The following is a 56,914-nucleotide window of genomic DNA, read 5'->3' as shown; positions in this document are numbered from 1 at the left end:
TGCCGCCGACCTTCGTGGACCACGTGGTGCTCGATACCGGGCGCTTCACCTCGGAGTTCGGACAGGTCCCCATGACCCCGCTCGAAGTGGGAGTGCAGGCTGTCCTCGACGAGGCGTTCGCCGCCTCCCGGACCCTACTGGACCCGACTGCTCGTGCGCTCTGACCAGCCTGCCGAGTTGAGCCCGGCGTCTGCTATCGGCCGAATCCCCTCCCTGGACGGCTTGCGCGGAACGGCGGCCGTCGTCGTCCTCCTGCATCACGCCGCTCTGGCTGTTCCGGGCTTGGCCGCGACGTACTATCCCGGCAGGCCGCCGAGCGTCGCGGCGTCCTGGCTCGCGTACTCTCCTCTGCACCTGGCGTGGGCGGGAACCGAGGCGGTCTACCTGTTCTTCGTGCTGTCCGGGTTCGTACTCACCCGGTTGGTCTCGTCCCGCGGCTTCTCCTGGGAGGCCTATTACCCGAGCCGAATGGTGAGGTTGTACCTGCCGGTGATCGGGGCGGTCGTCTTCGCCGCGGTGACGTTTCTGCTGGTGCACAGGACCGGCGATGCAGCCAGTCCGTGGGTGGCGGCACGGGCCGTGAACTACTCGGTGGGGCGGGCTCTCACCGACATGGCGCTCGTGGGCGGGACATCCGGGGCGATCACTCCGTTGTGGTCCTTGACGTGGGAGGTGATCTTCAGTCTCCTCCTGCCGGTCTACGTCTTCGTCGCTCGGGCGGTGCCGGCGTGGGTGCAACTGGTCGTCGCCTTCGCGTGCATCGAGATCGGGGCCGTCCTCGCCATAGCACCGCTCACCTTCCTCCCGATCTTCGCGGTCGGGGTTCTCCTGGCCTCGCGGTGGGACTCCGTGCGGGCGATCGGGGAGTCGGTCGAACGTCTTCGCTGGTCGTGGCTCGTGTGGCTGATCACGTTCCTGGTGAGCGCCGGGCTGGCGCTCTCGTATTGGTGGACGGCTCCGTTCTCCACCGCCTATTACACCTGGCTGCGTGGCCCGATCGTGCTCGGCGCGGCCGGCCTTCTGGTTCTGTCGCTGCTCTCTCCGTGGGCCCGCAGGGTGCTGTCCTCGAAGCCCTTCCGGTGGCTCGGCAGCATTTCGTTCAGTCTCTACCTGACGCACGAGCCCATCGTCATCGCGTTCGCGTATCTGTTCCCCGGCCGCGAGGTGCTGGGCAGCCTGATCGCGATCGTCGTCAGCATCCTCGTGGGCTGGCTGTTCTTCCTCGTCGTCGAGCGTCCCAGCCATCGGTTCTCGCGCTGGGTCGGCAAGCGCGCTCGGCTGCTCCTGTCGCCGTCAGCCGAGGTGGCGCGGGAACCGAGCCCGTAGCCTGTCAGGCATCACCGCGTGCGATCAGCTCGAGATCGTGGTGCACCATGCGTTCGACCATCTGCTCGAACGTGACCGTCGGCGACCATCCGAGGACGCGTCGAGCGTGGCCGGCATCGCCGCGCAGGACAGGAGCATCGACGGGCCTCAGCTGGCTGGGATCCGTCGTGACATGGCGTTCCCAATCGGCGATGCCGACGGTCGCGAACGCGGTGCGTACGAAGTCGCGGACGCTCCTCGACACCCCGGTCGCGATGACGTAGTCGTCAGGGCGGTCCGCCTCCGCCATACGCAGAAGAGCGTCGACATAGTCCGGTGCCCATCCCCAGTCGCGCTCGGCCTCGAGGTTGCCGAGGGAAAGCGTGAAGTCTTCTCCCGAGGCGATACGAGCCACACCGTTCGTGATCTTCCGGGTGACGAACTTGAGCGGGCGGCGGGGTGACTCGTGGTTGAAGAGGATGGCAGAGCTCGCGTGGAGACCGCGCGAGCGGGACACTCCGACGGACGAGTGCGCGAACGCCTTCGACGCCCCGTAAGGCGAGGTGGGGCGGATGGCGGTCGTCTCAGCCTGCGGGACACGTTCGGCCGCGCCGAAGATCTCGGCACTCGACGCCTGTACGAAACGGACGCGCCGTGCCGTGCTCTCCTGCTGACGCAGCGCCGCGTGCAAGAGCGCGACGACAGCGACGCCGTTGATGCGGGCCGCCGCGACGGGGTCGGCCCACGAGTCCGCCACCGAGCTCATCCCCGCCAGGTTGAAGATGCAGTCGGGGTCCGCCGCGGCAACGACTCGGTCGACGGTCTCGACATCGTCCACGGACCCGACATGATGGCGCGCAATGGTCGCGACGTCGGAGCCCGCGGTCCGGTCCAGAGCGTGGACCTCCCACCCGCGGGAATGCAGCAGCTCGGCCAGGTAGGACCCGTCCTGTCCGTTCGACCCGGTGATCAGCGCGCGCATGGCGTGATCAGCGGACGAGAGCCGACTGCTCGGCCAGATCGTTCTCCACCATCATGCCCACAAGGCTCTCGAAATCGACCCGCGGCTTCCAGCCAAGGCGTTCGCGCGCCTTGGAGGCGTCTCCGACCAGCAGGTCCACCTCGGCCGGCCGCATGAACCGCTCGTCCTGGCGCACGTAGCGCTCCCAGTCGTCGATCTCCGCAGCGGCGAACGCAGCAGCGAGGAGGTCGCGGATGGAGTGGGTCTTGCCGGTCGCGATCACATAGTCGTCCGCTTCCGGCTGCTGGAGCATGAGCCACATCGCCTCGACGTAGTCGCCGGCGAACCCCCAGTCTCGCTTGGCGTCGAGGTTGCCGAGGACGATCTCATCCTTCAGCCCCAGCTTGATCCGGGCTACCGCCTGCGAGACCTTGCGCGTCACGAACTCCGGCCCGCGTCGAGGGGACTCGTGATTGAAGAGGATCCCGCTGGAGGCGTGCATTCCGTAAGACTCGCGGTAGTTGATGGTCATGTAGTGACCGAAGACCTTGGCGACGCCGTATGGCGAGCGGGGCCAGAGCAGAGTCGCTTCCGTCTGCGGCACCTGCTGCACCTTGCCGAACATCTCGGAGGAGGAGGCCTGATAGAACCGGACCTCCGAGGTCGTCGTGGCCGCGTAGAGGCGCGTCGCCTCCAGCACGTTGAGGACGCCCTTGCCCGTGACGTCGGAGGTGAGGGACGCGTTCTCCCACGAGTACGCGACGAAGGAGATCGCCCCGAGGTTGTAGACCTCATCCGGCTGGGCCGCAGCCAGCACCCGCACCAGGCTGGAGACATCGGTCAGATCGCCGGTCAGCAGGGTCACTCCGGGGACGGTCTGGCGGACCAGATCGTACTTCGGGTTGTTCTGGCCTCGGATCAAGCCGAAGACCTCGTAGCCCTTGCTGACCAGGAGCTCGGCGAGATAGAGGCCGTCCTGACCGGTGATGCCGGTGATGAGTGCGCGTGTCATGTGTACCTAACGGTGGATGTCTGAGTGGTTTTCGCTTCAGGAAGCGGAGGATTTCGCCATGGAGCTCTTCGTGCCGGACACCGAACGGTCCAGCCAGTCCCGGAACTCCGTGTCGAATCGCTCGCGCGAGAACTTCATGCTGGCCGCGATGCTCGAGGCGCTGCTGACCTTACGGGCAAGAGCGATGGCCTGGGCGACACTGCGGGCCGTCGGCTCGGTGAAGTGCGCACCGGAGACTCCTTCGGTGATCGTCTCCGCGGATCCTCCGATCGCGGAGCCGACCGCCGGCGTGCCGAGCGCCATCGCTTCGATGGGCATGATTCCGAAGTCCTCCACCGGCGGGAAGACGAAGACCGATGCGCGCTGGTAGAGAGCGTGAAGGAGTGCGCTCGAGGGCTCGTCGATCATGCGGACAGGGACGCGAGCGTCGGCCGCCAGGGCCGAAAGCCTCGCGCGCTCCGGACCACCTCCAGCGATCACGGCAGGGAGCCAGGCCTCCTCGGCGGCCGCGATGACCAGGTCCAGCCGCTTGTACGGGATGAACCGCGAGGCGCCGAGGACGAATTCCTCCGGCAGGGACTCCAACAGCTCGCGTTCTCTCGGATCGAGGGCGGTGCTCCAGTCGGCGACCGCTCTGAGCCGGGTGACCTCCACAGGCGGGTAGATCACGGTCGAATCGACCTGCCACGCGCGACGGACACGCTGGCGGACGAACTCGCTGATGCTGGCGACGGCATGCGCTTCTTTCGCCCGATGGCGGTCGATCGGACGCAGCACGGCGGAGGCGATGCGGGCGACGATGTGCGAACCGCGCTGGTCCATGTCCGGAGTCCAGATGTAGCGCGCGGGCGTGTAGACGTAGACGAGCTTGGGAACGTGCTTGTTGACCCCATGCGGCTTGATGTGGTGTGCGAAGAGGTGCGAACTCGCCAGCACCCAGTCGAGTGGCCGCTCGCGCGGAACGGCCGACCGCCATGCCGCCGCGAGCGCCGGCACGGAGGCTGCTTTGCGGCCACGCAACGGACTGTTCGCGAGCCACAGCTCTCGAACGTGTCGCTCGGCGAAGCGGTGCGGAGCGTTGTTCCAGGGGGTCACCAGCTCGGCGTCCGGGTACAGCTCGGCGATCGCTTCGAGTACGTTCTCCGACCCCCCGCGACGTTCGATCCACTCGTGCGCGATCAACCCAGCCATGCGTGCCTTTCCATGGTGCGAAACTACCTCAGTGGGCGCCGTCGGCTTGCGTCACAGCCCGGACGGTCCGCCAGAGAATGATGAAGTCCCCCGTTATCGACCAGTTCTCCACATAGTAGAGGTCGAGGCGGATGGCGTCCTCCCAGGAGAGGCGGGAGCGGCCGCTGACCTGCCAGAGGCCGCTCATCCCCGGCTTCATGAAGAGGCGCCGGTGGGCGGCGTCGTCGTAGAGGGCGACCTCGGCGGCGCGCTGCGGCCGGGGGCCCACCAGGCTCATGCTGCCGAAGAGGACGTTGAAGAGCTGTGGGAACTCATCCAGCGAGTATTTCCGGATGAAACGGCCGACCGGCGTGATCCGGGGGTCGTTGAGCACCTTGAAGAGCGGCGTGTCCGACGTTCCCTGCGCGTCCAGCAGGCTCGCCAGCTGGTCGTCCGCCCCTTGGGTCATCGAGCGGAACTTGATCATCCTGAACGTCTTCCCGCGCAGGCCGATGCGCTCCTGCGTGTAGAAGACGGGGCCCGGGCTGGTCGCCTTGACGGCGATCGCGACGCCGATCATGACGGGCGAGAACAGCAGGATGAGGAGTGCCGAGCCGACGATGTCGAAAGCGCGCTTGGCCACCTGCCTGCTGCCCTCGAAGACCGGGAAGTCGATGTGCACGAGGGGGAGACCGGCGACGGGGCGCGAGTGGATGCGGGGACCGGCGATGTCGGTGAGGGCGGGAGCCACGACCAGTTCGACGCCCATGCCTTCGAGCTCCCAGCCCAGGCGCTGCATGTCGCGCGGGTCGAGGTCGTCTGCTCCGGTGACCACGAGGATTTCGCCCTGCACCTCGGTGAGGATCCGCTTCACCTCACCGAAGGTCCCGAGCACCGGGACGCCCTCGATGAGGGGACGGTCGGGATCGCCGCCGCGGGTGACCGCGCCGACGACGTACATGCCGCTCGCGCTGTCGCGCTGGATCGCCGCGGCGATCATCGCCGCTCGGCGCCGCTCGCCCAGGAGGAGCGCGCGGGAGACATAGCGGCCCTGCTTCTGCTGGCGACGCAGCCACTGCCGCCAGGCCCAACGGCCGGCCAGCAGCAGCAGGAGCCCGAGCGGAAGCGCAGTGAGGAAGTAACCGCGGCCGAGATCCAGCCGGAACAGGAACGCGATGATCGCCAGCGCACCGAAGTACAACAGGGTCGCATCGGCGAGCCGCTTGTACTCGAGAGTGCCGCTGCCGAGATTGCGGTGGTCGCGGGTGGCGAACACATCGAGCACGATCATCCAGCCGACCCAGATGCCCAGCGACAGCAGAAGGAACAGCCCGTCCCTGGTGAACCATTCGCTCGGCAGCAGGTCGTCGGCGTCGACTCCCGGCTGCGACCAGATGATGGCCGCGACGGTCACGGCGAAGAGCGTGATGAGGGCATCGGTGACGAACAGCCGGGCCGCGTACGACTTCTGCCAGGATGCTGGTGCTGGGCGTGCTCTCAACGTGTGTCCGGCGCGACCTTCGGGTCAGGTGCGCCAGCACCCCTTCTCGGTGCAGCTCTGTAAAGTCACAGGTCGGCCTGTGAACCTTAGAATTCTCGCATCCGGATACACGGGCCCGAACCAAACCGGCCTTCCGGTTTACTCCAAAACGGGGGCCACGCTAGCAGAAACCACAGGGAGAAGCATGCGCGCAGCGATCGGCACGGTCGGCCTTGCGATCTACGCAGCCTTCGTCCTGCTGGTCACTCTGACTCCGACTCCCGTCGATTCCGGACTGCAAGGGAGCATCGACAAGGTGCTCGGCAAGCTGCACGCGCACGGCCTTCCGGCGTGGTTCCAGTATCCGCAGCTCGAATTCACCGCGAACATCGCTTTTTTCGTTCCGATCGGCTTCTTCCTCGCGCTCCTCGTTCCGTGGCGCGCCTGGTGGCTCTGCATCCTGATCGGCCCGGTCTTCTCCGGCGCCCTCGAATTCGCGCAGGGCGCGTTCCTTCCTGACCGCTTCTCGTCCGTTGGCGACGTCATCGCGAACTCCACCGGCTCCCTCATCGGAAGCATCGCCGCCTTCGCCCTTCGGAGCGTCGTCGAAGCCCGGGACAGGCGCGTCATCGCGGCTGCGGTGGTGGCAGCGGCGAGGTAGGCGCCGAGCGCCGGCCCGCCAGGCCTGGCAGACTCGGAGCACCGACACGACGACACCCGACAGCCGGGGCACTCGTCACCAGCCCTCTTCTGCGCCGACTCTGGAGACCGATGACGGACCTTCCGCCCGCCGATTCCGCCCGCCCGACACAGCCGAGCGCTCCGCGCCGACGGCACCGAGGTCGCATCATCGTCGTCGGTTCGGCCGTCCTGGTGCTCGTGCTGGCCATCGTCGGCACGGTGATGTTCGTCAATCTGTCCACGTCGCGGGCCGCCGTGGCGCCGACCGCGTCGGCCACCGCCGCCGGCGCGACGGCCAAGCCGGCATCGCGTCCCTTCGTCCCCGCAGCGAGCGTGGCCTCCTCCTTCACCGGCTGGGGTGTCGATGCCCGCGGCGACACGGGCACGCGATTCGCCGCGGAGACAGGCGACGCCGAGAAGGGCAAGATCGCCCTCGTCGTGTCGAGCACCACGGCGTCATCGTCACCGCACGCGGCGCTCCGGCAGACCATCCCGGTGGCGCCTTCCACCAGCTACCAGCTCGGGATCTGGCTGCGCGCGTCCGGGGAGGGCGCGAGCGGCCTCACGGTTCAGACCGACGACACCCGCACGACCGACCATCCGCTTGATGGCTCGAACGGACGCTGGGTGCAGCGGACGTGGAGTGTGCGCACAGGCGCCGCGCAGACCGCGCTGAACCTGGCCATCGTTCCGAACCGGCCGGTCGAGTCCGTGGGAATCGACGAGGTGACCGTGACCGCGAAAGGCTCGCCTGCGGTCGTCGCCAACGGGGGATTCGAGCAGTTCGAGGCCGGCCGCTCCGGTCTGACGAACCAGTCCCTGATCTTCACGACCGGACAGGCCGCTCTCGGAGTGTCGCTTCCGACGGAAAGCGTCGAATGGTCGGTCGCCGACACCGACTCGAAGCCGGTCGCGTCGGGCACCGCGGCGCTCGCGTCCCACCTCGGGGTCATTCCGCTCACGTCGCTGAAACAGGGCTTCTACTCGGTCGCGATCCGGGAGAAGGGGGCGGCGACGCCGACCCTCTCGACGACGCTCATGGTCCTGGACCCCACGCCGGGCGGAAAGCCCTTGCTGGATCAGCGGCTCGGCGTCACCGTGCATCCCACCATTGAGCCGTACCAGGGGTACGAACCGCTCGTGTCAGCGCTCGGGTACGGCGAGGTGCGAATGGACGCCCTCTGGTCCACCATCGAGAAGACGAAGGGCGTCTACACGTTCTCTCCGGAATCCGACGCCACGTACGCGCGCCTCGCCGCGGACGGTGTCTCCGTCCTGCCCATCGTCGACTACCGGAACAAGTTGTACGAGGGAGGCAGGACACCGTCGACCGACGCGGGGATCGCGGCCTTCGCCGCCTTCGCCGCGGCCGTGCAGGCGCACTACCACCAGCCGGCGATCGAGATCTACAACGAGTTCAACAATCCGCCGATGAACAACAGCCGCTGCGGGCTGACCGCGGCCTGCTACATGCCGCTCCTCGAAAAGGCGGCCGCGGCAGTGCGGTCGGTGGACCCGTCCACGACGATCGTCGGACCCGCCATCGCCCACAAGGACGACGCATGGCTGACCGAGTTCTACCGCCTCGGCGGCCTGAAGACGGTGGACGCGGTGAGCTTCCATCCCTATGACTCGCTGGGCGCGCCGGAGTACCTGGACGGGTCCTTGAAGCAGGCGCAGTCCCGGATCGCCGAATACAGCGCCGGTGCGTCGCCCCGCCCGATCTGGCTCACCGAGCTGGGGTGGACGAACTTCGTCACCCCGCGACCGGACCAGGCCCACTTCCTGGTGCGCGCGGAGGTGCTGGGCCTGGCCCACGGCGTCACGAAGTTCTACTGGTACGACCTCGTGGACCATACGACGGCGAAGGACATCCAGGGGAACTTCGGTCTCTTTAGCGCCCCCACGGCGCAGAACCCGGCGTTCGCACCGAAGCAGGCGGCGATGGCGCAGGCGGTGCTGGCGCGCGAACTGGCGGCGAAGCGGTACATCGGGCGGGACGCGCTCGGTGACACGACCTACTCGTACCAGTTCGGCCGGGGGGCCGGCACGACGCGCATCCTGTGGGCCACGAAGCCCACGACGGTGCAGGTGAGCGCCAAGGTGCCGGTGACCGTGACGAACGCCTACGGCGTGCGCACCGTGCTGAAGCCCAGCAAGGGGGTGGTGAGCATTTCGCTCGACGGTCTGCCGGTCTACCTGAACGGCGACCTGCCCGCCCCGAAGCCTGCGCCCAAGGGCTGACGCAGCAGGGGTGCTGACGCGAAGAGGGCCGGGAGCGTTGCGCTCCCGGCCCTCTGTGTTCGTCTTGGTCGTGCGTCAGTCGCGCGAGATGGCGAGCATCCGCAGGATCTCGAGGTAGAGCCAGATGACGGTGACCATGATGCCGAAGGCGCCGGTCCAGCCGTAGATGCGGGGGCGCGGTTGGCGACGCCCTGCTTGATGAAGTCGAAGTCGAGCACCAGCGAGTAGGCGCCGAGCAGGACCACGAGGATGCCGATGATCAGGCCGAGCTTGATGCCGGTGTTGCCGAGCTCGACGCTGTCGAGGCCGAAGGTGCCCTTCGTGACACCGGTCCACATCAGGACGAGGTTCACGAGCGAGTAGAGCAGGTAGCCGAAGATCGCGACCAGGAAGACCTTGGTGGCCCGGGCCGACGCGCGGACCTTGCCGAACGCGAACAGCGCCAGCGTCACGCCGACGACCGCGAAGGTCGCGATGACCGCCTGCACGACGATGCCCGACCACTGCGACTCGAAGAACATCGAGATCGCGCCGAGGAAGATGCCCTGCGCGGCCGAGTAGCCGAGGATGAGGGCCGGGACCGGCTTGCGCTTGAAGATGTTGACGAGCGCCAGCACGAAGCCGACGATCGCCGCCGGGATGGCGAGGACCGGGACGAACCAGCCCACGCCGGCTCCGGCGAGCAGCAGGACGAAGCAGATCGCCGTCTTGACGATCGAGTCCTCGACCGTCATGCGGTCGGTGTCCGCGGCGGTCGCGGACGGTGCCTGGTACATCTGCTCCAGGTTCTCCGCCGACACGGTCGCGGCCTGGCCGTTGCTGGAGAAAGCCGGGTTCGTGGAGAACGCCGGGTTGCTGAGTGCCATGAGCTCCTCGTTCGTAGTGGGACCCGTTCGGGTCGTCTTCAGCTAAATCTACGGGGTTCTTTTCTGAGAGTTCTGACAGATTGCCATGAATCGAATCGGATGGCGATCCATCTGGCCGCCCAGGCGGCGACGACGATGACCACGGTGCTGGTCAGGATGGTGATCCACCCCTCCTGATAGTCCTTCACCAGGAGCGGGATCACCAGACTCCAACCGATCGGGAGCGCCAGGACCGCGAAGGCGGGCAGCGGGCGCAGACGCACGAGCAGCCAGGCCGCAAGGGTCACGGCGTAGCACCAGGCGAAGCCGGGGCCGCCCAGCATCAGCCAGGTGAAACCGAGCACGGGCAGCGCCACGGCGACGCGCCGGCCGATCGTCGACGGCATGACCGCCCACGCGGACGGCTGCATCAGCGAGCCGATCAGCAGCAGGGTCAGGCTGTAGGTCGTCGTGCCGAGGACGCACGCCGTCCCGACGACGAGCATCGCGAGTCCGGTCGCCAGCCGGACCCGGTAGGAGCCCCAGCGGAGTGGCAGGCGCGAGGCGGGCTCCGTCCAGCGGGCGTCGGGTTCGGCGGGCACGGCTCGATTCTGGCACTGCCGGACCGGTGGCGCCGCGGCTTCCCCGGTGCTTGGCGCGTCGCCGCTAGGATCGGGCCATGCGCCCGCGGAACGCTCCCGTCATCATCGGGCACCGCGGCGCGCCGGGCTATCGTCCGGAGCACACTCGGGGGTCGTACGAGCTGGCCTTCCAGCTCGGCGCCGACGCGGTCGAGCCGGATCTGGTGGCGACGAAGGACGGCGTCCTCGTCATCCGCCACGAGAACGAGATCTCGGGCACCACCGACGTCGCCGACCGGCCGGAGTTCGCAGACCGGCGCACCACCAAGGAGGTGGACGGCGCCGCGCTCACCGGCTGGTTCACCGAGGACTTCACGTGGGACGAGCTCGCCACCCTCCGAGCGCGGGAGCGCATCCCGGCCCTGCGGCAGGCGAGCTCGACGTTCGACGGTCACTACCCGCTGCTCCGGCTGCGCGACCTGCTCGAGCTCATCGACGGTGTCACCGACGGCAGCCGGGCCCCAGGGCTGGTGGCGGAGCTGAAGCACGCGACGTACTTCGAGGCGGCCGGACTGCCGCTGGACGAGTTGTTCACGGCCGAGCTGGCCGACGCGGGCTGGACCGACCGCGCCGGTGTCGTCGTCGAGAGCTTCGAGCGGACGGTCCTCGCCCAGGTGTACGAGCGCGGGTTCCGGGGGAGGCGGGTGTACCTGCTCGAGGACACCGGCGCGCCCGCCGACCGTGTCGCGGCCCTCGGGTCGTCCGCGCCGGGCTACGACACCGACCTGACCTTGCGCGGGCTGTACGCCCTGGGCTCGGCCGCCTCTCCGGCCGACCGCGTCGACGGCATCAGCGTCGAGACGACGCAGGTGCTGTCGTCCGGGTCCGTCTCGGTCGCGCTTTTCGGCGAGGAGGACGCGGCGGACGTCGGAGCCGTCACCTCCGACCTGGTCGACCTGGCGCACTCCGCCGGTCTCGCCGTGTTCTGCTGGACGCTGCGGCCCGAGAACGGGATGCTGCCGGAGGAGTTCCGCTCGGGCGGCGCCGCGTCCGACTGGGGCGACTGGCGGCGGTACTTCTCGATCCTGCTGCACTCCGGCGTGGACGGGGTCTTCGCCGACCATCCGGACCTGGCCGTCGCCGTGCGGGACGGCCACTGAGCGTGCAGGCCAAGGCGGGCTGTCCGACGAAGGCGGGCTCCCGGACGAATGACGGTGGCAGCGACTAAAATCGTCTGAGACATGACGAGCCTCCCCGACGCCCCGCAGACCACCCCCTCCTCCGTCCCGATCATCCTGGACGGGTGGCAGGGCGACGGCGCAGCTCCCGTCGGCGACGGCGCAGGTTCGGGCGGGTCCGGATCGGGCCGGTCGGGGTCGGGTCACTGGGGGCCGAGCGAGCGGTTGTTCGCCGGTCTGAACCCGCAGCAGCGCGAGGCGGCCGAGTACCGCGGGCAGGCCCTGCTCATCGTGGCAGGAGCGGGCTCCGGCAAGACGAGCGTGCTCACCCGCCGCATCGCCGGCCTGATCGAGAGCCGCGAGGCCTGGCCCAGCGAGATCCTGGCGATCACGTTCACCAACAAGGCGGCGAACGAGATGCGCGAGCGCGTCGAGCAGCTGCTCGGCGGCAAGGCGCAGGGCATGTGGATCTCGACGTTCCACTCGGCGTGCGTGCGCATCCTCCGGCGCGAGGCCGAGACGATCGGCAAGACCCCGAGCTTCACCATCTACGACTCCGGCGACAGCCGCGCCCTGCTCAAGCGCATCATCAAGGAGCTCGACGCCGACACCCTCGGCTTCACCGTCGGTGCCGCGGCGAACCGCATCTCCAAGCTGAAGAACGAGCTGACCGACCTCGAGACGCACGCGCGCACGGCCAACCTCAGCGACCCGCAGGAGGTGATGTTCCTCGAGATCTTCCGCCAGTACACGCGCGAGCTCCGCCGCGCCAACGCGTTCGACTTCGACGACCTCATCGCCGAGACGGTGTTCCTGTTCCGCGCGTTTCCGCGCGTCGCGGCGCTGTACCAGAGCCGCTTCCGCCACATCCTCGTCGACGAGTACCAGGACACCAACCACGCGCAGTACTCCCTCATCCGCGAGCTCACGATGCCGGTCGCTCCGGACATCGTCGACGACCTGGAGTCGCACGGCCGCAACGTCCGTCCCCTGCGCGACGACGCCGGCGTCATCCCGCCCGCGTCTCTGACCGTGGTCGGCGACTCCGACCAGTCCATCTACGCCTTCCGTGGTGCCGACATCCGGAACATCGTCGAGTTCGAGCGCGACTTCCCGGGAGCCAAGGTGGTGCTGCTGGAGCAGAACTATCGCTCGACGCAGAACATCCTGAGCGCCGCCAACGCCGTGATCTCCAACAACTTCGACCGCAAGGACAAGAAGCTGTGGACCGCCGTGGGCGATGGCGAGAAGATCGTCGGCTACACGGGCTACTCGGGCCACGACGAGGCGCAGTTCGTCGCCGACGAGATCGAGAAACTGCACAGCGCGGGCATGGCGTACAAGGACATCGCCGTGTTCTACCGCACCAACGCCCAGACCCGAGCGCTGGAGGAGATCTTCATCCGCTCCGCCCTGCCCTACAAGGTGATGGGCGGCACCAAGTTCTACGAGCGCGCCGAGATTAAGGACGCGATGGCGTACCTGATCACCGTCGCGAACCCGAGTGACATGCTGGCGCTCCGGCGCATCCTGAACACCCCGAAGCGCGGGATCGGTCCGGCGACGGAGACGCAGCTGGCGAGCTACGCGGAGGACAACGGGCTCACGTTCCGCGCCGCGATGCGAGACGCGGCGTCGCTCGGCCTCGGCCCGAAGGTGACGAACGCCATCCTGCAGTTGTCGAACCTGCTCGACGAGGCGGCGAGCAAGATCGACCCGTCGAATCCGGCCGGCGTCTCGCCCGTGGCCGACGTGCTGACCTTCCTGCTCGACGGGAGTGGCTACCTCGAGGTGCTGCGCAACAGCCGCGACCCTCAGGACGAGGCGCGCGCCGAGAACGTCGACGAACTCGTCGCAGTCACCCGGGAGTTCGCCCGCAATAACCCGGATGGCACGCTGGTCGACTTCCTCACCGAGGTGTCGCTGGTCGCCGCGGCCGACGAGATCGACGACTCGAGCGGTGCCGTCTCGCTCATGACGCTCCACACCGCGAAGGGCCTGGAGTACGACGCCGTGTTCCTGACGGGCATCGAGGAAGACCTCCTTCCGCACCGCATGTCGGCCAACGAGCCGGGCGGTCCTGCCGAAGAGCGACGCTTGTTCTATGTGGGCATCACGCGTGCCAAGAAGCGGCTCTTCCTGTCGCTCGCCATGACGCGGGCGCAGTTCGGCGAGACCGCTGTGGCGATGCCGAGCCGTTACCTGCAAGAGATCCCCGCCGATCTGATCGACTGGCGCCAGTCGCCGGGATCTGCGAACGGGCGCGGGGGCACACAGTCCCGCGCGCTGAACGCGCGACGCCCGGGACTCGGCGCCGGTTCCGGCAGCGGCTCGGGCGGGTGGAACGACTCCCTCGCGGCTCCGGCGTTCCGCCAAGAGCGCCCGAAGGCCGAGTGGCCGAACCGCGTCACCGGCAAGGTCCGCGACAACGGCGACCTGGAGTTGGAACCCGGCGACCGCATCCGGCACGCCGACTTCGGCGACGGCCGCGTGACGGCCGTGACCGGCCAGGGCGCCAAGCGCGTCGCGCACGTGCAGTTCGAGAAGGTGGGCGCGAAGAAGCTCCTCATCAAGATCGCTCCGATCGACAAGCTGTGAGGGCGTTCGCCACGCCCCCGCAGAACCTCGAGGTCGGTCTGCGGGCGGCGTTCGCCGTGGCCGTCCCGCTGCTGGTGCTGTATGCCGTCGGTCGTCTCGATCTCACGGCGTACGCGACGTTCGGGGCCTTCACCGCTCTGTACGGCCGCAACGAGCCCTACCGTGTACGGGCCAGGACGCTGACCGTCGCCGCGCTCGCGCTGCTGGCGAGCATCGCCGCGGGGGTGGGGCTGGCGGTGGCGGGTGAACCGCTCCTGCTCACCGCGCTCGCGCTCGTCGTGGTCGTCGGGGGAGGGACCCTGTTCGTCACGGTGTTCCAGATCGTGCCGCCGCAGTCGCTGTTCTTCGTGTTCGCGCTCCTGGTCTGTGCGGCCGTGCCGACCCCCGCCAGCGACGCGCTGCCGCGCATCGGGCTGGCGGCGGCCACCGCGGTGTTCGCGTGGCTCCTGACCATGTCCGGCTGGGCGATCCGTCGCCTCCCCGGCCTGCCGCAGCGCGTCCTGGTGCGGACGGGTCTGGTGAACGAGCTCCGCCGGCGGCCCGGACTCGATCTGGCCGCCGTGCGCGACCCGCGCGTGTGGCTGACCGTCGTCCAGAACGTCGTCGGCGTGCTCCTCGCCGGGGCCATCGCCCTGGCCTTCGGATTCGGCCATGCGTACTGGGCGATCGTCAGCGTGGTCGCCGTGATCCCTCCGGCGCGTGCGGCGCATTCGATCTCGCGCTCGCTGCACCGGATCATCGGCACGGTGGTCGGCGTCGGTGTGACAGCTCTGATCCTGGTGTGGTCGCCTCCCGCTGCGGTAGTGATCGGGGTGATCGTGGTGTGCCAGTTCTTCACAGAGATCCTGGTCGGCCGGCACTACGGAGCGGCGCTCGTCTTCATCACGCCGCTGGCGCTGTCGGTCTCGCACCTGGCGAGCCCCACCCCGCTCGGCGTGCTCGTGGTCGATCGGGTGCTGGAGACCGTCCTCGGATCGGCGATCGGAATCGTCCTGGTGCTGCTGGCGCGCGGGATCGAGCGCGCCCGGGGAATCACGGCCTAGTCCGCCGTCCGGACGCCAGACGCCGGAGCGATGTCTGTCGAGCCGACAGCTCGGCGGAGCTTCGCCAGGTACCGATCGCGCGGAAGGTGACGGAGCCGGAGCGGCAGCCACGGGTAGAGGACGCGCGTCCACCGGAGGAGCCGGTCGAAGCGCCGCTGTCGACGCTCGTCCCAGGTAAGTCGGAATTGTGCGCGGACGCTCTCCGGCAGCAGGCCGGCCGTCACGAGCCGCAGCATCGGCGCGCTCGGCCGGAACCACCAGGGCACCGCTGACGGGTAGAGGATCTGCCGCGAGACCGCGAGCACGTCCGCGTCTACGGCGAGCGTGTTGACGAGGTGGTTCCAGTAGTCGTCGAACGCGGCACGCGTGGCGGGCCACCGGTCCGGAGAGAGCTGCAGGTTGGACAGCGCAGCCGTCATATCCCGGTAGACCGCGTCGGCCTGTCTGTCCGTCAGCGAGCCGAAGACGCGCCGATGCAGTTCCATCATGGTCTGGTAGAGGGTGGCGGCGACCCACAGCTGCAGGTCGGGGTCGTAGGCGTTGTAGGCCGCCCCGTTCGCGCCACCACCGCGCACCGGGGCGTGCGCGCGATTCACGATGCGGCGGATCGCCCGCAGCTCGTCCGGTGTGCCGAACATCGAGGCAGTGAGGTAGACCATGGTCCCGTCGAAGCGGTCCATCAGCCGCGTCGCGAAGTCGCTGTGCTCGACGACTCCGCGCCCGACGGCCGGGTGTGCGATCTGCAGCAGTAGCGCCCGGCCGCCGCCGGCGAGCGTCAGCGCCTCCGACGCGATGTCGCGCGCCGAGACGGGCCTGTTCCGCTGAATCCTCCGCACGAGGACATCCTGCCGTGACCGCCTGCGAAGCACCGGAATGGGTCGGCACGGTGTCGTTCACCGCCGCATCCAGGTCGAGCGGGCGCGACGCGGGCCGCGCCGTCCTCGCAGCCGTGAGCCGGTGAGCAGGCCCACCCCCGCCAGTGCGCTGCCGGCGCTCCAGAGCACGGGGGCGGAGACGTCGGAGCCGGTCGCAGCCAGCTCGCGCGTGGACTGCGGAGCCACCGATGGAGTCACGGCGTGGGGAGTCACGGACGGGGCCACGGACGGCGTCACACCGGCAGCCACCCGGCTGATCTCCTCGGCCGCCCCGAAGCGGGAGGTCCACGGCCTCATCCGCGTGCCGCCCTCCGACTCGGGCGTGCGCGAGGGATCGATTCGTTCCGTCCAGACGTAGTAGCCCTCGGCGGAAAGCGCGCAGGCCGGTGTCGTGTACTCACCGGGGCCATCTACCTCGGTCTCGACGGTGCACACCGTGGGGCCGTCGGCAGGAGCCGAATCCGCCTCCGCGATCGGTTCGGCGAACGGCCCGTGCAAGGTGCTCTCGACCACGGCGGTCACCGGCGCGAATCCATCGTCGGTCGCTCGCACGCCCCAGGTCGGCAGGAGCCCGTCGCCGTCGTCGACGCTCACGGTGAGCCGGTCCGCCACCTGGGCGCCGGGCTGCGCCTCGGGCGCGGTGGTCCGCGTCTCGACGCGCGGCTGGAACGGCAGGGGAGAGGGCCCGGTGACGTCGGCGTGGGCGACGGCCGACGCGGTGGATGACCGGGCGATCAGCACCGCCTGCGCGTCGACGGTCGGCAGGGCGACGGTGACACCGTGCCCATACGGAAGCTCCGCCGTCGCCGCCGTCGCCGAGACGGACACGCTCGCACCCGTCCCGCTCGGCACGATCGGGACATCGGTGCCCGAACGGATGGAGGCGGTGGTGCCGCCGTCGGCGAACGTGGCTCCATCGAGCGTCACCGACACCGGGTGGGCGCCCGGCGCCAGGGGTTCGACGCCGGAGAGGCGGTCGACGGTCAGCTCGACCCGGACGCGGCCCGGACCGGACGCCGCCAGCTCGACCACAGCGGCGGCGTGCACCGCGGTGGACCCACGGCTCTGCGCCTCCGCCAGCATCTCGTGGGCGCGGGCGTAGACGGCGTCGGTGTCCGCCCCTGCGCGTGCAGCGTGCCTCTGCGCGTCCGGCTCGGACATGCCCGCGGCGATCCACGTCGCGAGCTGGCCGGCGGCTGCAGTCAGGCGATCGCCGCTTCCGGCCCAGGTGCGTGCGATGTACGCGAACACGGCGGATTGCTCCGGCGTCCACCATCCCATGCCCTCAGGATCGGCATAGCTGTACTGCAGCCCGACCGGAGCCACCTTGCCGGGGTTGAGGCAGAAGCCCTGCGCGCCGTCGTCGAACCGGTAGGCGCCGAGCCACCAGCCGTCGGCGGACAGGTAGCCGGGCCCGTGCCCGCTGCCGGCGAGGGCACGAGCGGGCGGTGCGATCGCGAACAGGCTCTGCAGCACGCCGAGGAAGACGGCGAGGCCGACAAGGCTCACCGCGGTGATCAGGGAGAGAGGTCGTTGGGTCATGCATCCACCGTCGCGGCGGCGACGGCGGCACGGACCCCGGATCCGCGAATCGGTGGAGAACGTCCTCCCGACCCTTCCTGTGGACAGCTCGCCGGTTACGGGGCCCCCAGGCGGACGCGCTAAAGTTCTTCCTGGCGAATTTATCTCGGCGTCGAGCTATTCTCGCGTCGGACCGCCAGGAGCAACCAGCCGGCAGCCACGAGCTCACCGGACAATCAGCGGATTGGATAACCGTGGATCTATACGAGTACCAGGCCAGAGACCTGTTCGAGAAGTACGGGGTCCCGGTCCTTCCGGGCATCGTCGCGGACACCCCGGAGGAGGTGCGCGCGGCAGCCGAGAAGCTGGGCGGCGTGACCGTCGTCAAGGCGCAGGTGAAGGTCGGCGGCCGCGGCAAGGCCGGTGGCGTCAAGGTCGCTAAGACCCCCGATGAGGCGGAAGAGGCCGCGAAGGCGATCCTCGGCCTCGACATCAAGGGCCACGTCGTCCGCCGCGTCATGGTCGCCGGTGGCGCCCGCATCGCCCGCGAGTTCTATTTCTCGGTGCTCCTCGACCGCGCCAACCGCTCGTACCTGTCGCTGACCAGCGTCGAGGGCGGCATGGAGATCGAGCAGCTGGCCGTCGAGAAGCCCGAGGCGCTGGCCCGCATCGAGGTCGACCCGCGCGGCGGCGTCGACCACGCGAAGGCCGTCGAGATCGCGAAGGCCGCCGGTTTCCCGGACGACCTGGTCGAGAAGGTCGCCGACGTCTTCGTGAAGCTCTACGAGGTCTACACCGGCGAGGACGCGACCCTCGTCGAGGTGAACCCGCTCGTCCTCACCGAGGAGGGCGACATCATCGCCCTCGACGGCAAGGTGACCCTCGACGAGAACGCCGACTTCCGTCACCCCGACCACGAGGCGCTGGAGGACAAGGCCGCGGCCGACCCGCTGGAGGCGAAGGCCAAGGCGGCGAACCTCAACTACGTCAAGCTCGACGGCCAGGTCGGCATCATCGGCAACGGCGCGGGACTCGTCATGTCGACGCTCGACGTCGTCTCCTACGCGGGCGAGAAGCACGGCGGCGTCAAGCCGGCGAACTTCCTCGACATCGGCGGCGGCGCGTCCGCCGAGGTGATGGCGAACGGCCTGGACGTCATCCTGAACGACCCGCAGGTGAAGAGCGTGTTCGTGAACGTCTTCGGCGGCATCACCGCGTGCGATGCGGTCGCGAACGGCATCGTGAAGGCGCTCGAGATCCTGGGCGACGAGGCGAACAAGCCGCTCGTGGTCCGCCTGGACGGCAACAAGGTCGACGAGGGCCGCCGCATTCTGACCGACGCGAACCACCCGCTGGTGACCCTCGCGCTCACCATGGACGAAGGCGCCGACAAGGCCGCCGAGCTGGCCGCGAAGTAAGCGAAGGACGAAACAGAATGTCTATCTTCCTCAACAAGGACTCGAAGGTCATCGTCCAGGGCATCACCGGCGGCGAGGGCACGAAGCACACCGCGCTGATGCTCAAGGCGGGCACCCAGGTCGTCGGCGGCGTGAATGCGCGCAAGGCCGGCACCACCGTCACCCACGGTGACGTCGAGCTGCCCGTGTTCGGCACCGTGGTCGAGGCCATCGAGAAGACCGGCGCCGACGTGTCGATCATCTTCGTTCCGCCGGCGTTCGCGAAGGACGCGATGGTCGAGGCGATCGACGCCGAGATCCCGCTCCTCGTGGTCATCACCGAGGGCATCCCGGTGCAGGACTCCGCGGAGGCCTGGGCCTACGCCAAGGAGAAGGGCAACAAGACTCGGATCATCGGCCCGAACTGCCCCGGCATCATCACCCCGGGCGAGTCGCTGGTCGGCATCACCCCGGCGACGATCACGGGCAAGGGCCCGATCGGCCTCGTCTCGAAGTCGGGCACGCTGACCTACCAGATGATGTACGAGCTCCGCGACCTCGGCTTCTCGACCGCCATCGGCATCGGCGGCGACCCGATCATCGGCACCACGCACATCGACGCGCTCGCCGCGTTCGAGGCCGACCCGGAGACCAAGGCGATCGTCATGATCGGCGAGATCGGCGGCGACGCGGAGGAGCGCGCGGCCGACTTCATCAAGGCGAACGTCACGAAGCCGGTCGTCGGCTACGTGGCCGGTTTCACGGCCCCCGAGGGCAAGACCATGGGCCACGCCGGCGCCATCGTCTCCGGCTCCGCGGGCACGGCGCAGGCCAAGAAGGAGGCCCTGGAGGCCGCGGGCGTCAAGGTCGGCAAGACGCCGTCCGAGACCGCCCAGCTGCTCCGCGAGGTGTACGCCGCGCTCTGACGCGAACGCGCTACGACGCACGAGGCCGGGATCCGCGAGGGTCCCGGCCTCCGTCGTCCGCGGAGAGATCCTGTCTGCCCAGGCGCGGCCCTCCGGAGGTATTGTTCGCGCACCGGGAGGGGGCGCCATGGCTCGTCTGACGAACGCCGAACTGCTGCAGCGCATCGCGGCGCTGGAAGAGGAGAACGCGTCACTGCGCTTGCAGGCGGGGGCGGATGCCGACACGACTCCGATCCCGCCGGCGCCGGTCGTCAAGCACCACCGTGGATGGGGGTGGACGCTGCTCGCGACGGTCCTTATCGTCCTGGGCGCGATCCTGGCGCCGCTGGCTGTCGTCACGTCGTGGGCCAAGGTGCAGTTGACCGACACCGACACGTTCGTCGCCACCTACGCCCCGCTCGCACACGACCCCGCCGTGCAGGCGTTCGTGACCGACCAGGCCGTCAAGGCGGTCGAGGACAACGTCAACATCCCGCAGCTCACCGACCAGGTGATCGACGGCATCACCGGGCTCGGCACCGGTCCCGTCGCGACGAAGGCGCTGGATGCACTCAAGGCGCCTCTCTCGCAGGGCATCGTGTCCCTGCTGCAGTCGACCGTGCAGCGCTTCGTGGCCTCGGACGCCTTCGCCCAGGTCTGGCAGGAGGCGTTGCGGGCCAGCCACAACCAGCTCGAAGCCGTCATGACGAACAGCGGGAATTCGGCGGTCACCATCGGATCCAACGGCTCGATCGGCATCCAGCTCGCTCCGATCATGGACCGCGTGAAACAGCAGCTCGTCGCCCAAGGGATCACGTTCGCCTCGCGGATCCCGACCATCGACAAGACGATCACGGTCGCGCAGAGCTCGTCCATCCCGACGCTGCAGCTGTTCTACGGCCTCGCCGTCGCCGCGGGCGCGTGGTTGCCCTGGGTGGCGATCGGCCTGCTGGCACTCGGCGTCATCGTCGCCCGTCGGCGTGCGCTGGCGCTGGTGTGGGCGGCCGTCGGGCTGGGCCTCGCGATGGCCCTGACGCTCGCTGCGATCTCCGTCGGCCGGATCCTCTTCCAGGCCTCCGTGTCGCCGTCGCTGGTGCCGTCCGCGCTGGCGCAGAAGCTGTACTCGACCGTGACGGACGCGATGATCGCCACCGCCGTCGCGGTGCTGGTGCTTGCCATCGCCGTCGCCCTGGTCGGCTGGTACTCCGGACCGTTCGCGGTGCCGCGGCGCCTGCGCGGTTTCTTCGGGTCCGGTGTGACGTGGGTGCGCACGTCGGCCGAGTCCCACGGCATCACTACCGGTCGCGTGGGGGAGTGGCTGTACGCGCAGCGGACGCTGCTCCGGGCGGCGGTCGCCGTGATCGCGGCGGCCGTCGTGCTGTTCGTGCGGCCGCTGACGCCGTCGCTCATCATCTGGACGCTCGTGCTCGCGGCGCTGGCCGTCGCCATCCTGGAGCTGCTGCAGCGTCCGGTGATCACCGTCCCGGAGACGGCGGACGACGACACGCCGGTCCTGACGGTGCCCTGATCCCGGCGGTCTCCTGAGCGCCGAAGTGTCGCCGGTGCCGCACGCGCGCGCGCCGGTAGGCTCCATTCGGTCATGAGTCGCACATCCGTCGCCCTGCTCGCCGCGTTGGAGGCGCTGATCGTGGCCGCCATCGGCCTGGGGATCTGCCTGGTCCCGATCACGATCCTGTGGGCGGCGCAGTACCACCTGGGCGCGGACTTCGCCGTGGTGTGGCGGTCTGCGGCCGATATCTGGCTGGTCGGGCACGGTGTCAACCTGACCGTGGCGCTCGACCCGCAGACCGTGGCGCAGCTGGGGCTGCCGGCCGCCGGCGCGCCGTTCCAGGTGACGATCGCGCTGCTCGGCTTCGCGGCGCTCACGGCCGGGCTCGGGGTCCGGACCGGGATGCGAGCGGCGGAGACCGCGCAGCGGCTGGCGGGCGCGCTGAGCGCCCTGGCGACGTTCGCCGTGATCTCGACCGTCGTCGTGCTGTCGTCGGGTTCCGCGGTGGTGCAGCCCTCGGTGTGGCAGGGGATCGTGCTGCCGCCGTTCGTCTACGCGCTCGGCATTGCCGCGGGTTTCGGTTTCGCCGCGTTGCGCGGTGCGCCGGAGGAGGACGCGCGTCCCTCGGCGGTGGATGGCGGCGAGGCACCCTCGCCGGGCTCCGGCGGTGGCGGCACGGCGGTCCTGTCCGTCCTGCGGACCCGCACGGACGTCGTCCCCGAGCAGCTGCGCATCGGGGCGCTCGCCGCGCTGCGCGCGGGCACGGCGGCGACCGCGATCGTGATCGGCGTCGCCGCGCTCATCCTGGCGCTGCTGATCTTCGGGCACTACGGCACGATCATCAGTCTGTACGAGCAGGTGCAGTCCGGGGTCGTGGGCGGGGTGGCGCTCACCATCGGGCAGCTGGCCCTGCTGCCGAACGTCGTCGTGTGGATGGCGTCGTGGCTCGTGGGGCCGGGCTTCGCCATCGGGACGGGGTCGTCGGTGAGCCCGATCGGCACCGATCTCGGACCGCTGCCCGGCCTGCCGCTGTTCGGCGTCATCCCTCCCGGCGGCTTCGCGTTCGGGCTCGTCGGCGTCGTCGTGCCGCTGCTCGCGGGCTTCCTCGCCGGGGCGCTGCTGCGATCGCGGGTGGATGCGGTGGTCGGCCGCTTCGACGGGGTCCGGGACCGTGTCCTCGTCGCGCTCGGGATCGGCGTGGTCGCCGGCATCCAGCTCGGCCTGCTCGCGTGGTGGTCGTCGGGCGCGATCGGACCGGGGCGCCTGCACGATGTCGGACCCAACGCCTGGCTGGTCGCCGGGCTGGGCGCCGCGGAAGTGGCGGTGGGCGCCGTGATCGGGCTCGTTGCCGGCGCACGCGTGCGGCGCTGAGCCGGGTTATCCACAGCGGGCGGGACGCGCAACCCGGCCCCGCGGTCCGCCGCTAGGCTGGACGGGTGCTCTCGATTGTCGTCCTGATCTCCGGCGGTGGCTCCAATCTGCGCGCCCTGCTCGAGGCGGCGCAGGACGCCGAATTCCCCGCGCGGGTGGTCGCCGTCGGCGCCGACCGTGAGGCCGACGGCTTCGAACACGCCGAGCGCTTCGGCATCCCCACCTTCACGGTGCCGTACACCTCGTATCCGAGCCGGGAGGAGTGGGGCGACGCTCTGCTGGAGCAGATCCGGCTGTGGGAGCCCGACCTCACCATCCTGTCCGGCTTCATGCGCCTCGTGCCGCCGCGGGTCGTCGACGCGCTGTCGCCCGACCTCATCAACACGCACCCCGCGTACCTGCCCGAATTCCCCGGCGCTCACGCGGTGCGGGACGCGCTCGCCGCCGGGGTGACGCAGACCGGCGCCAGCCTCATCGTCGTCGACAACGGCGTGGACGCGGGCCCGATCATCAGCCAGGAGCGCGTGGAGGTGCGGCCCGGCGATACCGAGGCGGCGCTGCACGAGCGCATCAAACCCGTGGAGCGACGGCTGCTCATCGACGCCGTCCTCGACATCGCCAACGGACACATCGACCTCGAGGAGCTTGCCCGAGCATGAGCGGACCCCGTCACGACGCCAGCCTGTACCGCGAGCGGGACCTCGTCCCGATCCGCCGGGCGCTGATCTCGGTGAGCGACAAGTCGGGGCTGCTCGACCTGGCCGCCGCGCTCGCCGGAGCCGGCGTGGAGCTCGTCTCCACCGGCTCGACGGCGCAGACCATCCGCGACGCCGGCTTCGCGGTGACGGACGTGGCCAGCGTCACCGGGTTCCCCGAATCGCTCGACGGCCGGGTGAAGACGCTGCATCCGGCCATCCACTCGGGCCTGCTCGCAGACCTGCGACTCGCGTCGCACGAGGAGCAGCTGAACGACCTGGGCATCGAGCCGTTCGAGCTCGTCGTCGTCAACCTCTACCCGTTCGTCGAGACCGTCGCCTCGGGCGCGGTCGGCAACGACGTGGTCGAGCAGATCGACATCGGCGGACCGGCGATGGTGCGCGCGTCGGCGAAGAACCACGCGAACGTCGCCATCGTCGTCTCGCCTTCGGACTACGGGACGGTGATCGAGGCCGTCGGCGCCGGGGGAACGACCTTCGAGCAGCGTCAGGCGCTCGCCGCCAAGGCGTTCGCGCACACCGCCGCGTACGACGGCGCGGTCGCCGCGTGGTTCGCGGGTGAGGCTCCGTCGACGGATGACTTCCCGGAGCGCTGGGAGGCCCGCGCCGAACTGAAGCAGACGCTTCGCTACGGCGAGAACTCGCACCAGGCGGCGGCGCTGTACGCCGACCCGGCCGGCCACGGCATCGCGCAGGCGACGCAGCTCGGCGGCAAGGAGATGTCGTACAACAACTACGTGGATGCCGACGCCGCCCTGCGCAGCGCGTACGACTTCAACCACCCGGCGGTGGCGATCATCAAGCACGCCAACCCGTGCGGCATCGCGATCGCCGACGACATCGCCGAGGCGCACCGCAAGGCGCACGAGTGCGATCCGGTGTCGGCGTACGGCGGCGTGATCGCGGCCAACCGGACGGTCACGCTCGCCATGGCGGAGACGGTCAAGGGCATCTTCACCGAGGTGCTGATCGCGCCCGGCTACGAGCCCGAGGCGCTGGAGTTGCTGCAGACCAAGAAGAACCTGCGCATCCTGCAGCTGCCCGAGGACTACGCGCGGGCGCTGACCGAGTTCCGGCAGATCTCCGGCGGTGTTCTGGTGCAGGACACCGACCGCTTCACCGAGTTCTCCTCCGAGGGTTGGACGCTCGTCGCGGGCGAGGAGGCGGACGCCGCAACGCGCGCCGACCTCGAGTTCGCGTGGAAGGCGTGCCGCGCCGTCAAGTCGAACGCCATCCTGCTCGCCCATGACGGCGCCTCGGTCGGCGTCGGGATGGGCCAGGTCAACCGGGTCGACTCGTGCCACCTCGCCGTGACGCGCGCGGGGGACCGCGCGCGCGGCTCGGTCGCGGCGTCCGACGCGTTCTTCCCGTTCGCCGACGGCGCCCAGATCCTGATCGACGCGGGCGTGCGGGCGATCGTGCAGCCCGGCGGCAGCATCCGCGACGAGGAGGTCGTCGAGGCGGCGAAGGCGGCCGGCGTGACGATGTACTTCACCGGAGAGCGGCACTTCTTCCACTGATGCCCGCGCGCCGATTGCGGCGCCCTCGTGGGCAGGGGAGAATGGGCGGCGGTCCACAAGACCGCTGAACCTTTTTCACCGCGATCCCACGAGGAGACACCGATGTCCGTCCTGCCCGCAGACCTGCCGCACGAAACACTGCACGTCGTGAAGGGGAGGCGGAGCGGCCTCACCATCAGCATCGCGGTCCACTCCACCGTCCTCGGCCCCGCCCTCGGCGGCTGCCGCGTCTGGACGTACGACTCCTGGCAGGAGGCGGTGGCCGATTCGCTGCGCCTCGCCGAGGGCATGACGATGAAGAACTCCGCCGCCGGCCTCAACCGAGGCGGGGGCAAGGCGGTCGTCTACGTCCCGCGCGGGACCGTTCTCACGCCGACCGAGCGCTACGAGGCGATGCTCGACCTCGGCGACGCGGTCGAGACGCTGGGCGGCATGTACATGACGGCCGAGGACGTCGGCACGAGCGCCGAGGACATGTCCGTCGTCGCCTCCCGCACCGCGCACGTCTGCGGCCTTCCGCCGTCGGAGGGCGGCGTCGGCGAGCCGAGCGACGCGACCGCTGCGGGCGTCTACGCCGGCCTGCTGGCCACGCTGGAGCGCGCGTTCGGCAGCCGCTCCGTCGCCGGCCGCCGCGTCACCGTGCTCGGCCTCGGGCACGTCGGCTCGATCATCGCCATGCGCCTCGCGGGTGAGGGCGCCGTGCTGACCGTCACGGACGTCAACCCGGCCAAGCGCGCGCTGGCCGACGCGCTCGGCGCGACCTGGGTGGAGCCGGAGGAGGCGCACCGCGTCGAGGGCGATCTGTTCGTCCCGGCCGGCGTCGGCGGCGTGCTGACCGACCGCGTCATCGACGAGCTGCGCGTCGCCGCCGTCGTCGGGCCCGCGAACAACCAGCTCGCCGAGCGCTCGGGCGCCGAGCGGCTGGCGGCGCGCGGCATCCTCTGGGCGCCCGACTTCGTGGTCAACGCGGGCGGCGTGATCTTCCTCGACATGATGTCCGAGCCGGGCGTCACGGCCGAGGCGACGCAGGAGCGGGTGGAGCGGATCGGGGACACGATCGCCGAGATCTTCCGCGCCGCCGACGAGCAGGGCGTCACCACGCTGCAGGCGGCGGAGGAGCTGGCCCTCGGCCGGCTGCGGGAGCCAGCGAACGCATAGCAGCGCTCCGCTAGCCTGGATCCCATGACGTCTTCCTGGGGCCGCAGGCTCGCCGCATCCATCTCCGCCGCTGTCGCCGTCGCCGCGATCGCGTTCGTCGCCTCGACGTTCGTGATCCTGGTGGCCAGTCAGCTGAACTCGTCGGCGCTCGCCAACACGACGCCGTATGTGGGATGGAACGCGCTGGTCACCCTGGTCCTCGGCTTCGCCGCTGGGCTGCTCGGGGCGTTCGACCGGCGCTGGATCGCGGTGGTGTCGGGCATCGTGGTCGCCCTCGTGAGCACGGTGCTCGGCACCCTGATCCTGTTCACGGTCCTGAAGGTCACGCTCTCGGGCGACGCCTGGGGCCAGCTGTTCGGTTCGTTCATCGGCATCAACCTGCCGTTCTGGCTGTCCGTGGCCATCGCCTTCCCGACCGCCGGTTACGCGGTCTACCGCGCGATCGAGGGCGGGGAGCGCACCGAGCGCCGCATCGCGCTGGTCCGCATCCCGGCGTCCAACCTGGCCGACGGTCTGACCACCCACATCGACCGCGAGCCGGTGGACACGGAGCTCGCCGACAAGCAGTGGGACGCCTACGTCGCCGCGCTGTCCGAGGCCGGTTGGCAGACCGTCGAGGTCGCCAGCGCCGATCGTCTCGCCGACTCCGTCTTCGTCGAGGACACCGCCGTCGTCTTCGGCGACACCGCCGTCATCACCCTGCCGGGCGCCGAGTCGCGCCAGGCCGAGCCCGCGGGCACCGAGGCGGCACTCCGCGCGCAGGGTCTGCGGCTCGAGCGCATCGAGGCTCCCGGCACCCTCGAGGGCGGCGACGTCCTCAAGATCGGCTCGACGGTGTACGTCGGCCAGGGCGGCCGCACCAATCCCGAGGGCATCCGCCAGCTGCGCGCCATCGTCACGCCGCTCGGTTACACCGTCGTGGCGGTGCCGGTCACCAAGGCGCTGCACCTGAAGACCGCGGTCACGGCGCTGCCCGACGGCACGGTCATCGGCTACGAGCCGATCGTGGACGAGCCGCGCCTCTTCGAGCGCTTCCTGCCGGTCCCGGAGGCGCACGGCACCGCCGTCGTCGTCCTATCGGAGGACACCGTGCTCATGTCGTCGTCGGCTCCGCAGTCGGTGGCGCTGGTCGAAAGCCTCGGCTACACCGTGGTCCAGGTGGACATCTCGGAGTTCGAAAAGCTCGAGGGCTGCGTCACCTGCCTGTCGATCCGGATCCGCTGAGCTCCCGCTCCCGCGCCTGCAGTGGGAGCAGGCACCAGACGGCCGTCGCCGCCGCGATCACCGCGGCGGACAGCCAGCCTGCTCCCACTCCGGCGAGCGAGGCCACCAGGACGAGCGCCGAGGTTCCGAGCGCCGTGCCCAGCTGGGCGCCCGTGTTGAGGATGCCGCTGGCGCTGCCCGCGAGCTCGTCCGGCACGGTGGTCCCGATCGTGGTCGCGGCGACCGAGGAGAGGCCCAGCCCCGCACCCGCAAGCGTCACGCCGACCAGGACGCCCCACCAGGTCCCGACGGTGAGCGCGAGCAGGAGGCAGCCGAGCGCGATCAGGCCGATGCCGATCCCGCTCACGGCGTAGGCGCTGAGCCGGGCGAGCAGCCAGCGCGTCGTGGTCGAGGTCAGGATCACCGCGACGCTCAGCGCCATCAGCGTCAGCCCGGTCGCAACGGGCTCGAGACCCAGGCGTTCCTGCAGGAACAGAGTTGCGAGCACCGCGGTGGAGCTGGTCGTCGCCGTGTTGACGAAGGACAGCGCCGTTCCATGCCGGAGCGTGCGCGAGTGGATGGCGGCGGCCGGGATGAGCGGTGCGCGGGCCGTCCGCAACCGCACGACCAGGAGGGCGCCCAGCACCAAGCCGACGGCCATCGCCGCGAAACCCAGCAGCAGGGTTGCGGGCTGCTCCAGCCACGCCGCACCCGCGATCACCGCCATGACGGCGAGGATCAGCAACGCAGCACCTGGGAGATCCAGCGGGACCCGCTCGGTCGGCTCCGGCCGATGACGGACCGTGAGGGCGATCCCCGCCAGAAGCCCGGCCGCGAGCGGCAGATTGACCCAGAAGACCGCCGGCCAGCCGAACGCCTGCACCAGGAGGCCGCCGACGAGGAAGCCCGAGGCGCCTGCCGCAGCGCCGGTCGCGCTCCACGCGGCCAGGGCTCCGTGCCGCCTGGACTCGTCGGGCGTCGCCGCGAGCAGCAGCCGCAGCGCCGAGGGGACCGACAGCGCGGCCGCCGCACCCTGCAGTGCCCGCGCAACGAGCACGACCGCCAGCGCCGCGCCGCCCCAGAGCGCGGCCGTCGCGCCCAGCACGGACACCGCCCCGAACATCCCGATGCCGATCAACAGGATGCGCCGGTGCCCGAACAGGTCGCCCAGCCGCGCGCCCAGGATGAGGACCCCGCCGAAGAACATCGCGTACACCGTGGCGAGCGGCCCGGCGGCCGACGCCGGTGCCCCGACACCCTCCAGGATCGCCGGGATCGCCGTGGTCGCGCTCGTCACCCCGAGAACGTCGACGAACTGCACCAGGCACAGGACGGTCACGGCCCCTCTGCGCATGCCCCACACCGTACGCGGCGGGTCCGACATCGGGGTCCGACAAGAAAAGTGTTGCGTAATCCGCCAACCTGGCAATATCCTGTAGGGCTGCCTTGTCGCGGCACACAGGACGCATACATCGAGGCTGGGAGGACGCCATGACGACGATCGAGACCGCACGAAAGAACACCGTGCCCGGGTCCGTCGCCGCGCTCGCGGCCACAGCCCGACCGTCCGGGCGGTAGGTCCCGCCCACCACCCGCGCGCTCTTCGCGCGCCGCCGCACCTCACGCGAGGTCTGCCACCGTCGGCAGACCTTCGGCGACTCCTCGACGCGTGTCGCCGCCGACTCCACGTCGGACCACTCACAGAAAACGGAATACCCATGTCTGTCGCCACGGCACAGAAGAACACCGACACCCAGCGGAAGAGCACCCTGCGCACGCTGCTGCGCATCCTGCCGTTCGCCAAGTCCGCCGCACCCCGCATCCTGCTCGGAATGGTGGCCGCGCTGCTCGCCAGCCTGGTCGCGCTGAGCATCCCGCAGGTGCTGCGCTGGCTGGTCGACGGCCCGCTGTCGACCGGCGATCCGGCCGCCGTGTGGCCGGCCGCCCTGCTGGTGGTCGGGCTGGGCGCCGCCGAGGCCGTGTTCATCTCGCTCCGCCGCTGGTTCGTGCTCACCCCGGGCACCCACGTCGAGGCGCGGATGCGCAACGCGCTGTACGAGCAGCTGCAGGACCTGCCGGTCGCCTTCCACGACCGGTGGCCGAGCGGTCAGCTGCTGTCGCGCGCCGTCAGCGACCTGAGCATGATCCGGCGCTGGCTGTCGTTCGGCATCGTGCTGCTCGTCGTCAACGTGGTCACGATCATCGTCGGCTTCGCCATCCTGATCGGCTGGAACTGGCTGCTGGGCACGATCTTCCTGGTGCTCTCGGTGCCGCTGTGGATCTACGGTTTCGTCTTCGAGAAGAAGTACTCGATCGTGGCGCGCCGCAGCCAGGACCAGGCGGGCGACCTCGCCACGGCGGTGGAGGAGTCGGTGCACGGCATCCGCGTCCTGAAGGCGTTCGGACGCGGCAAGCACGCGCTGAAGAGCTTCGAGTCCCAGGCGGAGCAGCTGCGCGGTACCGAGATCGAGAAGGCCAAGGCGATCGCCGGCATCTGGCTCTGGCTGCTGCTGGTGCCGGACGTCGCGTTCGCCATCTGCCTGGTCGTCGGCGTGTGGCTGTCCGCTCAGGGACAGCTGTCGGTCGGCGAGCTGGTCGCGTTCTTCGCCACGGCGACCGTGCTGCGGTTCCCGATCGAGTCGATCGGCTTCCTGCTCTCGATGACGTTCGACACGCGCACTGCGGCCGACCGCTTCTTCGAGGTGATGGACGAGGTCAACACGATCACCGACCCCGCCGAGCCCCGGAAGATCACCGACCCGCGCGGCGAGCTCGTCTTCGACGACGTGCACTTCCGCTACCAGGACTCGCCCGAGCGCTTCCCTGACCTGCTGGACGGCATCCGGCTGACGGTGCGCCCCGGCGAGACCATGGCCCTGGTCGGCCTGACCGGCTCCGGCAAGTCGACGCTGACCGCACTCACCACCCGCCTGTACGACGTGACCGGCGGCGCGGTGAAGGTGGACGGTGTGGATGTGCGCGACCTGACCCGCTACGACCTGCGCAAGGCGATCGCCATGGCGTTCGAGGACGCGACGCTGTTCTCGGCCTCCGTGCGCGACAACGTCCTGCTCGGCCGCGACGACCTCGACCCCGCCTCGGCCGAGGCGGAGCGGGTGCTGACCGAAGCGCTCGAGGTGGCGCAGGCGGGCTTCGTCTACGACCTGCCCGAGGGCGTCGAGACGAAGGTCGGCGAAGAGGGGCTGAGCCTGTCCGGCGGACAGCGCCAGCGCCTGGCGCTCGCCCGCGCGGTCGCGGCCAATCCGAGCATCCTGGTGCTCGACGACCCGCTCTCCGCGCTGGACGTCGACACCGAGGCCCTGGTGGAGGCCGCCCTCCGCCGGGTGCTCGCATCCACCACCGCGCTGATCGTCGCGCACCGCCCGTCCACGGTGATGCTCGCCGACCGGGTGGCCCTGCTGGAGGACGGCAAGGTCACGGCGGTGGGGACCCACCACGACCTGCTCGCCACCAGCGAGCACTACCGGTTCGTCATCTCCAGCCTGGAGGACGACGAGAACGAAGAAATCCTCGAGGAGGTGAACCTGTGAGCACGACGACTGTGCTGGGTGTCGAAGGCGAAGAGCGCAACGACCTCAACAAGGAGGAGAGCCGCCAGGTGCGGCGCCGGTCGCTGCGCCTGCTGGGCTCGCTGCTGCACCCGCTGCGGATGCGGCTGGTGCTGACCGCGGTCGTGGTCGTGGTGAGCACCGCGGCCCAGGTCGCGGGCCCAGCGATCATCGCGTACGGCATCGACAACGGCCTGCCCGCGCTCCTCAAGCAGGACTGGTTCCCGCTGGCCGCCGCCGGCATCGTGTACCTGATCACCGGTGTCATGGGTGCCGTGCTGATCGCCTGGTACACGGTGCTCAGCGCGCGGATCAGCCAGGCCATCCTGATCGACCTGCGCAAGCGGGTGTTCCTGCACACGCAGAAGCTCTCGCTGGAGTTCCACGAGTCGTACACGTCCGGCCGGATCATCTCGCGCCAGACCAGCGACCTCGACTCCATCCGGGAGCTCCTGGACTCGGGCATCAACCAGCTCGTGCAGGGCGTGCTGTACATGCTGTTCATCGCGATCGCGCTGTTCTCGATCGACTGGGCGAGCGGCGTCGTGCTGGTGTGCTCGCTGGTGCCGCTGTACCTCCTCACCCGCTGGTTCCAGAAGCGCTCGCAGGTGCTGTTCCGCATCTCGCGGGTGGCGTCGGCGAAGCTCATCGTGCACTTCGTGGAGACCATGACCGGCATCCGCGCGGTCAAGGCCTTCCGCAAGGAGAAGCGCAACGAGAAGGAGTTCGGCGGCCTGGTCGAGGACTACCGGGATGTCAACGCGCGCGTCATCCAGCTGTTCGGGATCTTCGACCCCGGGCTCGTGATGATCGGCAACGTGGCGGTCGGCGTCGTGCTGCTCGTCGGCGGCTTCCGGGTCGCTGACGGCCAGCTCGCCATCGGCGTGCTGCTCGCGGTGCTGCTGTACACGCGCCGGTTCTTCGACCCGATCGAGGAGATGGCGATGTTCTACAACTCCTACCAGTCGGCCGCGGCCGCGCTCGAGAAGATCTCGGGCGTCCTGGAGGAGGAGCCGAGCGTCCCGGATCCCGTGAAGCCGGTCGACCTGTGGTCGTCGCAGGGCCACGTCCGGTTCGACGACGTCACCTTCGCCTACAAGAAGGACCGCGTCATCCTGCCGGAGTTCACGCTCGACATCCCGGCGGGGCAGACGGTCGCGCTGGTGGGCTCGACGGGCGCGGGCAAGTCGACGCTGGCGAAGCTGATCTCGCGGTTCTACGACCCGACGGACGGCTCCGTGACGCTCGACGACGTGGACCTCCGCGACCTGCACCCGAAGGACCTCCGCCGTGCGATCGTCATGGTCACCCAGGAGGCGTACCTGTTCAGCGGCTCGGTCGCCGACAACATCGCGCTCGGCAAGCCGGACGCGACGCGGGAGGAGATCGTGCACGCGGCCCAGGCGGTCGGCGCCCACGAGTTCATCGCGGGTCTACCGAACGGCTACGACACCGACGTGAACAAGCGCGGCGGCCGGGTGTCCGCGGGTCAGCGGCAGCTGATCTCGTTCGCCCGGGCCTTCCTCGCCGACCCGGCGGTCCTCATCCTGGATGAGGCCACCAGCTCGCTCGACATCCCGAGCGAGCGACTGGTGCAGGAGGCGCTGCAGACGCTGCTCGCGGACCGCACGGCCGTGATCATCGCGCACCGCCTGTCGACGGTCGCGATCGCCGACCGCGTGCTGGTGATGGAGCACGGACGCGTCGTCGAGGACGGAACGCCCGACGACCTGATCGCGGGCACCGGGCGCTTCGCCCAGCTGCACGCGGCCTGGCGCGACTCGCTCGTGTAGCGGGCGGCGGCGACGGTCCGGCGGGGACCACGGGAAGCCTTCTCGTGGTCCCCGCGGCCGTCTCCGGCCAGGAGCCGGCGGGGAGGGGTCGAGTCAGCCCGCCGGGGACCAGGTGGTTCGTGCGCGCGCAGGGCGCGGGATGCGGCGACGGCGGCGCAGCACCAGGACCTCCGCGCCGGCGTCGATGTACTCGCTCGCGGTGGCTGCGTCGGCGTAGCGCTCCGCGGTCCCCGCGACGATGGTGATGGCGTCGGCGGTGACCGAGCGGCCGGCGGAGGCGATCACGCCGATGCGCGACGTCGCCGGGGCGACGATCCCGCGGATGCTCCGGCCGAGCGCGGCGACGTGCGCGGATGGGCCGGCCATCGGCCCGGACAGCGCCTCGCCGAGGTCGAGCAGTTCGACGCGCTCGCCGAGGATGCCGGCGATGCGGCCACTCGCGACGACGGCGGACTGCACCGCGTCCAGGAGCTGGTCGTCGCCTGCGGCAAGCGGCAAGCGCAGCGACAGGCCCGCGATGCGGACGCCGAGCGCCCGCGCGTAGCGTGCCGCAGCGACGGCGTCGTCCGGGTGCAGGCGGAGGAGGACAGCGGTGCCCGCCGGGGCGGTCGCGAACTCGTCCAGGTCGCGGGCGTCGTCCACGACGAAACGGCGCACACTCGACTCCCACGCGGCACGCCGTCGCGGCCAGCGCGCTCCGGGCGTCGCGTACAGCACGCCGCGTGCATCCGGGACGCTGCGCTGCAGCACCGGAAGGCCGGAGTCGTGCGACACGACGAAGCCGGCCCCGTCCGCCGCCAGGGCGGCCAGCAGCGCGGGATGCGCGAGCGCGGAGACGTCGAAGCGCACGTCCATCCAGGGCAGCAGCGCGCGCAGCTCGCGGAAGCGGTCGGCGACGCGAGCGAGGTCGATCACGACCACCGGCGAGGGATGAGCGGGATGGTCCACCGCGTCCGCCCCGGCCGTCGCGCGCACTGCGTTCAGGCCGGTCGGGCCGGCGGTTCGGGTCGCGATGGACATCCCGCTCTCCTCGGGTGGTCTCGGCCCGTATCCCGGACCGGGGAGCCTCGCCGTTCGGGTCGGTGAGGTTGTCTCACATACTCGCCGTGGCTGCAGTGCCCCGCATCCGGGGGGTCACGACAATCCGATTGCGTGGAAGCACGGATGAACAACCGGGCTGGTGCGGTGAAGATGTCCCTATGTCCCTCCGTGTGGTGATCGTCGACGACCACGAACGGTTCCGAGCCCAGGCCGCCGAGCTGCTGCGCCTGGAGCGGTTCACCGTGGTCGGCGACAGCGACACCGCGGCCGGAGGGGTCGAATTGAGCAGGCGGCTCACGCCCGATGTCGTGCTCCTCGACATCGGCCTCCCGGACGCAAGCGGCTTCGACATTGTGCCCGTCATGCGGGCCTTCGGGGTGGCCGTGGTGCTCACCTCCAGCCGGTCCGCGACGGACTACGGCAGGCGGGTCGCGGACAGCGGTGCGAAGGGTTTCATCACCAAGGAGGAGCTGAGCGGTGAGGCGATCCGCAGCCTGCTAGTGTAAGCGGCGTGAGCGGGGGACAGACAGACAGTTCTCGCGCGCTCAGGGTGGCCGTCGCCGACGACGCAGTGCTGCTGCGCGAGGGGATCGGCCAGATCCTGCGCGCGGGTGGGATGGACGTGGTGGCGTCCGTCGACACGGCCGAAGAACTTCTCGACGCCGTCGCGGCGGAGGATGTCGACGCCATCGTGCTCGACATCAAGATGCCGCCGACGCACACCGACGAGGGCCTGCGGGCGCTGGAGCGGCTGCGCGCCGACGGCTCGCGCGCGGGCATCCTCCTGCTGTCCATGTACACGACGGCCGCGTACGCCATCCGGGCGATGAGCGCGGGAAGCGGCACCGGCTATCTGTTGAAGGATCGCGTGGCCGACGCGGACACCCTCGTGACCGCCGTGCGCACGGTCGCCCGCGGAGGCTCCGTCGTCGACCCGGAGGTCGTGCAGCTGCTGGTCAACGCGCGCTCCTCGGAGGCCGCGGTCGAGTCGCTGTCCTCCCGCGAGCGAGACGTGCTCCGGCTCATGGCCGAGGGCAAGTCGAACGTCGGTATCGCGAGCGAGCTGCACCTCAGCCTCCGCACGGTCGAGTCGCACATCGGCCACATCATGGCGAAGCTCGACGTTGAGGACTCGGCCGAGGGGCACCGTCGCGTGCTCGCCGTGCTGCGGTTCCTGGGCCGGGACGTCTGACCCCATGGTCGCCACGCGGCCGGGACCTTCGCGGACGGAGATCGCCGCTCCCGCCGCGCGCCCCCACTGGGCGCGGCTGACGCTGCGGGCGCTCGCCGTCACCGTCGCGATCGCGTCGAACGTGCTGGCCCAGGTGCTCAGCGCGATGCTGAACGATTACGGCCCGCGGCCGTCCGGCGCCGGGTGGGCGGTCGTCTTCATCGCGGTGGCGCTCGACTACATCATCTGCGGCGTCGTCGCGTGGCGGCTGGTCGCCAGCGCCATCCCCGGGTGGCTGATGATCGGCGCCGCGCTGTTCTGGTCGGCGGGCGCCTGGTACCCGCTCGTCCGGCAGTGGGGATGGGTCTGGCCGTGGGTCGCGGGCGTCACCGACCTCTGGGCGGTGCTGGTCGGAATCCTGGTGCTCTGCTATCCGACCGGACGGCTGACCGCGCGCTTCGATCGGGCGGTCGTCCTGGCGGTGACGATCGCCTTCGCGATCCGGCTCGGCGGCATCCTGCTGTTCTCGTCGCCCGAGCCGGCGGAGTGCGGGTGCGCGACGAACCCCTACGCGGTGCTCCCGAGCGACGAGGCGGACTACTGGCTCGGGATCGGGTGGCGCGTCATCGGCCTGGCGCTGATGCTGACCGTCGCGGTGCGGCTGATCACGCGCTGGTTCACGAGCTCGCTGCCCGCGCGTCGGGTCGCCTTCGTCATGCCGCTGGCCATCCTGCTCTGGTGCTACGGCACCATCCAGGACTCGCTGAGCTTCGCGCTCGGGTGGGACGGCGGCTGGCTGCAGTTCGTGCCCCCGGTCGCGATCGCGCTCATCCCGCCGGCGTTCGTCGGCGGCGTGCTGTACGCGCGCGGCCTGCGGTCGCGCGTCGCCGACCTCGTGATCGTCGCGCGCGACAAGGTGGACCGCGGCCTGTGGGAGTCGAGCCTCGCCCGGACGCTGCACGACTCGTCCCTGCGCGTGTTCTGGTGGGACGAGCCGTTGCAGGCCTACCAGACCAGCGACGGCCTCCCGGCGGAGGACGCCGTCACCGCCACCCGGCCGGGCCGCTCGACGCTCGCGATCGACTCCGACCAGGGCCCGATCGCGCTGATCGAGCACGATGTGGCGCTGAGCCAGGACGACCGTCTGCTCGACGCCGTGTCCTCCGCCCTGCTGCTCTCGGTCGACAACGACCGCCTGCGCGGGAGGCTGGAGCGCACCATCCAGGAGCTGCGGCAGTCGCGCCTCCGCCTCGTCGAGGAGGGCTACCTCGCCCGCCGGCGGCTGGAGCGCGACCTGCACGACGGCAGCCAGCAGCAGCTCGTCTCGCTGGCGATCAGTCTGCGGATCGCCACCGCGAAGGCGGAGGCCCACGGCGACGAAGAGCTCGCCGGCGAACTGCAGCGCGCGTCCGACCAGCTGGCGGACGCGCTCCGCGAACTCCGCGAGCTGGCCCGCGGCATCCACCCGACCGTCCTCACCGACGGCGACCTGCGCTCGGCGATCGAGGAGCTGGGGATGCGCAGCCACCTGCCCGTCGAGGTGCACGTGGATGTGGGGGAGCGGCTGCCGGAGGTCGTCGAGGAGACGATCTACTACTGCGTCTCGGAGGCGCTCGCGAACGCGGCGAAGCACTCCCGCGCCCGCAACTGCTCCGTCTCGGTGACGCGCGCGGACACGACGGTCACGGTCGTGGTCAAGGACGACGGCCAGGGCGGCGCCCGCATCGAGCCGGGCGGCGGCCTCGAGGGCATCCGCGACCGGGTCGAGACGGTGTCGGGACGTGCGGACGTGCGCTCGGTCGCAGGCCTCGGCACGATCATCGAGCTGACCATCCCGGTCGGCTGAACCCGCCTCGCGCCGGCGGCGGTCTACTTCGAGTGCGGCGCCTTCGCGGCGAAGACCTGGTCGCCGATGGCGAAGCCCGACCAGCCGCCTCCGCAGTCGCCGGCCTTGGCCGGGAGGCCGTCCACGGGCCACCAGCTGTCCTGGATGGTCGGCTTGGGCACGGGCACCTCTTTGCGCACGTGCCGGGGCCACATGCGTCTTCGACGTGTAGGTCATGATCGCCGAGCCGTCCTGCGTGTCGTAGTCGACGCGGATGATCGTGGCGTCGTCGGGGACGAACGTCGGCGAGCCGAAGACCGCGGTGTTCGCGGCCTTCATGTCCTTGGCCGTGTCGTAGATCTCCGACGAGACGTGGGGCTCGAACGCGGTGATCACCGAGCATCCGGACAGGGCCAGGGCGAGCGCAATCGTCGTCGCGATGACTCCAGCGGTACGCATGCGGGGCACGGCAGCTCCAGGGAACGGTGAATGGATGTGATGCAAGTCAACACGACGAAACTGAGGGGATCATCGGTCGGAGGGATGACTCCCGGCGCCATCGTAGCGGGCGGCCCGCAGGTCGACCCGGTACGCCGCGGTGCCCACCCCCAGAAGCGGGGTGCCCTCCGCGCGGTAGTGCTGCAGCGCGATGTGCTCGTGGTTCGCCGGCGGGTGGCCGCTCGCGCGCACCACGCGCCACCACGGCACCGAGCCGCCGTAGTACGCCATGATCTGGCCGACCATCCGCGCTGCCCGGGAGCCGAGCGTCGCGGCGACGTCGCCATAGGTCATGACCCGGCCGGGCGGGATGGCGTCCACGACCTCGAGGACGCGCTCGACGAACGGGACGTCGTCGGACGCGTCTCCGGAGGCGTCGTCAGAGCTCGAGGGCACCGATCGTCTCGCCGTACTGCGTCTCGCCGACCGGCTGGAAGCCGCTGCGCAGGAAGAACTGCTCGGGGCCGAGCTCGCCCGACTCCCAGATGACATAGAGCCGGTGCAGGCCGCGCTGACGGGCCTCCTCGGCGAGGGCGCGCACCGCGAAGGTGCCGATGCCGCGGCCCTGGTCGTCCGCGTCCACGTTGATGCGCCAGAGGATGGCCTTGAACTCCTCGTGCTCGGCGTTCGGGTCGAAGCTGCCCATGATGAACGCGACCACGTCGTCGCCGTCGAGGACGACGCGCTGCCACGAGGTGTTCGGGTCGGGGATGGCGGCCGCCGCCGAGTAGGAGACCGGAGCGACGAACTGCTCCTGGCCCGGCTTCAGTGTCAGCGCGTTGGCCGCCACGACGGTCCGCGCGCTCAACTCTTCCAGTCTCAACTCAGCCATGACGAAAGCGTAACGTGCGCGTACGACCGCGGCATAGCTCCCTCCCAGCCGACGATTCGCCGGGAGAAAGTGTCTCGATGTCAAGATAGTTCTCGCGCTCGGGTAAGCTGTCGTCGGCTCAAACGGCACAGACTCAGGAGAACCATGGACAAGATCAAGGTCGAAGGAACGGTCGTCGAACTCGACGGCGACGAGATGACGCGCATCATCTGGAAGGCGATCAAGGAATCCCTCATCCACCCGTACCTCGACGTGAACCTCGAGTACTACGACCTCGGCATCCAGAAGCGCGACGAGACCGACGACCAGATCACGATCGACGCGGCCCACGCCATCCAGAAGCACGGCGTCGGCGTCAAGTGCGCCACCATCACGCCTGACGAGGCGCGCGTGGAGGAGTTCGGCCTCAAGAAGATGTGGCGCAGCCCGAACGGCACGATCCGCAACATCCTCGGCGGCGTGGTCTTCCGCGAGCCGATCATCATCTCGAACATCCCGCGGCTCGTCCCCGGCTGGAACAAGCCGATCGTCATCGGCCGTCACGCCTTCGGCGACCAGTACCGCGCCACCGACTTCGTCTTCGACGGCCCGGGCACCCTCACCATGAGCTTCCAGCCCGCCGACGGCGGCGAGGCGCAGTCCTTCGAGATCTACCAGGCGCCGGGCGCCGGTGTCGCGATGGGCATGTACAACCAGGACGAGTCCATCCGCGACTTCGCCCGCGCTTCGTTCAACTACGGTCTCGACCGGCAGTACCCGGTCTACCTGTCGACCAAGAACACCATCCTGAAGGCGTACGACGGCCGCTTCAAGGACCTCTTCCAGGAGGTCTTCGACGCCGAGTACAAGGAGAAGTTCGACGCGGCCGGCCTCACCTACGAGCACCGCCTCATCGACGACATGGTCGCCTCCAGCCTCAAGTGGGAGGGCGGCTACGTCTGGGCCTGCAAGAACTACGACGGCGACGTCCAGTCCGACACGGTCGCGCAGGGCTTCGGCTCGCTGGGCCTGATGACCTCCGTGCTGACCACCCCGGACGGCTCGGTCGTCGAGGCGGAGGCCGCGCACGGCACGGTCACCCGCCACTACCGCCAGTACCAGCAGGGCAAGCCGACCTCGACGAACCCGATCGCCTCGATCTTCGCCTGGACGCGCGGCCTCGCGCACCGCGGAAAGCTCGACGGCAACCAGGAGCTCATCGACTTCACCCACACCCTCGAGGACGTCGTGGTGAAGACGGTCGAGGAGGGCAAGATGACGAAGGACCTCGCGCTCCTCGTGGGTCCGGACCAGAAGTACCTCACCACCGAGGAGTTCCTGGACGCGATCGCCGAGAACCTGAAGGCGCGCCTGGGCTGACCCCTCGCGACATTCGTGCCGAATGTGCGCTATCCCTTGCGAATAACGTGCATTCGGCACGAATCGTTTAAGGGGTCAGCGGGCGGTCCAGCCGCCGTCGATCGCGAGGGTCTGGCCGGTGACGAGGGAGGCCGACGGCGACGCCAGGAACGCGACGGCGCCGGACACCTCGCGCGGCTCGCCGATGCGATGCAGGGCGGCGATGCGCTCGACGGTGTCGGCGCGGAACGCGTCGTCCGAGAGCGCGGCGGCGGTCCCGTCGGTCTCGATGAACGTCGGCGCAACCGCGTTGACGCGGATGCCGTACTGGCCCCACTCGACCGCGAGGCAGCGGGTGAGGTGGACGACCGCGGCCTTCGCCGAGCAGTACGAGGCCTCGCCGGGAAGGGCGATGAGGCCCGCCTGCGAGGCGATGTTGACGATCGAGCCGCCGCCGTTCTCGCGCATGCTCTTCGCGAGGTGCTGCGACAGGAAGAAGGTCGAGCGGGTGTTCAGCGCCCAGACGTGCTCGAACTCCTCCTCGGTCACCTCGAGCGCCGGCGCGTCGATCCCGCCGCCGGCGTTGTTGACCAGGATGTCGATCGGGCCGAGCTCGGCGATGGCTGCGTCGATCGCGGCCCGGCAGCCGGGCAGATCGAGCACGTCCATCCGGATCGCGGTCGCCTGCACGCCGAACGCGCGGAGCTCGTCGACGAGGTCCGCCGAGCCATCGGGATCGCGTACGCCGAGCACGACGTCAGCGCCCTGCCCCGCGAGTTCCAGGGCGATCTCGCGGCCGAGACCGCGACTGGCGGCCGTCACGAACGCGCGTGAGCCGGCGAGCGAGAAGGGGGTGCGGGTAGAGGCGGTGGAGGCGTCGGTCATGCCTGGAGCGTAGTCCCGCGCCGACCATCGACTGTCACCGGCTCAGGTCAGAATGGAGGCATGACCGACGCCGATCTGCTCCTGGCCCGCTTTGTCCGCTCCATCGACCAGGAGGGGCTGGGCGCGTACGGCGCGGTCGCACTCGTCGGCGACGACGAGGCGGAGCACCGCTGGCGCAGCGACGACCGCGAGAACCTGTACTCCGTGTCCAAGGGCGTGAGCGCGCTCGCCGCAGGCATCGCCGTGGACGAGGGCATCCTGTCGCTCGACACCACGGTCGCCGAGGCGCTGCCCGGGCTCGAGCTCGGGGACGGCGTCGACCGGGTGACCCTGCGCGACCTGCTGACCATGTCGAGCGGCATCGACTTCGTCTGGTTCGGCGACCAGCCCGTGCCCGGACCCGACCTCGCGCAGGAGATGCTGCGGCGCCCGACCCGCGGGCCCGGCACCCGCTTCCAGTACTCCGACGCGAGCACGTACGTTGCCATGCGGATGCTGGCGGCGCGGGTCGGCGATGTGCGCGACTGGTTGCTGCCGCGCCTGTTCGACCCGCTCGAGATCCACAACCCGCAGTGGATGCGCTGCCCGCTCGGCCACATCGTCGGCGGGACCGGACTGCAGCTCCGCACCGGCGAGCTCGCCCGGATCAGCCGGGTGCTGCGCGACCGCGGCGAGTGGCGCGGACAACCGATCGTCAGCGCCGAGTGGATCGACGGGATGCACGCGCGCTGGGTCGACACGGGGGAGGACCCGGCCACGGACCGTTACGGCATCGCCGTCTGGGAGGGATCGTCGGGGCTGTGGCGCTTCGACGGACGCTACGGGCAGTACGTGGTCGTGAACGATGCGCGCGGGGCCGTCCTCACGATCACCGCCCACGAGGAGTTCCGCACCCGTCGGCTGCTCGACCTCGCACACGAGGCGCTGCTGGGGTGACAACCCGCATGTAACGAGTTCGTTTCGTTGCTTGCATTTCATTTGTTCGTAAGCTTTACTAACAAACATGACGACGACCGAGGTGCAGGGAAGCACCGGAGGACTGGGACCTGGGCGGATCCTCCGCCCGCGTGCCAAGGTGCTCCCGGAGCACGCCCGCAGCCACAACCGCTCGCTCGTCCTGCAGACGCTCTACCGCTCGGGGGAGCGCAGCCGCGCGGACCTCGCCCGCGAGACGGGCCTCACCCGCGTCACGGTCTCCGACCTCGTCGCCGAACTGCTGGCCGAAGGCCTCGTGATCGAGCTGGGACAGCGCGAGTCGGCCCGCCCCGGCAAGCCGGCGGTCCTGCTCGACATTAACCGGAGCGCGCACCAGATCGTCGGCGTCGACCTCAGCGACCACGACCGCTTCCGCGGCGCAGTGATGGATCTCGACGGCGCCATCATCGCGTCCGCCGAGGTCATGCTGGAGGATGACGGACGCTCGGCAACCGGCGACGACGCCCTCGCGAAGGTCGACTGGCTGGTGGAGCGGCTGGTCGCAGCGTCCACCGCCCCCATCCTCGGCATGGGGGTCGGCTCGCCCGGTGTCGTCGACCTGAGCGGCACCATCCTGACCGCCCCGAACCTCGGCTGGACCGACCTCGCGCTGCAGCGGCACCTGGCAGACCGCACCGGGCTCCCGGTCGTCGTCGCCAACGACGCGAACGCGGCAGCGCTCGCCGAGCACACGTACGGCGGAGCGGCGGGCGACATGATGCTCATCCGCGTCGGCCACGGCATCGGCGCGGGGCTGCTGGTCGCCGGAGCCCTCGTCTACGGCAGCCACTTCGCCGCCGGCGAGATCGGCCAGGTCATGGTCGGCACCGACCTCGGGCTCGAGACGACGTACAACCGGGACCAGGTGCTCGAGCACTGGCTCAGCGTCCCGCAACTGCAGCGCGGCATCCACGAGGCGCACGCGGCGGGGCAGGATGCGACCCCCGTGCTCCGAGAGGCCGGCCAGCGCCTCGGCATCGCCCTCGCGCCCGTCGTGGGCGCCCTCAACCTGTCGGAGATCGTGCTCGCGGGTCCGACCGAACTGCTCGACGGCCCGCTCGCCGAAGCGACCGTCCACACGCTCCGGAATCGGACCATGGCGGAGAACCACGCCGACCTGTCCGTCCGGATGACCACGCAAGGGCAGGACATCGTCCTGCGCGGCGCGGCCGTTCTCGTCCTCTCCGGACGACTCGGGGTCTCATGACACACACAGCACCGCCCGAAACCTGACCCCTGCACCCTCGGTGTGCTGCAGCCGCACACACTGACCACCACGAAAGGAACCAGCAATGAAGAGAAAGCTCGTCGGCCTCGCCGCTGTGGCTACGGCTTCCGCTCTCGTGCTCGCCGGATGCGCGTCGGGAGGCTCCTCCACCGGAGCCAGCACCGACGGCAAGGGCAAGACGGTCACGCTGTGGCTCGTCGGCTCGGACACTCCGGACAAGCTGCGGAACTACCTCACGACGGAGTTCAACAAGGAGACCGGGGCCACCCTCAAGATCGAGCAGCAGGACTGGGGCGACATCGTCACCAAGCTCACCACCGCGCTGCCCGACGCCAACAACACGCCGGACGTGACGGAGATGGGCAACACCCAGTCGCCGACCTTCACCAACGTCGGAGCGTTCCTCGACATCTCCGACATGTACAAGGAGCTCGGCGGCAGCGACCTGCTGCAGTCGTTCGTCGACGCGGGCAAGGTTGACGGCAAGAACTACACGCTGCCGTACTACTTCGGCTCGCGCTACATGTTCTACCGCAAGGACGTCTACCAGGCGGCCGGCGTGACCGTTCCGACCACGCTCGACCAGTTCAACACCACGGTGGCGGACATCACGGCGAAGAACCCGAAGAACATCTCCAACTTCTCCGGCTTCTTCCTCGGCGGTCAGGACTGGCGCGACGGCATCTCCTGGATCTTCGCCAACGGCGGGGACATCGCCCAGCAGAAGGGCGGCAAGTGGAAGGGCACTCTCGAGTCGGAGAACTCCCTCAAGGGCCTGCAGCAGCTCCAGGACCTGTACAAGAACGCATCCAAGGCGCCGAACGACGCCAAGGACTCGAACCAGTACATCTACCTGAACGACACCGACCAGACGCTGGACGCCGACGGCAACAAGACGGGTGACACCTCGCTCGCCGCCGCGACGATCATGGCTCCGGGCTGGGCGCACTGGTCCATCGGCGACCTGTCGCAGAAGGACGGCAAGCCGGTCCGCACCTGGAACGACGCCACCTTCGGCACCTACGTGCTCCCGGGCAACGACGGCAAGCCGGCCCCGGTCTTCGCCGGCGGCTCCAACATCGGCATCTCGGCGAAGACCAAGGAGCCGGGCCTGTCGAAGACCCTCCTGAAGATCATCTTCTCGAAGGAGTACCAGGAAATGCTCGGCCAGAACGGCCTGGGCCCGGCCAACTCGAAGTACACCTCCTCGCTGGGCGACGACCAGTTCGCGAAGGCGCTCATCGAGTCGGCGTCGAACTCCAAGCTGACCCCGGCCGCTCCCGGCTGGGCCTCGGTCGAGGCGGGCAACGTGATGGAGGAGTTCTTCTCCAAGATCCGTGACGCGTCCGACCTCAAGGCGCTCGCCCAGGAGTACGACAAGAAGCTCGACTCGCTGCTCAACGTCAAGAGCTAGAGCCGACCGAACAGGGGATGCGGTGCGCCGCGACCTGGCGCGACCGGCGCACCGCATCCCTGAACCATCCCCCTCGCCAAGGAGACGTCCGTGACCGCCACCGAGGACACCCGCCTCATCCTTCCCGCAGCGCCACCGCCTGCGGCCGACCAGCCCCGCCGTCGCCGCGGCCGCGTCACCCCGTACGGCCTCCTGCTGCCGGCCATCATCATCCTGCTCGTCGCCCTCGGCTACCCGATCGTGTGGCAGCTGATCACCTCGATGCAGCACTTCGGGCTGGCCCAGCAGTTCGGCAAGCCCGCCGACTTCGTCTGGTTCGAGAACTACATCACCCTGTTCTCCGACCCGTACACCTGGGTCGTCGTCGCCCGGTCCATCATCTTCTGCCTGGTGACGGCGTTCGTCACCGTGATCATCGGCGTCGGGATGGCGCTGCTCATGAACGCGGTGAACCGCGTCGTCCGCATCATCCTGCAGATCTCGCTCCTGCTCGCCTGGGCCATGCCGGTCGTCGCCGCGATGACCGTCTGGAACTGGCTGTTCGACTGGCGCCGCGGCGTCGTCAACTACACGCTCACCTCGTGGGGCCTCGACTTCCAGGACCACAACTGGCTGCAGAACCCGCTCTCCTTCTTCTTCGTCGCGATGGTCATCGTGACGTGGATGAGCGTGCCGTTCGTCGCCTTCTCGGTCTACGCCGGGCTGACGCAGGTCTCGACGGAGGTCGTCGAGGCCGCGCAGATGGACGGCGCGCGGGGCTGGCAGCGGCTGCGCTACATCATCCTGCCGATCATCCGCCCGGTGCTCGGGATCGTCCTGCTGCTGCAGATCATCTGGGACCTGCGCGTCTTCGCACAGATCAAGCTGCTGCAGGACAAGGGCTCGATCGCCAGCGAGACCAACCTGCTCGGCACCTACATCTACCAGCTCGGCGTCGGCTCGAGCGACTTCGCGATGGCCAGCGCCGTCAGCGTCTTCGTGCTCGTGCTCACCATCGCCCTCAGCTGGTTCTACGTGCGACACCTTCTCAAGGAGGACGAATCGTGACTCGCCGCATCCGCCCGTCCCGCGTCCTGCTCGGCGCCCTCGGCGTCGTGCTCGCCCTGATCTGGGTCTTCCCGGTCTACTGGATGGTGAACTCGTCGCTGCTGCCGAACGTCATCCTGCAGAACACCACGCCCACCTGGCTGCCGTTCGGCGGCTCGTTCGACAACTTCACCGCCGTCGTGCAGGGCGGGACGTTCTTCCCGGCGCTCGGGATGAGCGTCGCCGTCGCGCTGATCACGGTCGTCTGCTGCCTGGCGTTCGCGTTCCTCGCGGCGCTGGCGATCAGCCGGTTCCGTTTCCGCGGCCGCCGGTCGTTCGTGCTCGCCGTGCTGCTCATCCAGATGCTCCCCGCCGAGGGCCTGTTCATCGCGCAGTACAAGCTGATGGGCACGCTCGGCCTGCTCAACACGGTGATCGGCGTCAGCATCCTGTACATCGCCGCCGTCGTGCCGTTCACCATCTGGATGCTGCGCGGCTTCGTCGCCGGCATCCCCGCCGACCTCGAGGAGGCCGCGATGGTGGACGGGCTCAGCCGCACGCAGGCGTTCCTGCGGATCACGTTCCCGCTGCTCGCCCCGGGCCTCGTCGCCTCGGGCGTCTACGCCTTCCTGCAGGCGTGGAACGAGTTCACGGTGGCGCTGGTCATCCTGCCGCAGTCGAGCAGCGCGACGCTGCCGCTGTGGCTGCGCGGATTCGTGCAGCAGTCCGCCTCCCGCGCCACCGACTGGGGGCAGGTCATGGCCGCGTCGACGCTCGTCGCGGTGCCGGTCATCATCTTCTTCCTCATCGTGCAGGGCCGGATGACGAGCGGTCTCGTCAGCGGGGCGGTCAAGGGGTGAGCGGCGCGTCCGTCGCCGACACCGCCCTGACCGACCCGGACCTCCGCCGCAGCATCGCAGCGACGCTGCTGCCGGGGTTCGTCGGGACGACACTCCCTTCGTGGCTCGCTGCGCGGCTGCGTGCGGGGCTCGGCGGGGTGTGCCTGTTCGGGCAGAACATCTCCTCGGCGGCGCAGCTGCGCGAGCTCACCGACGCGATCTACGCCGCCAACCCGGAGGCGATCGTCGCGATCGACGAAGAGGGCGGGGACGTCACCCGGCTCTACTACGAGAGCGGGTCGCCGTATCCCGGCAACGCGATCCTCGGCCGGCTGGGCGACGCTGCCTACACCGAGGACGTCGCTCGGCGCGTGGGGAGGAGCTGCGCCGGGCCGGCGTGAACCTCGACTTCGCGCCCGACATCGACATCAACTCCAACCCGGACAACCCGGTGATCGGGGTGCGCAGCTTCGGCTCGTCGCCCGAGGTAGTGGCCGAGCACGGAGCTGCCTGGACGCGCGGGCTGCAGGCCGCGGGCGTCGCGGTCGCGGCGAAGCACTTCCCGGGGCACGGGGACACGGCCGCCGATTCCCACCTGGAGCTGCCGGTCGTCGACGTGTCGGCGGAGCAGCTGCGCTCGCGCGAGCTCCTGCCGTTCCGGGCCGTCGTCGCGGCCGGGGCGCGCGCGGTGATGACCTCGCACATCCTGCTCCCGCAGCTGGACGCGACCCTGCCTGCGACGCTCAGCCCGGCGATCATCGAGGGGATGCTGCGCGGCGAGCTCGGCTTCGACGGCGTCGTCGTCAGCGACGCCCTCGACATGCACGGGGCGAGCGGCACCCGCGGGATCCCGGAGGCGGCCGTGCTCGCGCTCGCCGCCGGCTGCGACCTGCTCTGCATCGGCACCGAGAACACGGACACGCAGCTCGCCGCGATCGAGGACGCCATCGCCGCCGCCGTCGCCGCCGGCCGCCTCACCCCCGCGCGCCTCGCCGCTGCCGCCGCCCGCGTCCGCTCCCTCGCCCAGGAAGCCGCCGAGCACAGGAAAAACGTCGTCGACACGCCGGCCGGGGCAGCGGAATTCCTGTACTCGACGGCTGCGGAGGACGTGGAGCGGGCGGAGCGCGCGTTCGATGTGAGCGCGGAGGCCCGGGAGTGGCTGGCGGCGAACGACGGGCGGTACTCCGTCGTGCGGATCGACACGGTCGCGAACATCGCTGTAGGGACGGCGCCCTGGGGGCCGTTCGCCGAGGTGAAGGCCGACCCGGGGACGCCGTGGGCGCGGGAGTTCGCCGCGAACCCGGAGGTGCTGTTCACCGAGGACGACCATCCCGACCTCGTGCTGGCCGCGCAGTCGCCGGTGCTCGTCGTCGGCAAGGACAACCACCGGCACGCCTTCGCGCGTGCCGCGATCGACCGGCTGCGCGCCGAGCGCGAGCGGGTGCTCGTCGTCGACATGGGCTGGCCGAGCGACGACCGGTCCTACGCCGACATCGCGACCTTCGGCGCCTCCCGCCTGGTCGGCCGTGCGTTGCTCCGCCTGCTCGGACACGGCTCGTGAGGCTCGGCATCGACATCGGCGGCACCAAGACCGACGCCGTCGCGGTCGACGAGCGCGGCGCGCTGACGCAGCGCATCCGCCTTGCGACTGGTTTCGGCCACGCGGCCGTCGTGGAGACGGCCGTCACCGCCGTCTCCCGCCTCGGCGAGCTCACCGGCCTCGCGCCCGCGGGCTTCCAGTCCATCGGGATCGGCGTGCCCGGGATGGTCGACACGGCCTCCGGAGACGTCGCCCACGCCGTCAACCTCGGGTTGGACAGGCTGGAACTCGGCGGGATGCTCGCCGGACGCCTGGGCGTCGGAGTCCGAGTCGAGAACGACGTCAAGGCGGCCGCCCTCGGCGCCTACCATCTGCTCGGCCTGTCCGGCACGATGGCGTTCCTCAACCTCGGCACCGGGATGGCCGCGGGCATCGTGGTCGACGGCCGCCTCTGGCGCGGCAGCACCGGGATCGCCGGCGAGATCGGGCACCTGCCCGTCGACCCGCAGGGCGCCCTGTGCGCGTGCGGTCAGCGCGGCTGCCTGGAGACCGTCGCGAGCGGTTCGGGCGTCGCCCGGCAGTGGCCGACCGACGACCCGCTCCCGGTCCGCGCCGTCTTCGCCGCTGCGGCCGACGGCGACCCCGCCGCCCGCGCCATCACGGCTAGGCTGGCAGCGGGCATCGCCTCCGCGGTGCGCGCCCTCGTGCTCACCGTCGATCCGGCCACCGTCGTGGTCGGGGGCGGCCTGAGCCACCTGGGGGAGCGCCTGCTCGGCGACGTCCACGAGGTGCTGCACGACTGGGAGCGCACGTCGCCGTTCCTGGCGTCGCTCGACCTGCCTGGGAGGGTGCGCCTCGTCCCCGAAGGAACCCCCGTCGCCGCGCTCGGAGCGGCCCTCGTAGGAGAGAACTGATGGCAGAGATCGTCGTCGTCCGCGACCAGGAGGCCGCGGGCGAGCTCGCGGCGCGCAGCATCCTCGACCTCATTGCGGCCAAGCCGGACACGGTGCTCGGGCTCGCGACCGGATCCACCCCGCTCGCGGTGTACCGGGCGCTGGAGCGCGGGATCCGGGAGCGCGGCGTCGACGTGTCGCATGTCCGCGGCTACGCCCTCGACGAGTACGTTGGCCTGCCCGAGGGCCACCCCGAGTCGTACCGCGCGGTCATCACCCGCGAGGTCGTGGAGCCGCTGGGCCTGACGCCGTCGCTCATCCACGTGCCCAACGGATCCCTCGACGGCATCGAGCGCGCCGGCCTCGCCTACGAGAAGGCGATCGCCGAGTCGGGCGGCGTGGATGTGCAGATCCTCGGCATCGGGACCGACGGGCACATCGGCTTCAACGAGCCGGGCTCGTCGTTCGCCTCGATCACCCGCGTCAAGACCCTCACCGAGCAGACCCGCCGCGACAACGCGCGGTTCTTCGACTCGGAGGACGACGTCCCGATGCACTGCATCACGCAGGGGCTGTCGACCATCCTGAAGGCCCGGCACCTGATGCTGCTCGCGTTCGGCGAGGGTAAGGCGGCGGCGCTGGCCGGGGCGGTCGAGGGGCCGGTGTCGGCCTCCAACCCGGGGTCGGCCGTCCAGCTGCACCCGCACGTCACCGTGCTCGTGGACGAGGCGGCGGCGTCGCAGCTGAAGAACATCGACTACTACCGGTACGCGTACGCGAACAAGCCGTCCTGGCAGACGCTCTAGGGGGCTGTCGCTAGAGGACGGAGCCGTCGGCCACCACGGTCTGCACGCGCCAGTCGTGGTCGAGCAGGACCGCGTCGGCCACGTAGCCGGTGTGCAGGCGGCCCAGCCGGTGGCCCTCGCCGAGCACGTGCGCGGGGGTTCGGGTGAGGGCGGTCACGGCGTCCACCGGGTCGACGCCCGCGCGCGTCACGGCGATCCGCAGCGCCGCATCCTGCGTCAGCGTGGAGCCAGCGATCGTGTCGGTGCCGGACAGCACCGCGAGCCCGTCGTGGACCGTCACGTTGAGCTCGCCGAGGCGGTAGTTCCCGTCTGAGGCGCCCGCGGCGGCCATCGCGTCGGTCACCAGTGCCACGCGTCCTGGCGCCTCGCGGAACAGCAGGGCGGCGACCGTGGGATGCACGTGCAGCCCGTCGAGGATGAGCTCCAGCGTCACCTCGGGGTTGTCGATCGCGGCCATGACCGGCCCCGGAGCGCGGTGGTGGATGCCCGGCATCGCGTTGAACGCATGGGTCAGCAGCCGCGCGCCCACCTCGAAGGCGCGCGCGGCCTGCGCGTAGTCGGCGGCGGTGTGGCCGACGCCGACCACGACGCCCGCCTCGGTCAGCACGCCGATCGCCTCGAGCGCGTTGGGCAGCTCAGGGGCGACGGTCGCCGTGCGGAGGGTGCCGCGCGCGGCCGCGATCAGCTGCTCGACCGCCTCGGGCTCCGGGTCGCGGAGGAAGCGCGCGTCGTGCGCTCCGCGACGCTCCGGTGCGAGGAATGGGCCCTCGAGGTGCGAGCCCAGCACGAGCGGGTCGGTGGCGGTCAGTTCGGCGACGATCGCCAGACTCTCGCGCAGGGAGGCGAGAGGATTGGCGACGTGCGAGATCAGGGCGCGCGTCGTCCCGTGCGCACGGTGGGTGAGGAGGGCAGCGCGCATCTCGTCGACACCGTCGTCGTACGGATGCCCGCCGCCGCCGTGGCAGTGCAGATCGATGAAGCCGGGCGTGAGCCAGTGGCCCTGCGCGTCGATGACCGTCTCGGCCTCGGCCGCGCTCGCGCCCCATCCCGCCCCGCTGCCGGTCGCGGAGATGTGCGCGCCGTCGACGACGAGCCAGAAGTCGTCCACCTGCCCGTCGGCGTCCACCTTGCGGGCGCTGTGGACGACGAGGCGGCTCATGCGAACTCGCGTCGGCCGTTGATGACCCCGCTGATCGTGGCGATCACCGCGAACACGATGGCGACGATCGGCTGGCCGAGGTCCCACCAGGCGAAGGCGGCGGACCCCATGACCACGACCTCCACGATCGCCTTCACGAACGGGTCGGTGCGGAGCACGGCGCGGGGCGAGCGGAACAGCGCCCACAGCAGGATTGCGATGACCGGCGCGCCGATCCCGACCACGATGTTCCACGGCAGCGGCCAGGCGAGGAAACCCCAGATGCCGAGGGAGACGATGGCGAACAGTTCGAGGACGAACCGGAGCACGTCGTTGGCGCCCACCTTGATGGGGGCGTGCTGGTCGGGCGCGGAAGTCACCAGGTCAGTTTATCCGTCGTGTGTCAGCGGAAAATGATCGTCCGTGCGCCGTCGAGGAGGACGCGGTCCTCGGCGAACCACTTCACCGCCTGGGTCAGCGTGCGGCTCTCCTCATCCTGACCGATCGCCACCAGCTCCTGGACGGTCTGCGTGTGGTCGACGCGCACCACGTTCTGCTCGATGATCGGACCCTCGTCGAGGTCGCTGGTGACGAAGTGGGCCGTCGCACCGATCAGCTTCACGCCACGCGCGTGCGCCTGCCGGTAGGGATTGGCGCCCTTGAACCCGGGGAGGAAGGAGTGGTGGATGTTGATCGCGCGCCCGGCAAGCCGCTCGCACAGCTCGGGGGAGAGGATCTGCATGTACCGGGCGAGGACGACCAGCTCGATGTCGTGCTCCTCCACCGCCTCCCGGATGCGCGCCTCGAACGCCGCCTTGTCCTCCGCTCCGACGACCGGCCGCGCCTCGAACGGGACGCCGTAGAAGCCGGCGAGGTCGCTCAGCGTCTCGTGGTTCGACAGCACCAGCGGGATCTCGACCGGCAGCTGCCCGGCGCGCTGCCGGAACAGCAGGTCGTTGAGGCAGTGGGCGGCCTTCGAGACGAGCACGAGCGTCCGCAGCGGGCGGCCGACGTTGTCGACGCGATGTGTCATCCCGAACCGCTCGACCACCGGCGCGAGCGCCTGCTCGAACTCCTCGCGCCCGGCCTCCGACTCCACCTGGAGGCGCATGAAGAAGCGGCCGGTGTCTGTGCTGGCGAACTGCTGGCTCTCGGTGATGTTGCCGCGGGCGGCGACGATCGCGCCGCTGACCGCGTGCACGATCCCTGGGCGGTCGGCGCAGCTGAACGTGAGCACCCAGTGGTTGGAGGGGAGGAGTCGGTCACCAGAACAGGGTAGCGGGCGGTGGATGCTATGCTGGATCGTATGTGAGATTTATATGCATATTGGAGCCAGCTATTATGAAACAAGTTACGGTCACGTTTGACGTCGATTGGGACATCTACGAGGCGATCGAGCGGTTGGCGAAAGGTTCGCTCAGGACAGTGGACGAGGAGCTTCACTACATCGTCGGCCAAGCGGCGGTGGGGCAACCCGTCGATCCTCGGCCTTCGATTCAGAAGCTCGGCATGGTCGCCTACATGCGCCACCGCTTCGGAGCGCTGGAAGAATGATCCTGCTCGACACCAATGTCGTCTCCGAGCTGACCAAACCACGGCCTGAGCCTCGAGTTGTCGCCTGGCTCGAGTCGTGGGAGCGGACGGAACTGTACATCTCCTCGGTGACCATCACGGAGATGCTCGCCGGAGCGAACCGGATGAGCGATGGTCGATACGCGGACGAGAAGGCGGAGCCGATGCGATCGCGACGCGCGACAAGGACTTCACCGACGTCGGCATGCCGGTGCTGAATCCCTGGGACGGGTAGCGCGCGCGGCGTGTTGACGCGCGCCCGCGGGTGCACCACGATCGGTGCATGACCAGCACCGGTGAGGATGCGCCCGACACCCGTACGGGAGCGGCATCCGCCTTCAACGTCGAGCTGAACGGGCTCAACACCATCCAGGAGCACGAGCGCAAGGGGCGCCCGCGCGACCTGTTCTGGCCGTGGTTCGGCGCCAACGTGTCCGTGTTCGGGCTGAGCTACGGGTCGTTCCTGCTGGGGTTCGGCATCTCGTTCTGGCAGGCGACCATCGTGGGTGTCGTCGGCATCGTGGCGTCGTTCCTGCTCTGCGGGATCATCTCGCTCGCGGGCAAGCGCGGATCCGCGCCGACCATGGTGCTCAGCCGCGCGGTCTTCGGGGTCGAGGGCAACCGGGTCCCCTCGTTCCTGTCCTGGCTGCTCACCGTCGGGTGGGAGACGGTGCTCGTCTCGCTCGCCGCCCTCGCGACCGCGACCGTGTTCGAACAGCTCGGCTGGGAGGGCGGCTGGGTCACCAAGCTCGTCGCGCTCATCGTCGTCGTCGCGCTGGTCATCATCGGCGGCGTGATCGGTTTCAACCTGATCATGCGCATGCAGATGGTGATCACGATCGTGACCGGCGTGCTGACCCTGGTCTACATCCTGCTGGTGCTGAACCACATCGACCTCGGTGCCGTGGCGGCGCTCCCCGCGGGCGACGCGCCGCACGTGATCGGCGGGTTCGTGTTCATGCTCACCGGGTTCGGGCTGGGCTGGGTGAATGCGGCCGCCGACTACTCGCGCTACCTGCCGCGGTCCGCGCGGAGCGGGTCGGTGGTGGGATGGACGACCTTCGGCTCATCGCTCGCGCCGGTCATCCTCCTCATCTTCGGCATCCTGCTCGCCGGCTCGTCGCCGAAGCTGAGCCAGGCGATCGGCGCCGACCCGATCGGGGCGCTCGCGTCCATCCTGCCGACGTGGTTCCTCGTGCCGTTCGTGATCGTCGCCGTGCTGGGCCTCGTCGGCGGCGCTGTGCTCGATATCTACTCATCCGGGCTCGCGCTGCTGAGCGTCGGCGTCCGCGTCCCGCGCTACGTCGCGGCGGGGATCGACGGCGTGATCATGACCGCCGGCGCGGTCTACGTCGTCTTCGTCGCGACCGACTTCATCGGGCCGTTCCAGGGCTTCCTCATCACTCTCGGCGTCCCGATCGCCGCGTGGTGCGGCATCTTCATCGGCGACATCCAACTCCGGCGCCGCGACTATGCGGAGGCGGAGCTGTACGACCGGCGCGGACGCTACGGCGCGATCAACTGGCTGCCGATCGCCCTCATCGTCATCGGCACGGTCATCGGCTGGGGACTCGTCACCAACACCTACGCCGACTGGCTGAGCTGGCAGGGCTACCTGCTGGGCCCGATCGGCGGCAAGGAGGGCGACTGGGCCTTCGCCAACCTGGGCGTGCTGGTCGCGCTGCTGATCGGCTACCTGGGCACCATCCTGTTCTCGCGGAACGCGGTGCGCCGCCAGGAGGAGCGGTGACCGGACCGACGCTCGTCGTCATCGACATGCAGCAGGTGTTCGGCGATCCGGCCAGCCCCTGGTTCACGCCGAAGTTCGCGGAGGCGGAGGCGGTGATCGCGGGGATGGTGCCCGCGTTCGGCGACAACGTGATCTTCACGCGCTTCATCGCCCCCGAGAAGCCTGAGGGCGCCTGGGTGCCGTACTACGAGCAGTGGCCGTTCGCGCTGGTCCCCGAGGACGATCCGATCTACGACCTGGTGCTGGCGTTCCGTGACACCGGGCATCCCGTGGTGACCGAGCCGACGTTCGGCAAGTGGGGCGCCGACCTCCGAGACGCGCTCGCCGGGTCGCAGGATGTGGTGCTCGCCGGCGTCTCGACCGACTGCTGCGTGCTCTCCACGGCGCTCCCCGCGGCGGATGCCGGGATCCGCATCCGGGTGGCCGCCGACGCCTGCGCGGGCCTCTCGGACGCGGACCACCAGCGTGCCCTCGACGCCATGGCCCTCTACGCCCCGCTCATCGAGATCACGGACAGCGCTGGCGTGCTGGACGGTCTCCGGTAGAATCGACGGTGGTCGGCGGTTCCCGCACGGCCCTGGGCGCGCACATGGGCGCGTAGTCGACCCGGCACTGAATTCCTCCCGATGCGGAGTGGCCGGGGAACGCCGTCCGTTGGACAGACTCTTCATGACTGCCACCTCGACGACTCCGGTGCCTGTCGCACCCAAGTTCCCGTGGACCGGGCTCATCGCACTCGCCACGGCCACCTTCCTCTCGGTCACGAGCGAGATGATCCCCACCGGCCTGCTGCCGGACATGAGCGCGTCTCTCGGCGTGAGCGAGGCGCAGATCGGCCTCCTGGTCACCGTGTTCGCGTTCACCGTGGTCCTGACCAGTGCGCCGCTGACCGCGTTGACCAAGCGCTGGTCACGGCACGGTCTGCTGATCGGCATCCTGGTCGTGCTCGGCCTCTCGAACGCCCTCACCGCGATCGCACCGAGCTACGAGTTCGTCGTCGGCTCGCGCATCCTGGGCGGGATCGCGCACGGCATGTTCTGGTCGATCGTCGGCGCCTACGCCGGGCACCTCGTCCCGAAGGAGCAGATCGGCCGCGCCGTCTCGATCACCCTGGCGGGCGGGACGCTCGCCTTCGTCCTCGGCGTGCCGCTGGGCACCTTCGCCGGGCACGTGTTCGGCTGGCGGCTGTCGTTCGGGACCATCGCGGCGCTGATGTTCGTCGGTGCGGTGGTCGTGTGGAGGTTCCTGCCCGCGGTCGAGCGGGATGAGGATGCTGTGGGGGTCCGCCGTCGCGACCGCACCACGCCGAAGCGGCGTGACCGCACCATCCCCGCCGTCATCATGGTCTGCCTCATCGCCGCCGTGACGATGGTCGGGCACTACGCCTTCTACACGTTCGTCGTGCCGTTCCTGACGGGCCCGATGGGCGTCCCCGCCGGCAACGTCGGCGCGCTGCTGTTCGTGTACGGGATCGCCGGGGCCGGCGGTCTGCTGCTCGCTGGATCGGTGCTCGGCCCGCGACCACAGCTCGGCCTGCTGCTCGCGCTCGGCGTGACGGGAGTCTCCGTCGCGGCGCTGGCGCTGGTCTACGCGCAGCCGGTCGCCGCGCTCATCGCCTTCTTGCTCTGGGGCCTCGCGTTCGGCGCCCTGCCGCCGCTGCTTCAGACGCGGCTGCTGCACACGTCGTCCGCCGCCTTCCGCGACACGGCAAGCGCGCTCTACACGACGTCGTTCAACATCGGCATCGGCGGTGGGGCCCTGCTCGGTTCGCTGATCTTCGACGCCGGCGGCCTCATGCTGCTGCCGTGGTGCTACGTCGCGCTGCTCGCCGTGTCGGTCGTGCTGGTCGGCATCGTCGGCCGCATGACCCGCGACCGCGACGCGGTCCCCGCCTGACGCCTCCCGCGCCGACACGAGCCGCCCGCGGCATCCATGGGTCGCAACGCGCCGTCATGACGCGCACGTAACGGCGTGTTGCGACCCATGGATGCCGACGGTTCGGCATGACGCAGCAGCCCGAGGCCGCCGCCCGACGGCTCGGCCATCCAGGGGACGCAACACGCCGTTATGGCCGGCGCGTAACGGCGTGTTGCGTCCCGTGGATGCGGGGCGGATGCGGAAAGGCAGGGCAGCGCGTCTCGCGCGATCTACTCGTCCCAACACGCCGTTATGGTGCGGGCCGTAACGGCGTGTTGGGACCAGTAGGTGAGGGCGTCGCGGTCAGGCGACGGGGGAGCCGTCGCGGAAGACGCGCTGGACCGCGAAGCGGTCGTCGAGCAGCACCGCGTCGCCGAGGTAGCGGGGCTGCAGCCTCCCGAGGTCGTGTCCGCGCCCGACGGCGGCGGCCGGCGTCTCAGTGACCGCACGCACGGCGTCGGTCACCGGCAGCCCCACCTCCTGCACCGCGCGCCGGAGGGCGTCGTCCAGCGTCAGCGTCGACCCCGCGATCGACCCGCCGCCCGCGAGTCGCGCGACGCCGTCGCGGACCTCCACCTCGAGCGAGCCGAGCAGGTAGTCGCCGTCGGCCGACCCGGCGGCGGCCATGGCGTCCGTCACGAGCGCCAGCCGTCCGGGAGCGGACGCGAACGCCATCCGCACCACCTCCGGGTGCACGTGGACGCCGTCGTTGACGATCTCGAGCGTCACGCCCGGCGTGCGCGCGGCCGCCGCGACCGGCCCGGGCGCCCGGTGGTGCACGCCGGGCATCGCGTTGAAGGCGTGCGTCAGGATGCTCGCCCCGGCGTCGAAGGCCGCCAGCGCCTGCTCGTAGGTGGCACCCGTGTGCCCGACCGCGACCGCGACGCCGGCGGACGAGAAGGCGCGAACCGCATCCATGCCGCCCGGCAGCTCGGGCGCGATCGTGATCTGTCGGAGGGTCCCGTCGGCCGCCGCGAGCAGCGTCTCCGCATCGGCCGGTGCGGAGGCCCGCAGCAGCGACGGCTCGTGCGCTCCCTTGTGCCCGACGTCGAGGAACGGCCCCTCCAGGTGAGAGCCGAGGACGCGCGAGTCCGACGCCATCAGCGAGGCCACGACCCGCACGCGGGACGCCAACGCCTCCACCGGCGCCGTGACCAGCGAGATCACCGCCCGCGTCGTCCCGTGCTGCTGGTGCAGGTCGAGGCCGCGCGCGATCCCTTCGGCGCCGTCGTCGAAGCTCCCACCCCCGCCGCCGTGCACATGGATGTCCACGAACCCGGGCGTCAGCCACCCGCCCCGCGCATCCGTCGTCTCGACATCCGCCGTCGACCGCCACGACGTGCTGCTCCCCACCTCCGCGACGACTCCGCCCGCGAACCGCACCCAGGCGTCCTCGACGACCGTCCCGCCGTCGACCAGCCGCGCCGAGTGGATGAGGTGGTCGCCGCTCACGCGACGATCACCTCGAAGCCCGCCTCCACGAACGCGGTCCGCTGCTCGGCGGTGATCCCGTCGTCCGTGATGAGCGTCGTCAGCACCTTCGGTCCGCCGAGCGTGGCGAACGCCTTCCGGCCGATCTTGGACGAGTCC

General features: G+C 70.0%; 53 protein-coding genes and 1 pseudogene (2 of these 54 cut by a window edge). 35 read left to right on the top strand and 19 right to left on the bottom strand.

What is annotated here, in order from left to right; translation table 11 throughout:
- Window positions 1-164: the 3' end of an NAD-dependent epimerase/dehydratase family protein gene (locus tag ACRAWB_RS09430; protein ID WP_431353101.1), read on the top strand. It extends 793 nt beyond the left edge of the window; 164 of the gene's 957 nt are visible here — the last part of the coding sequence; its start codon lies off the left edge, out of view; it ends in the stop codon at window positions 162-164.
- Window positions 154-1,326, top strand: a complete 1,173-nt coding sequence (locus ACRAWB_RS09425) for an acyltransferase family protein (protein WP_431353100.1) — start codon at window positions 154-156, stop codon at window positions 1,324-1,326. The genes ACRAWB_RS09430 and ACRAWB_RS09425 overlap by 11 nt, the downstream gene beginning before the upstream one ends.
- Before the next feature lie 4 nt (window positions 1,327-1,330).
- Here the strand turns inward: ACRAWB_RS09425 and ACRAWB_RS09420 are convergent, their stop codons facing one another.
- From ACRAWB_RS09420 to ACRAWB_RS09405, 4 genes are read right to left on the bottom strand one after another with little or no spacing between them, the layout of a single operon-like run.
- Window positions 1,331-2,287, bottom strand: a complete 957-nt coding sequence (locus tag ACRAWB_RS09420; RefSeq protein WP_431353099.1) for a GDP-mannose 4,6-dehydratase — start codon at window positions 2,285-2,287, stop codon at window positions 1,331-1,333.
- A 7-nt stretch (window positions 2,288-2,294) separates the two neighbouring features.
- On the bottom strand, window positions 2,295-3,278 hold the full coding sequence (locus tag ACRAWB_RS09415; RefSeq protein WP_431353098.1) for a GDP-mannose 4,6-dehydratase: 984 nt from the start codon (window positions 3,276-3,278) through the stop codon (window positions 2,295-2,297).
- Window positions 3,279-3,314: 36 nt separating this feature from the next.
- Complete coding sequence (locus ACRAWB_RS09410) at window positions 3,315-4,469, bottom strand: glycosyltransferase (protein ID WP_431353097.1); 1,155 nt, start codon at window positions 4,467-4,469, stop codon at window positions 3,315-3,317.
- Between the two features lie 28 nt (window positions 4,470-4,497).
- Window positions 4,498-5,949 carry a sugar transferase gene (locus ACRAWB_RS09405; RefSeq protein WP_431353096.1) on the bottom strand — a complete coding sequence of 484 codons (1,452 nt, stop codon included), beginning with the start codon at window positions 5,947-5,949 and terminating at the stop codon, window positions 4,498-4,500.
- A 184-nt stretch (window positions 5,950-6,133) separates the two neighbouring features.
- Between ACRAWB_RS09405 and ACRAWB_RS09400 the strand changes: the two genes are divergently transcribed.
- Window positions 6,134-6,589, top strand: a complete 456-nt coding sequence (locus ACRAWB_RS09400; protein WP_431353095.1) for a VanZ family protein — start codon at window positions 6,134-6,136, stop codon at window positions 6,587-6,589.
- Between the two features lie 110 nt (window positions 6,590-6,699).
- A complete protein-coding gene (locus ACRAWB_RS09395; RefSeq protein ID WP_431353094.1) occupies window positions 6,700-8,853 on the top strand; it encodes a glycosyl hydrolase in 2,154 nt (717 codons plus the stop codon).
- Between the two features lie 75 nt (window positions 8,854-8,928).
- On the opposite strand, the pseudogene ACRAWB_RS09390 reads toward ACRAWB_RS09395, so the two are convergent.
- Both ACRAWB_RS09390 and ACRAWB_RS09385 read right to left on the bottom strand, forming a co-directional pair.
- A pseudogene (locus ACRAWB_RS09390) lies at window positions 8,929-9,719 on the bottom strand (Bax inhibitor-1/YccA family protein).
- Window positions 9,720-9,757: 38 nt separating this feature from the next.
- A complete protein-coding gene (locus ACRAWB_RS09385) occupies window positions 9,758-10,300 on the bottom strand; it encodes a hypothetical protein (RefSeq protein ID WP_431353093.1) in 543 nt (180 codons plus the stop codon).
- A 77-nt stretch (window positions 10,301-10,377) separates the two neighbouring features.
- On the opposite strand from ACRAWB_RS09385, the gene ACRAWB_RS09380 reads away from it, so the two are divergent.
- From ACRAWB_RS09380 to ACRAWB_RS09370, 3 genes are all read left to right on the top strand, one after another.
- Window positions 10,378-11,439 carry a glycerophosphodiester phosphodiesterase family protein gene (locus ACRAWB_RS09380; protein ID WP_431353092.1) on the top strand — a complete coding sequence of 354 codons (1,062 nt, stop codon included), beginning with the start codon at window positions 10,378-10,380 and terminating at the stop codon, window positions 11,437-11,439.
- Window positions 11,440-11,520: 81 nt separating this feature from the next.
- Complete coding sequence (locus ACRAWB_RS09375) at window positions 11,521-14,055, top strand: ATP-dependent helicase (protein WP_431353091.1); 2,535 nt, start codon at window positions 11,521-11,523, stop codon at window positions 14,053-14,055.
- A complete protein-coding gene (locus tag ACRAWB_RS09370; protein ID WP_431353090.1) occupies window positions 14,052-15,098 on the top strand; it encodes an FUSC family protein in 1,047 nt (348 codons plus the stop codon). Before ACRAWB_RS09375 ends, ACRAWB_RS09370 begins: the two co-directional genes overlap by 4 nt.
- On the opposite strand, the gene ACRAWB_RS09365 is transcribed toward ACRAWB_RS09370, so the two are convergent.
- Together ACRAWB_RS09365 and ACRAWB_RS09360 are read right to left on the bottom strand one after the other, a co-directional pair.
- Entirely contained in the window at window positions 15,095-15,934 is an 840-nt protein-coding gene (locus ACRAWB_RS09365) for an oxygenase MpaB family protein (protein WP_431353089.1), read from the bottom strand. The genes ACRAWB_RS09370 and ACRAWB_RS09365 overlap by 4 nt on opposite strands.
- A gap of 57 nt (window positions 15,935-15,991) precedes the next feature.
- Entirely contained in the window at window positions 15,992-17,515 is a 1,524-nt protein-coding gene (locus ACRAWB_RS09360) for a hypothetical protein (RefSeq protein WP_431353088.1), read from the bottom strand.
- 233 nt (window positions 17,516-17,748) lie between these two features.
- Between ACRAWB_RS09360 and sucC the strand changes: the two genes are divergently transcribed.
- From sucC to ddaH, 8 genes are all read left to right on the top strand, one after another.
- On the top strand, window positions 17,749-18,912 hold the full coding sequence (sucC, locus tag ACRAWB_RS09355) for an ADP-forming succinate--CoA ligase subunit beta (RefSeq protein WP_431353087.1): 1,164 nt from the start codon (window positions 17,749-17,751) through the stop codon (window positions 18,910-18,912).
- Between the two features lie 17 nt (window positions 18,913-18,929).
- Window positions 18,930-19,817, top strand: coding sequence for a succinate--CoA ligase subunit alpha (gene sucD, locus ACRAWB_RS09350; RefSeq protein ID WP_064109731.1), 888 nt, complete (start codon window positions 18,930-18,932; stop codon window positions 19,815-19,817).
- Between the two features lie 127 nt (window positions 19,818-19,944).
- The gene (locus tag ACRAWB_RS09345; RefSeq protein ID WP_431353086.1) at window positions 19,945-21,324 is read left to right on the top strand and encodes a hypothetical protein; all 1,380 of its coding nucleotides are present in this window, start codon (window positions 19,945-19,947) and stop codon (window positions 21,322-21,324) included.
- A 72-nt stretch (window positions 21,325-21,396) separates the two neighbouring features.
- Complete coding sequence (locus ACRAWB_RS09340) at window positions 21,397-22,677, top strand: cell division protein PerM (protein WP_431353085.1); 1,281 nt, start codon at window positions 21,397-21,399, stop codon at window positions 22,675-22,677.
- A gap of 65 nt (window positions 22,678-22,742) precedes the next feature.
- The gene (purN, locus tag ACRAWB_RS09335) at window positions 22,743-23,336 is read left to right on the top strand and encodes a phosphoribosylglycinamide formyltransferase (RefSeq protein WP_431353084.1); all 594 of its coding nucleotides are present in this window, start codon (window positions 22,743-22,745) and stop codon (window positions 23,334-23,336) included.
- Entirely contained in the window at window positions 23,333-24,913 is a 1,581-nt protein-coding gene (purH, locus tag ACRAWB_RS09330) for a bifunctional phosphoribosylaminoimidazolecarboxamide formyltransferase/IMP cyclohydrolase (RefSeq protein WP_431353083.1), read from the top strand. The genes purN and purH overlap by 4 nt, the downstream gene beginning before the upstream one ends.
- Window positions 24,914-25,015: 102 nt before the next feature.
- A complete protein-coding gene (locus ACRAWB_RS09325) occupies window positions 25,016-26,071 on the top strand; it encodes a Glu/Leu/Phe/Val dehydrogenase dimerization domain-containing protein (RefSeq protein WP_431353082.1) in 1,056 nt (351 codons plus the stop codon).
- A gap of 24 nt (window positions 26,072-26,095) precedes the next feature.
- Window positions 26,096-27,295, top strand: coding sequence for a dimethylargininase (ddaH, locus tag ACRAWB_RS09320; protein WP_431353081.1), 1,200 nt, complete (start codon window positions 26,096-26,098; stop codon window positions 27,293-27,295).
- On the opposite strand, the gene ACRAWB_RS09315 is transcribed toward ddaH, so the two are convergent.
- Entirely contained in the window at window positions 27,267-28,628 is a 1,362-nt protein-coding gene (locus tag ACRAWB_RS09315) for an MFS transporter (RefSeq protein ID WP_431353080.1), read from the bottom strand. The two genes, ddaH and ACRAWB_RS09315, sit on opposite strands and share 29 nt — an antisense overlap.
- A gap of 364 nt (window positions 28,629-28,992) precedes the next feature.
- Here ACRAWB_RS09315 and ACRAWB_RS09310 point away from each other — a divergent pair, with 364 nt between their 5' ends.
- On the top strand, window positions 28,993-30,825 hold the full coding sequence (locus ACRAWB_RS09310) for an ABC transporter ATP-binding protein (RefSeq protein ID WP_431353079.1): 1,833 nt from the start codon (window positions 28,993-28,995) through the stop codon (window positions 30,823-30,825).
- A complete protein-coding gene (locus tag ACRAWB_RS09305; protein WP_431353078.1) occupies window positions 30,822-32,636 on the top strand; it encodes an ABC transporter ATP-binding protein in 1,815 nt (604 codons plus the stop codon). The genes ACRAWB_RS09310 and ACRAWB_RS09305 overlap by 4 nt, the downstream gene beginning before the upstream one ends.
- Before the next feature lie 93 nt (window positions 32,637-32,729).
- Here the strand turns inward: ACRAWB_RS09305 and ACRAWB_RS09300 are convergent, their stop codons facing one another.
- Window positions 32,730-33,656 (bottom strand): hypothetical protein, encoded by a 927-nt coding sequence (locus tag ACRAWB_RS09300; protein ID WP_431353077.1) that lies wholly within the window; start codon window positions 33,654-33,656, stop codon window positions 32,730-32,732.
- 179 nt (window positions 33,657-33,835) lie between these two features.
- On the opposite strand from ACRAWB_RS09300, the gene ACRAWB_RS09295 reads away from it, so the two are divergent.
- From ACRAWB_RS09295 to ACRAWB_RS09285, 3 genes are read left to right on the top strand one after another with little or no spacing between them, the layout of a single operon-like run.
- Window positions 33,836-34,183, top strand: coding sequence for a response regulator (locus ACRAWB_RS09295; protein ID WP_363805311.1), 348 nt, complete (start codon window positions 33,836-33,838; stop codon window positions 34,181-34,183).
- Window positions 34,184-34,227: 44 nt separating this feature from the next.
- Window positions 34,228-34,869, top strand: a complete 642-nt coding sequence (locus tag ACRAWB_RS09290; RefSeq protein ID WP_431353076.1) for a response regulator transcription factor — start codon at window positions 34,228-34,230, stop codon at window positions 34,867-34,869.
- A gap of 4 nt (window positions 34,870-34,873) precedes the next feature.
- Entirely contained in the window at window positions 34,874-36,694 is a 1,821-nt protein-coding gene (locus tag ACRAWB_RS09285; RefSeq protein ID WP_431353075.1) for a sensor histidine kinase, read from the top strand.
- A 23-nt stretch (window positions 36,695-36,717) separates the two neighbouring features.
- Here the strand turns inward: ACRAWB_RS09285 and ACRAWB_RS09280 are convergent, their stop codons facing one another.
- From ACRAWB_RS09280 to ACRAWB_RS09270, 3 genes are all read right to left on the bottom strand, one after another.
- Complete coding sequence (locus ACRAWB_RS09280) at window positions 36,718-36,855, bottom strand: hypothetical protein (protein WP_431353074.1); 138 nt, start codon at window positions 36,853-36,855, stop codon at window positions 36,718-36,720.
- 346 nt (window positions 36,856-37,201) lie between these two features.
- Window positions 37,202-37,567, bottom strand: a complete 366-nt coding sequence (locus ACRAWB_RS09275; protein WP_431353073.1) for an MGMT family protein — start codon at window positions 37,565-37,567, stop codon at window positions 37,202-37,204.
- A complete protein-coding gene (locus ACRAWB_RS09270; protein ID WP_431353072.1) occupies window positions 37,551-38,003 on the bottom strand; it encodes a GNAT family N-acetyltransferase in 453 nt (150 codons plus the stop codon). The genes ACRAWB_RS09275 and ACRAWB_RS09270 overlap by 17 nt, the downstream gene beginning before the upstream one ends.
- Window positions 38,004-38,147: 144 nt before the next feature.
- On the opposite strand from ACRAWB_RS09270, the gene ACRAWB_RS09265 reads away from it, so the two are divergent.
- The gene (locus ACRAWB_RS09265; RefSeq protein ID WP_431353071.1) at window positions 38,148-39,362 is read left to right on the top strand and encodes an NADP-dependent isocitrate dehydrogenase; all 1,215 of its coding nucleotides are present in this window, start codon (window positions 38,148-38,150) and stop codon (window positions 39,360-39,362) included.
- A gap of 75 nt (window positions 39,363-39,437) precedes the next feature.
- Here the strand turns inward: ACRAWB_RS09265 and ACRAWB_RS09260 are convergent, their stop codons facing one another.
- Complete coding sequence (locus ACRAWB_RS09260) at window positions 39,438-40,226, bottom strand: SDR family NAD(P)-dependent oxidoreductase (protein WP_431353070.1); 789 nt, start codon at window positions 40,224-40,226, stop codon at window positions 39,438-39,440.
- A gap of 60 nt (window positions 40,227-40,286) precedes the next feature.
- On the opposite strand from ACRAWB_RS09260, the gene ACRAWB_RS09255 reads away from it, so the two are divergent.
- The 9 genes from ACRAWB_RS09255 to nagB all read left to right on the top strand — a co-directional run bounded on the left by ACRAWB_RS09255 (window position 40,287) and on the right by nagB (window position 48,947).
- Window positions 40,287-41,162, top strand: coding sequence for a serine hydrolase domain-containing protein (locus ACRAWB_RS09255; protein ID WP_431353069.1), 876 nt, complete (start codon window positions 40,287-40,289; stop codon window positions 41,160-41,162).
- A gap of 67 nt (window positions 41,163-41,229) precedes the next feature.
- Window positions 41,230-42,408, top strand: coding sequence for an ROK family protein (locus ACRAWB_RS09250; RefSeq protein WP_431353068.1), 1,179 nt, complete (start codon window positions 41,230-41,232; stop codon window positions 42,406-42,408).
- 85 nt (window positions 42,409-42,493) lie between these two features.
- On the top strand, window positions 42,494-43,843 hold the full coding sequence (locus tag ACRAWB_RS09245) for an extracellular solute-binding protein (protein WP_431353067.1): 1,350 nt from the start codon (window positions 42,494-42,496) through the stop codon (window positions 43,841-43,843).
- 90 nt (window positions 43,844-43,933) lie between these two features.
- On the top strand, window positions 43,934-44,890 hold the full coding sequence (locus ACRAWB_RS09240) for a carbohydrate ABC transporter permease (protein WP_431353066.1): 957 nt from the start codon (window positions 43,934-43,936) through the stop codon (window positions 44,888-44,890).
- Window positions 44,887-45,729 carry a carbohydrate ABC transporter permease gene (locus ACRAWB_RS09235; RefSeq protein ID WP_431353065.1) on the top strand — a complete coding sequence of 281 codons (843 nt, stop codon included), beginning with the start codon at window positions 44,887-44,889 and terminating at the stop codon, window positions 45,727-45,729. Before ACRAWB_RS09240 ends, ACRAWB_RS09235 begins: the two co-directional genes overlap by 4 nt.
- Window positions 45,726-46,109 carry a hypothetical protein gene (locus ACRAWB_RS09230; RefSeq protein WP_431353064.1) on the top strand — a complete coding sequence of 128 codons (384 nt, stop codon included), beginning with the start codon at window positions 45,726-45,728 and terminating at the stop codon, window positions 46,107-46,109. The genes ACRAWB_RS09235 and ACRAWB_RS09230 overlap by 4 nt, the downstream gene beginning before the upstream one ends.
- Window positions 46,106-47,269 carry a glycoside hydrolase family 3 N-terminal domain-containing protein gene (locus tag ACRAWB_RS09225; protein WP_431353063.1) on the top strand — a complete coding sequence of 388 codons (1,164 nt, stop codon included), beginning with the start codon at window positions 46,106-46,108 and terminating at the stop codon, window positions 47,267-47,269. Before ACRAWB_RS09230 ends, ACRAWB_RS09225 begins: the two co-directional genes overlap by 4 nt.
- Window positions 47,266-48,162, top strand: a complete 897-nt coding sequence (locus ACRAWB_RS09220) for an ROK family protein (RefSeq protein WP_363805290.1) — start codon at window positions 47,266-47,268, stop codon at window positions 48,160-48,162. Before ACRAWB_RS09225 ends, ACRAWB_RS09220 begins: the two co-directional genes overlap by 4 nt.
- Complete coding sequence (gene nagB, locus ACRAWB_RS09215; protein ID WP_431353062.1) at window positions 48,162-48,947, top strand: glucosamine-6-phosphate deaminase; 786 nt, start codon at window positions 48,162-48,164, stop codon at window positions 48,945-48,947. The genes ACRAWB_RS09220 and nagB overlap by 1 nt, the downstream gene beginning before the upstream one ends.
- A gap of 10 nt (window positions 48,948-48,957) precedes the next feature.
- Here the strand turns inward: nagB and nagA (ACRAWB_RS09210) are convergent, their stop codons facing one another.
- From nagA (ACRAWB_RS09210) to purU, 3 genes are read right to left on the bottom strand one after another with little or no spacing between them, the layout of a single operon-like run.
- On the bottom strand, window positions 48,958-50,106 hold the full coding sequence (gene nagA / locus ACRAWB_RS09210) for an N-acetylglucosamine-6-phosphate deacetylase (protein WP_431353061.1): 1,149 nt from the start codon (window positions 50,104-50,106) through the stop codon (window positions 48,958-48,960).
- Window positions 50,103-50,465 carry a YrdB family protein gene (locus ACRAWB_RS09205; RefSeq protein WP_431353060.1) on the bottom strand — a complete coding sequence of 121 codons (363 nt, stop codon included), beginning with the start codon at window positions 50,463-50,465 and terminating at the stop codon, window positions 50,103-50,105. The genes nagA (ACRAWB_RS09210) and ACRAWB_RS09205 overlap by 4 nt, the downstream gene beginning before the upstream one ends.
- 23 nt (window positions 50,466-50,488) lie before the next feature.
- On the bottom strand, window positions 50,489-51,322 hold the full coding sequence (purU, locus tag ACRAWB_RS09200) for a formyltetrahydrofolate deformylase (protein ID WP_431353059.1): 834 nt from the start codon (window positions 51,320-51,322) through the stop codon (window positions 50,489-50,491).
- A 104-nt stretch (window positions 51,323-51,426) separates the two neighbouring features.
- Here purU and ACRAWB_RS09195 point away from each other — a divergent pair, with 104 nt between their 5' ends.
- The 5 genes from ACRAWB_RS09195 (at window position 51,427) to ACRAWB_RS09175 (ending at window position 55,303) form a co-directional block, all read left to right on the top strand.
- On the top strand, window positions 51,427-51,639 hold the full coding sequence (locus ACRAWB_RS09195; protein WP_431353058.1) for a hypothetical protein: 213 nt from the start codon (window positions 51,427-51,429) through the stop codon (window positions 51,637-51,639).
- Entirely contained in the window at window positions 51,636-51,875 is a 240-nt protein-coding gene (locus ACRAWB_RS09190) for a PIN domain-containing protein (protein ID WP_431353057.1), read from the top strand. Before ACRAWB_RS09195 ends, ACRAWB_RS09190 begins: the two co-directional genes overlap by 4 nt.
- 65 nt (window positions 51,876-51,940) lie before the next feature.
- Window positions 51,941-53,407: a purine-cytosine permease family protein gene (locus ACRAWB_RS09185; protein WP_431353056.1), complete on the top strand. Its 1,467-nt coding sequence runs from the start codon at window positions 51,941-51,943 to the stop codon at window positions 53,405-53,407.
- Window positions 53,404-53,952: a cysteine hydrolase family protein gene (locus ACRAWB_RS09180; RefSeq protein WP_431353055.1), complete on the top strand. Its 549-nt coding sequence runs from the start codon at window positions 53,404-53,406 to the stop codon at window positions 53,950-53,952. Before ACRAWB_RS09185 ends, ACRAWB_RS09180 begins: the two co-directional genes overlap by 4 nt.
- Window positions 53,953-54,076: 124 nt before the next feature.
- Window positions 54,077-55,303 (top strand): MFS transporter, encoded by a 1,227-nt coding sequence (locus ACRAWB_RS09175; RefSeq protein WP_431353054.1) that lies wholly within the window; start codon window positions 54,077-54,079, stop codon window positions 55,301-55,303.
- A gap of 324 nt (window positions 55,304-55,627) precedes the next feature.
- Here ACRAWB_RS09175 and nagA (ACRAWB_RS09170) read toward each other — a convergent pair whose 3' ends face one another.
- Together nagA (ACRAWB_RS09170) and ACRAWB_RS09165 are read right to left on the bottom strand one after the other, a co-directional pair.
- The gene (nagA, locus tag ACRAWB_RS09170; protein WP_431353053.1) at window positions 55,628-56,776 is read right to left on the bottom strand and encodes an N-acetylglucosamine-6-phosphate deacetylase; all 1,149 of its coding nucleotides are present in this window, start codon (window positions 56,774-56,776) and stop codon (window positions 55,628-55,630) included.
- On the bottom strand, window positions 56,773-56,914 hold the 3' end of the coding sequence (locus ACRAWB_RS09165) for a DeoR/GlpR family DNA-binding transcription regulator (RefSeq protein WP_431353052.1). 644 nt of this gene lie beyond the right edge of the window; only the last 142 of its 786 coding nucleotides appear in the window; its start codon lies off the right edge, out of view; its stop codon occupies window positions 56,773-56,775. Before ACRAWB_RS09165 ends, nagA (ACRAWB_RS09170) begins: the two co-directional genes overlap by 4 nt.

Origin of the sequence: Leifsonia poae (assembly GCF_050632865.1) — a bacterium.
Classification (GTDB): Bacteria; Actinomycetota; Actinomycetes; order Actinomycetales; family Microbacteriaceae; genus Leifsonia; species Leifsonia poae_B.
The sequence above is the reverse complement of the archived record's forward strand: the minus strand, read 5'-3'. Positions and strand labels throughout refer to the sequence as shown.

Bases quoted from the DNA above. Each gene is read 5' to 3' on its own strand.
- ACRAWB_RS09420 (WP_431353099.1), bottom strand. From the start codon at position 2,287: ATGCGCGCGCTGATCACCGGGTCGAACGGACAGGACGGGTCCTACCTG.
- ACRAWB_RS09415 (WP_431353098.1), bottom strand. From the start codon at position 3,278: ATGACACGCGCACTCATCACCGGCATCACCGGTCAGGACGGCCTCTAT.
- ACRAWB_RS09410 (WP_431353097.1), bottom strand. From the start codon at position 4,469: ATGGCTGGGTTGATCGCGCACGAGTGGATCGAACGTCGCGGGGGGTCG.
- ACRAWB_RS09400 (WP_431353095.1), top strand. From the start codon at position 6,134: ATGCGCGCAGCGATCGGCACGGTCGGCCTTGCGATCTACGCAGCCTTC.
- ACRAWB_RS09395 (WP_431353094.1), top strand. From the start codon at position 6,700: ATGACGGACCTTCCGCCCGCCGATTCCGCCCGCCCGACACAGCCGAGC.
- ACRAWB_RS09380 (WP_431353092.1), top strand. From the start codon at position 10,378: ATGCGCCCGCGGAACGCTCCCGTCATCATCGGGCACCGCGGCGCGCCG.
- ACRAWB_RS09375 (WP_431353091.1), top strand. From the start codon at position 11,521: ATGACGAGCCTCCCCGACGCCCCGCAGACCACCCCCTCCTCCGTCCCG.
- ACRAWB_RS09360 (WP_431353088.1), bottom strand. From the start codon at position 17,515: ATGACCCAACGACCTCTCTCCCTGATCACCGCGGTGAGCCTTGTCGGC.
- sucD (WP_064109731.1), top strand. From the start codon at position 18,930: ATGTCTATCTTCCTCAACAAGGACTCGAAGGTCATCGTCCAGGGCATC.
- ACRAWB_RS09345 (WP_431353086.1), top strand. From the start codon at position 19,945: ATGGCTCGTCTGACGAACGCCGAACTGCTGCAGCGCATCGCGGCGCTG.
- ACRAWB_RS09340 (WP_431353085.1), top strand. From the start codon at position 21,397: ATGAGTCGCACATCCGTCGCCCTGCTCGCCGCGTTGGAGGCGCTGATC.
- purH (WP_431353083.1), top strand. From the start codon at position 23,333: ATGAGCGGACCCCGTCACGACGCCAGCCTGTACCGCGAGCGGGACCTC.
- ACRAWB_RS09325 (WP_431353082.1), top strand. From the start codon at position 25,016: ATGTCCGTCCTGCCCGCAGACCTGCCGCACGAAACACTGCACGTCGTG.
- ddaH (WP_431353081.1), top strand. From the start codon at position 26,096: ATGACGTCTTCCTGGGGCCGCAGGCTCGCCGCATCCATCTCCGCCGCT.
- ACRAWB_RS09315 (WP_431353080.1), bottom strand. From the start codon at position 28,628: ATGCGCAGAGGGGCCGTGACCGTCCTGTGCCTGGTGCAGTTCGTCGAC.
- ACRAWB_RS09310 (WP_431353079.1), top strand. From the start codon at position 28,993: ATGTCTGTCGCCACGGCACAGAAGAACACCGACACCCAGCGGAAGAGC.
- ACRAWB_RS09300 (WP_431353077.1), bottom strand. From the start codon at position 33,656: ATGTCCATCGCGACCCGAACCGCCGGCCCGACCGGCCTGAACGCAGTG.
- ACRAWB_RS09295 (WP_363805311.1), top strand. From the start codon at position 33,836: ATGTCCCTCCGTGTGGTGATCGTCGACGACCACGAACGGTTCCGAGCC.
- ACRAWB_RS09285 (WP_431353075.1), top strand. From the start codon at position 34,874: ATGGTCGCCACGCGGCCGGGACCTTCGCGGACGGAGATCGCCGCTCCC.
- ACRAWB_RS09270 (WP_431353072.1), bottom strand. From the start codon at position 38,003: ATGGCTGAGTTGAGACTGGAAGAGTTGAGCGCGCGGACCGTCGTGGCG.
- ACRAWB_RS09265 (WP_431353071.1), top strand. From the start codon at position 38,148: ATGGACAAGATCAAGGTCGAAGGAACGGTCGTCGAACTCGACGGCGAC.
- ACRAWB_RS09260 (WP_431353070.1), bottom strand. From the start codon at position 40,226: ATGACCGACGCCTCCACCGCCTCTACCCGCACCCCCTTCTCGCTCGCC.
- ACRAWB_RS09255 (WP_431353069.1), top strand. From the start codon at position 40,287: ATGACCGACGCCGATCTGCTCCTGGCCCGCTTTGTCCGCTCCATCGAC.
- ACRAWB_RS09250 (WP_431353068.1), top strand. From the start codon at position 41,230: ATGACGACGACCGAGGTGCAGGGAAGCACCGGAGGACTGGGACCTGGG.
- ACRAWB_RS09245 (WP_431353067.1), top strand. From the start codon at position 42,494: ATGAAGAGAAAGCTCGTCGGCCTCGCCGCTGTGGCTACGGCTTCCGCT.
- nagB (WP_431353062.1), top strand. From the start codon at position 48,162: ATGGCAGAGATCGTCGTCGTCCGCGACCAGGAGGCCGCGGGCGAGCTC.
- nagA (WP_431353061.1), bottom strand. From the start codon at position 50,106: ATGAGCCGCCTCGTCGTCCACAGCGCCCGCAAGGTGGACGCCGACGGG.
- ACRAWB_RS09195 (WP_431353058.1), top strand. From the start codon at position 51,427: ATGAAACAAGTTACGGTCACGTTTGACGTCGATTGGGACATCTACGAG.
- ACRAWB_RS09190 (WP_431353057.1), top strand. From the start codon at position 51,636: ATGATCCTGCTCGACACCAATGTCGTCTCCGAGCTGACCAAACCACGG.
- ACRAWB_RS09185 (WP_431353056.1), top strand. From the start codon at position 51,941: ATGACCAGCACCGGTGAGGATGCGCCCGACACCCGTACGGGAGCGGCA.
- ACRAWB_RS09175 (WP_431353054.1), top strand. From the start codon at position 54,077: ATGACTGCCACCTCGACGACTCCGGTGCCTGTCGCACCCAAGTTCCCG.